At 37.0% G+C, this 57,671-nt stretch carries 60 protein-coding genes and 1 tRNA gene (2 of these 61 only partly in view); 44 read left to right on the top strand and 17 right to left on the bottom strand.

The genetic code is table 11. The features are described from left to right. The 3 genes from ACG72T_RS01355 to ACG72T_RS01345 form a co-directional block, all read left to right on the top strand. Positions 1–712, top strand: partial view of a PTS sugar transporter subunit IIC gene (locus ACG72T_RS01355; protein WP_395264143.1) — the 3' portion only. Its footprint begins 605 nt before the window's first position; the window shows 712 of its 1,317 coding nt (coding positions 606–1,317); its start codon lies beyond the left edge, outside the window; its stop codon occupies positions 710–712. A gap of 14 nt (positions 713–726) precedes the next feature. Then, positions 727–2,040, top strand: a complete 1,314-nt coding sequence (locus tag ACG72T_RS01350; protein WP_395264142.1) for a Sapep family Mn(2+)-dependent dipeptidase — start codon at positions 727–729, stop codon at positions 2,038–2,040. A gap of 228 nt (positions 2,041–2,268) precedes the next feature. Next, positions 2,269–2,706 carry a hypothetical protein gene (locus ACG72T_RS01345; RefSeq protein ID WP_395264141.1) on the top strand — a complete coding sequence of 146 codons (438 nt, stop codon included), beginning with the start codon at positions 2,269–2,271 and terminating at the stop codon, positions 2,704–2,706. A gap of 56 nt (positions 2,707–2,762) precedes the next feature. Here the strand turns inward: ACG72T_RS01345 and ACG72T_RS01340 are convergent, their stop codons facing one another. Next, on the bottom strand, positions 2,763–3,518 hold the full coding sequence (locus ACG72T_RS01340) for an IclR family transcriptional regulator (protein WP_395264140.1): 756 nt from the start codon (positions 3,516–3,518) through the stop codon (positions 2,763–2,765). A gap of 161 nt (positions 3,519–3,679) precedes the next feature. On the opposite strand from ACG72T_RS01340, the gene kduD reads away from it, so the two are divergent. The 5 genes from kduD to ACG72T_RS01315 all read left to right on the top strand — a co-directional run bounded on the left by kduD (position 3,680) and on the right by ACG72T_RS01315 (position 8,628). Then, positions 3,680–4,507, top strand: a complete 828-nt coding sequence (gene kduD / locus ACG72T_RS01335) for a 2-dehydro-3-deoxy-D-gluconate 5-dehydrogenase KduD (protein WP_395264139.1) — start codon at positions 3,680–3,682, stop codon at positions 4,505–4,507. Between the two features lie 40 nt (positions 4,508–4,547). Then, entirely contained in the window at positions 4,548–5,885 is a 1,338-nt protein-coding gene (locus tag ACG72T_RS01330; protein WP_395264138.1) for a PTS galactitol transporter subunit IIC, read from the top strand. Between the two features lie 63 nt (positions 5,886–5,948). Continuing rightward, complete coding sequence (locus ACG72T_RS01325; RefSeq protein WP_395264172.1) at positions 5,949–6,905, top strand: sugar kinase; 957 nt, start codon at positions 5,949–5,951, stop codon at positions 6,903–6,905. Further along, complete coding sequence (locus ACG72T_RS01320) at positions 6,906–7,571, top strand: bifunctional 2-keto-4-hydroxyglutarate aldolase/2-keto-3-deoxy-6-phosphogluconate aldolase (RefSeq protein ID WP_395264137.1); 666 nt, start codon at positions 6,906–6,908, stop codon at positions 7,569–7,571. Between the two features lie 37 nt (positions 7,572–7,608). Next, positions 7,609–8,628 (top strand): sugar kinase, encoded by a 1,020-nt coding sequence (locus ACG72T_RS01315; protein ID WP_395264136.1) that lies wholly within the window; start codon positions 7,609–7,611, stop codon positions 8,626–8,628. A gap of 53 nt (positions 8,629–8,681) precedes the next feature. On the opposite strand, the gene ACG72T_RS01310 is transcribed toward ACG72T_RS01315, so the two are convergent. The 8 genes from ACG72T_RS01310 to ACG72T_RS01275 form a co-directional block, all read right to left on the bottom strand. Further along, a complete protein-coding gene (locus tag ACG72T_RS01310) occupies positions 8,682–9,323 on the bottom strand; it encodes an FMN-dependent NADH-azoreductase (RefSeq protein WP_395264135.1) in 642 nt (213 codons plus the stop codon). A gap of 68 nt (positions 9,324–9,391) precedes the next feature. Continuing rightward, positions 9,392–10,252 carry an NFACT RNA binding domain-containing protein gene (locus tag ACG72T_RS01305; protein ID WP_395264134.1) on the bottom strand — a complete coding sequence of 287 codons (861 nt, stop codon included), beginning with the start codon at positions 10,250–10,252 and terminating at the stop codon, positions 9,392–9,394. An 87-nt stretch (positions 10,253–10,339) separates the two neighbouring features. After that, on the bottom strand, positions 10,340–10,771 hold the full coding sequence (locus ACG72T_RS01300; protein ID WP_395264133.1) for an Asp23/Gls24 family envelope stress response protein: 432 nt from the start codon (positions 10,769–10,771) through the stop codon (positions 10,340–10,342). Positions 10,772–10,786: 15 nt separating this feature from the next. Then, complete coding sequence (locus tag ACG72T_RS01295; protein ID WP_395264132.1) at positions 10,787–11,203, bottom strand: Asp23/Gls24 family envelope stress response protein; 417 nt, start codon at positions 11,201–11,203, stop codon at positions 10,787–10,789. 3 nt (positions 11,204–11,206) lie between these two features. Continuing rightward, complete coding sequence (locus ACG72T_RS01290; protein ID WP_395264131.1) at positions 11,207–11,401, bottom strand: hypothetical protein; 195 nt, start codon at positions 11,399–11,401, stop codon at positions 11,207–11,209. 10 nt (positions 11,402–11,411) lie between these two features. Beyond that, a complete protein-coding gene (amaP, locus tag ACG72T_RS01285) occupies positions 11,412–11,963 on the bottom strand; it encodes an alkaline shock response membrane anchor protein AmaP (protein WP_395264130.1) in 552 nt (183 codons plus the stop codon). A gap of 10 nt (positions 11,964–11,973) precedes the next feature. Then, positions 11,974–12,231 (bottom strand): GlsB/YeaQ/YmgE family stress response membrane protein, encoded by a 258-nt coding sequence (locus tag ACG72T_RS01280; protein WP_395264129.1) that lies wholly within the window; start codon positions 12,229–12,231, stop codon positions 11,974–11,976. A 182-nt stretch (positions 12,232–12,413) separates the two neighbouring features. Next, entirely contained in the window at positions 12,414–13,334 is a 921-nt protein-coding gene (locus ACG72T_RS01275; protein WP_395264128.1) for an aldo/keto reductase family oxidoreductase, read from the bottom strand. 204 nt (positions 13,335–13,538) lie between these two features. Between ACG72T_RS01275 and ACG72T_RS01270 the strand changes: the two genes are divergently transcribed. From ACG72T_RS01270 to ACG72T_RS01220, 11 genes are all read left to right on the top strand, one after another. Further along, a complete protein-coding gene (locus ACG72T_RS01270; RefSeq protein WP_395264127.1) occupies positions 13,539–14,438 on the top strand; it encodes an alpha/beta hydrolase in 900 nt (299 codons plus the stop codon). Positions 14,439–14,456: 18 nt separating this feature from the next. Next, positions 14,457–15,887: a PTS transporter subunit EIIC gene (locus tag ACG72T_RS01265; protein WP_395264126.1), complete on the top strand. Its 1,431-nt coding sequence runs from the start codon at positions 14,457–14,459 to the stop codon at positions 15,885–15,887. Between the two features lie 10 nt (positions 15,888–15,897). After that, on the top strand, positions 15,898–16,959 hold the full coding sequence (locus ACG72T_RS01260) for a MupG family TIM beta-alpha barrel fold protein (protein ID WP_395264125.1): 1,062 nt from the start codon (positions 15,898–15,900) through the stop codon (positions 16,957–16,959). Positions 16,960–16,964: 5 nt separating this feature from the next. After that, on the top strand, positions 16,965–17,858 hold the full coding sequence (gene murQ / locus ACG72T_RS01255; RefSeq protein ID WP_395264124.1) for an N-acetylmuramic acid 6-phosphate etherase: 894 nt from the start codon (positions 16,965–16,967) through the stop codon (positions 17,856–17,858). Between the two features lie 148 nt (positions 17,859–18,006). After that, entirely contained in the window at positions 18,007–18,702 is a 696-nt protein-coding gene (locus ACG72T_RS01250; protein WP_395264123.1) for a GntR family transcriptional regulator, read from the top strand. 73 nt (positions 18,703–18,775) lie between these two features. Further along, entirely contained in the window at positions 18,776–20,053 is a 1,278-nt protein-coding gene (locus ACG72T_RS01245) for a PTS sugar transporter subunit IIC (protein WP_395264122.1), read from the top strand. Positions 20,054–20,333: 280 nt separating this feature from the next. Then, on the top strand, positions 20,334–21,431 hold the full coding sequence (locus tag ACG72T_RS01240) for a DUF871 domain-containing protein (protein ID WP_395264121.1): 1,098 nt from the start codon (positions 20,334–20,336) through the stop codon (positions 21,429–21,431). Continuing rightward, positions 21,428–22,540 (top strand): amidohydrolase/deacetylase family metallohydrolase, encoded by a 1,113-nt coding sequence (locus ACG72T_RS01235; RefSeq protein WP_395264120.1) that lies wholly within the window; start codon positions 21,428–21,430, stop codon positions 22,538–22,540. The genes ACG72T_RS01240 and ACG72T_RS01235 overlap by 4 nt, the downstream gene beginning before the upstream one ends. A 1-nt stretch (position 22,541) precedes the next feature. Further along, on the top strand, positions 22,542–23,645 hold the full coding sequence (locus tag ACG72T_RS01230; protein ID WP_395264119.1) for a DgaE family pyridoxal phosphate-dependent ammonia lyase: 1,104 nt from the start codon (positions 22,542–22,544) through the stop codon (positions 23,643–23,645). After that, positions 23,642–24,376, top strand: coding sequence for a KDGP aldolase family protein (locus tag ACG72T_RS01225; protein WP_395264118.1), 735 nt, complete (start codon positions 23,642–23,644; stop codon positions 24,374–24,376). Before ACG72T_RS01230 ends, ACG72T_RS01225 begins: the two co-directional genes overlap by 4 nt. A gap of 11 nt (positions 24,377–24,387) precedes the next feature. Continuing rightward, positions 24,388–25,380 (top strand): sugar kinase, encoded by a 993-nt coding sequence (locus ACG72T_RS01220; protein WP_395264117.1) that lies wholly within the window; start codon positions 24,388–24,390, stop codon positions 25,378–25,380. Positions 25,381–25,403: 23 nt separating this feature from the next. On the opposite strand, the gene ACG72T_RS01215 is transcribed toward ACG72T_RS01220, so the two are convergent. Beyond that, complete coding sequence (locus ACG72T_RS01215) at positions 25,404–27,182, bottom strand: glycerophosphoryl diester phosphodiesterase membrane domain-containing protein (RefSeq protein WP_395264116.1); 1,779 nt, start codon at positions 27,180–27,182, stop codon at positions 25,404–25,406. 180 nt (positions 27,183–27,362) lie between these two features. On the opposite strand from ACG72T_RS01215, the gene ACG72T_RS01210 reads away from it, so the two are divergent. From ACG72T_RS01210 to ACG72T_RS01200, 3 genes are read left to right on the top strand one after another with little or no spacing between them, the layout of a single operon-like run. Then, positions 27,363–28,109 (top strand): ABC transporter ATP-binding protein, encoded by a 747-nt coding sequence (locus ACG72T_RS01210; protein ID WP_395264115.1) that lies wholly within the window; start codon positions 27,363–27,365, stop codon positions 28,107–28,109. Further along, on the top strand, positions 28,084–29,193 hold the full coding sequence (locus ACG72T_RS01205; RefSeq protein WP_395264114.1) for an ABC transporter permease: 1,110 nt from the start codon (positions 28,084–28,086) through the stop codon (positions 29,191–29,193). The genes ACG72T_RS01210 and ACG72T_RS01205 overlap by 26 nt, the downstream gene beginning before the upstream one ends. 15 nt (positions 29,194–29,208) lie before the next feature. Further along, positions 29,209–29,856 carry a TetR/AcrR family transcriptional regulator gene (locus ACG72T_RS01200; protein WP_395264113.1) on the top strand — a complete coding sequence of 216 codons (648 nt, stop codon included), beginning with the start codon at positions 29,209–29,211 and terminating at the stop codon, positions 29,854–29,856. A gap of 5 nt (positions 29,857–29,861) precedes the next feature. Here the strand turns inward: ACG72T_RS01200 and ACG72T_RS01195 are convergent, their stop codons facing one another. Next, the gene (locus tag ACG72T_RS01195) at positions 29,862–31,010 is read right to left on the bottom strand and encodes an ArgE/DapE family deacylase (RefSeq protein ID WP_395264112.1); all 1,149 of its coding nucleotides are present in this window, start codon (positions 31,008–31,010) and stop codon (positions 29,862–29,864) included. Positions 31,011–31,140: 130 nt separating this feature from the next. Between ACG72T_RS01195 and ACG72T_RS01190 the strand changes: the two genes are divergently transcribed. From ACG72T_RS01190 to ACG72T_RS01180, 3 genes are all read left to right on the top strand, one after another. Continuing rightward, entirely contained in the window at positions 31,141–31,785 is a 645-nt protein-coding gene (locus ACG72T_RS01190; protein WP_395264111.1) for a pentapeptide repeat-containing protein, read from the top strand. Between the two features lie 102 nt (positions 31,786–31,887). Beyond that, positions 31,888–32,259 carry a cupredoxin domain-containing protein gene (locus ACG72T_RS01185; RefSeq protein ID WP_395264110.1) on the top strand — a complete coding sequence of 124 codons (372 nt, stop codon included), beginning with the start codon at positions 31,888–31,890 and terminating at the stop codon, positions 32,257–32,259. Positions 32,260–32,288: 29 nt separating this feature from the next. Further along, positions 32,289–34,214 carry a copper-translocating P-type ATPase gene (locus ACG72T_RS01180; protein ID WP_395264109.1) on the top strand — a complete coding sequence of 642 codons (1,926 nt, stop codon included), beginning with the start codon at positions 32,289–32,291 and terminating at the stop codon, positions 34,212–34,214. 90 nt (positions 34,215–34,304) lie between these two features. Here ACG72T_RS01180 and ACG72T_RS01175 read toward each other — a convergent pair whose 3' ends face one another. Beyond that, positions 34,305–34,811 (bottom strand): GtrA family protein, encoded by a 507-nt coding sequence (locus ACG72T_RS01175; protein WP_395264108.1) that lies wholly within the window; start codon positions 34,809–34,811, stop codon positions 34,305–34,307. Between the two features lie 275 nt (positions 34,812–35,086). Here ACG72T_RS01175 and ACG72T_RS01170 point away from each other — a divergent pair, with 275 nt between their 5' ends. From ACG72T_RS01170 to dltD, 3 genes are all read left to right on the top strand, one after another. Beyond that, positions 35,087–36,670 (top strand): cation:proton antiporter, encoded by a 1,584-nt coding sequence (locus ACG72T_RS01170; protein ID WP_395264107.1) that lies wholly within the window; start codon positions 35,087–35,089, stop codon positions 36,668–36,670. Between the two features lie 189 nt (positions 36,671–36,859). After that, on the top strand, positions 36,860–38,071 hold the full coding sequence (dltB, locus tag ACG72T_RS01165) for a D-alanyl-lipoteichoic acid biosynthesis protein DltB (protein ID WP_395264106.1): 1,212 nt from the start codon (positions 36,860–36,862) through the stop codon (positions 38,069–38,071). 9 nt (positions 38,072–38,080) lie between these two features. Continuing rightward, on the top strand, positions 38,081–39,343 hold the full coding sequence (gene dltD, locus ACG72T_RS01160) for a D-alanyl-lipoteichoic acid biosynthesis protein DltD (protein WP_395264105.1): 1,263 nt from the start codon (positions 38,081–38,083) through the stop codon (positions 39,341–39,343). A gap of 46 nt (positions 39,344–39,389) precedes the next feature. On the opposite strand, the gene ACG72T_RS01155 is transcribed toward dltD, so the two are convergent. After that, entirely contained in the window at positions 39,390–39,671 is a 282-nt protein-coding gene (locus tag ACG72T_RS01155) for a DUF1905 domain-containing protein (protein ID WP_395264104.1), read from the bottom strand. A gap of 73 nt (positions 39,672–39,744) precedes the next feature. On the opposite strand from ACG72T_RS01155, the gene ACG72T_RS01150 reads away from it, so the two are divergent. Continuing rightward, positions 39,745–40,320 (top strand): 5-formyltetrahydrofolate cyclo-ligase, encoded by a 576-nt coding sequence (locus tag ACG72T_RS01150; protein ID WP_395264103.1) that lies wholly within the window; start codon positions 39,745–39,747, stop codon positions 40,318–40,320. Between the two features lie 62 nt (positions 40,321–40,382). Continuing rightward, the gene (locus ACG72T_RS01145) at positions 40,383–40,604 is read left to right on the top strand and encodes a hypothetical protein (protein ID WP_395264102.1); all 222 of its coding nucleotides are present in this window, start codon (positions 40,383–40,385) and stop codon (positions 40,602–40,604) included. A gap of 367 nt (positions 40,605–40,971) precedes the next feature. On the opposite strand, the gene ACG72T_RS01140 is transcribed toward ACG72T_RS01145, so the two are convergent. Both ACG72T_RS01140 and ACG72T_RS01135 read right to left on the bottom strand, forming a co-directional pair. Continuing rightward, entirely contained in the window at positions 40,972–41,400 is a 429-nt protein-coding gene (locus ACG72T_RS01140) for a transposase (protein WP_395264101.1), read from the bottom strand. A 360-nt stretch (positions 41,401–41,760) separates the two neighbouring features. Beyond that, positions 41,761–41,833 (bottom strand) — tRNA-Lys (locus ACG72T_RS01135). A 178-nt stretch (positions 41,834–42,011) separates the two neighbouring features. Between ACG72T_RS01135 and yycF the strand changes: the two genes are divergently transcribed. The 8 genes from yycF (at position 42,012) to ACG72T_RS01095 (ending at position 51,421) form a co-directional block, all read left to right on the top strand. Continuing rightward, entirely contained in the window at positions 42,012–42,713 is a 702-nt protein-coding gene (gene yycF / locus ACG72T_RS01130; protein ID WP_395264100.1) for a response regulator YycF, read from the top strand. Between the two features lie 137 nt (positions 42,714–42,850). Further along, positions 42,851–44,749 (top strand): cell wall metabolism sensor histidine kinase WalK, encoded by a 1,899-nt coding sequence (walK, locus tag ACG72T_RS01125; protein ID WP_395264099.1) that lies wholly within the window; start codon positions 42,851–42,853, stop codon positions 44,747–44,749. Further along, positions 44,739–46,064 carry a YycH family regulatory protein gene (locus tag ACG72T_RS01120; RefSeq protein ID WP_395264098.1) on the top strand — a complete coding sequence of 442 codons (1,326 nt, stop codon included), beginning with the start codon at positions 44,739–44,741 and terminating at the stop codon, positions 46,062–46,064. Before walK ends, ACG72T_RS01120 begins: the two co-directional genes overlap by 11 nt. Beyond that, positions 46,065–46,877, top strand: coding sequence for a two-component system regulatory protein YycI (locus ACG72T_RS01115; RefSeq protein WP_395264097.1), 813 nt, complete (start codon positions 46,065–46,067; stop codon positions 46,875–46,877). Continuing rightward, on the top strand, positions 46,858–47,673 hold the full coding sequence (locus ACG72T_RS01110; protein ID WP_395264171.1) for an MBL fold metallo-hydrolase: 816 nt from the start codon (positions 46,858–46,860) through the stop codon (positions 47,671–47,673). Before ACG72T_RS01115 ends, ACG72T_RS01110 begins: the two co-directional genes overlap by 20 nt. Positions 47,674–47,762: 89 nt before the next feature. Next, positions 47,763–49,136: a S1C family serine protease gene (locus tag ACG72T_RS01105; protein WP_395264096.1), complete on the top strand. Its 1,374-nt coding sequence runs from the start codon at positions 47,763–47,765 to the stop codon at positions 49,134–49,136. A gap of 392 nt (positions 49,137–49,528) precedes the next feature. Continuing rightward, entirely contained in the window at positions 49,529–50,008 is a 480-nt protein-coding gene (gene rlmH, locus ACG72T_RS01100; protein ID WP_395264095.1) for a 23S rRNA (pseudouridine(1915)-N(3))-methyltransferase RlmH, read from the top strand. Positions 50,009–50,116: 108 nt separating this feature from the next. Next, the gene (locus ACG72T_RS01095; RefSeq protein WP_395264094.1) at positions 50,117–51,421 is read left to right on the top strand and encodes an SLAP domain-containing protein; all 1,305 of its coding nucleotides are present in this window, start codon (positions 50,117–50,119) and stop codon (positions 51,419–51,421) included. A 145-nt stretch (positions 51,422–51,566) separates the two neighbouring features. Here ACG72T_RS01095 and ACG72T_RS01090 read toward each other — a convergent pair whose 3' ends face one another. Together ACG72T_RS01090 and ACG72T_RS01085 are read right to left on the bottom strand one after the other, a co-directional pair. Beyond that, positions 51,567–52,505: a nucleoside hydrolase gene (locus tag ACG72T_RS01090; protein ID WP_395264093.1), complete on the bottom strand. Its 939-nt coding sequence runs from the start codon at positions 52,503–52,505 to the stop codon at positions 51,567–51,569. 12 nt (positions 52,506–52,517) lie between these two features. Continuing rightward, a complete protein-coding gene (locus ACG72T_RS01085) occupies positions 52,518–52,940 on the bottom strand; it encodes a MarR family winged helix-turn-helix transcriptional regulator (protein WP_395264092.1) in 423 nt (140 codons plus the stop codon). Between the two features lie 268 nt (positions 52,941–53,208). On the opposite strand from ACG72T_RS01085, the gene ACG72T_RS01080 reads away from it, so the two are divergent. From ACG72T_RS01080 to ACG72T_RS01055, 6 genes are all read left to right on the top strand, one after another. Continuing rightward, positions 53,209–53,853, top strand: a complete 645-nt coding sequence (locus ACG72T_RS01080) for an NAD(P)H-binding protein (protein ID WP_395264091.1) — start codon at positions 53,209–53,211, stop codon at positions 53,851–53,853. A gap of 329 nt (positions 53,854–54,182) precedes the next feature. Beyond that, on the top strand, positions 54,183–55,586 hold the full coding sequence (locus ACG72T_RS01075; RefSeq protein WP_395264090.1) for a PTS sugar transporter subunit IIC: 1,404 nt from the start codon (positions 54,183–54,185) through the stop codon (positions 55,584–55,586). Positions 55,587–55,613: 27 nt separating this feature from the next. Then, complete coding sequence (locus ACG72T_RS01070) at positions 55,614–56,543, top strand: haloacid dehalogenase-like hydrolase (protein ID WP_395264089.1); 930 nt, start codon at positions 55,614–55,616, stop codon at positions 56,541–56,543. Between the two features lie 180 nt (positions 56,544–56,723). Then, positions 56,724–57,179 carry a PTS sugar transporter subunit IIA gene (locus ACG72T_RS01065; protein WP_395264088.1) on the top strand — a complete coding sequence of 152 codons (456 nt, stop codon included), beginning with the start codon at positions 56,724–56,726 and terminating at the stop codon, positions 57,177–57,179. Continuing rightward, entirely contained in the window at positions 57,179–57,493 is a 315-nt protein-coding gene (locus ACG72T_RS01060; protein ID WP_395264170.1) for a PTS fructose transporter subunit IIB, read from the top strand. Before ACG72T_RS01065 ends, ACG72T_RS01060 begins: the two co-directional genes overlap by 1 nt. 3 nt (positions 57,494–57,496) lie before the next feature. Further along, a protein-coding gene (locus ACG72T_RS01055) for a PTS fructose transporter subunit IIC (RefSeq protein ID WP_395264087.1) crosses the window boundary here: on the top strand, positions 57,497–57,671 show its 5' end (the start). The gene runs 926 nt beyond the window's last position; the window shows 175 of its 1,101 coding nt (coding positions 1–175); it begins with the start codon at positions 57,497–57,499; the stop codon falls past the right edge of the window.

The following is a 57,671-nucleotide window of genomic DNA, read 5'->3' as shown; positions in this document are numbered from 1 at the left end:
TGGAACAGCTTATAATTTCATTTATACCATGTTACAAGCACCATTGAAGAATGTAGGTAATTCATTACCATCAGTACTTCTATATAATTTCTTGGCATCATTGTTATGGTGCTTTGGTATTAATGGGCCAACTATTACAAATAGTGTTTGGTCACCAATTTTCTTTGTCTTAACACAAGATAATTTAAAAGCCTTTCAAAGTGGTGCCAAGTTGCCTCACATTTATACACAACAATTTATTGATATTTTCACAACATATGGTGGCGGTGGTAGTACGCTTTCGCTATTGATTGTAATGTTATTCGTATGTAAGTCGAAACGGATTAAAGAATTAGGTAAATTGGCCATTGTTCCGGGAATTTTTGGAATTAATGAACCTATTATCTTTGGATTGCCAGTCGTTTTGAATCCAATTATTGCTATACCATTTATTATTGTGCCTGTTTTAAATACTCTTATTTCTGGTATTGTGTTCAGTCTTCACTGGATACCATATACAAATGGGGTCATGTTGCCATGGACAACTCCACCATTGATATCTGGATGGCTCTCGACAGGTAGTTGGCTAGCATCAGTTTTACAGTTATTTGAGTTAGTTCTAGGCGTTATAATTTACTATCCATTTGTAAGGATGCTAGATAAACAATATCTGGATGAAGAAGCTGCAGCTGAAGAAATGAATGATGTCGATATTGATTTTAGCAATATTTAGAAGGGATGAGAGGATTGAAAAAAATAAGGCCTGATTTTCAAGAAATGTTTGATCAGTCAGAACAAGAATTTTTGGATGATTTACGTCAGTTAATAAGAATCCCCAGTGTTAATGGAGAAAAAACCTATCAAGCTCCCTTTGGAATTGGACCTAAACGAGCTTTAGAATATCTTTTGGAACTGTCAGAAAAATTAGGATTTCGAACAGGGCAGGTAGCCGACTGTGTTGGATGGGCTGAATACGGGCCTGAAGCGACTGTCGCAAATGATTATTTTGGAGTTTTAGGACATGCTGATGTTGTCGATGTAGTTGATGACTGGAATTATCCGCCATTTGATTTATCCATTAAAGATGGTTATATGTATGGGCGTGGCGTTTTAGATAATAAAGGTCCATTAATGGCTGCTTTGTTAGCTTTATATTTAATCAAAAAGCAAAATATACCTTTGAAAAAAAGAGTTCGTATCATGTTTGGAACGGATGAGGAAATGGGTAGTCGCGATATTTCTAAATTCTTGAAAGTTGAGAAACCTCCTTATGGTGGATTCACACCAGACTGTAAATTTCCTATCGTTTATGGTGAACGTGGAATTTTAGATTTAACGATCAGTCAAAGTATTAAAGATGGTTCGCTAAAACAAATTGATGACCTAAGTGGTGTATTTGATCGAAGCTTTTTGCCCGACTATGCTAGTGTCACAATTTTAGGAAATAAATTAGAATTCCACGGTAAAAAGGCACCAAGCAATGCGCCTGATTTGGCAGATAATGTCTTACCTAAATTAGTTGAAAGCTGCACTAGTTTAGACGGACAAATTGGACAAGTGTTTGATTGGATCAATCAAAGTTTCGGTCACCAAACAAATGGTCAGGGGTTAGGAATAGACTATCATGATGACGATTCGGGTGATTTACAATTGTCTTTATATGAAATTAATATAGTTGATGATTCTTTAGAAATAAGTTTTTCATTGCGATATCCGGTTACTTTTACGGAAACGACAGTGTTGAATCAAATACGTAGTCGTCTAATGCCGGACATGAATTTAATGATTAATCGCAGTTTTCCATCTGTCGTTAAGGATAAGGATTTACCCTTTATGCAAAAGTTTTCAAAGATATACGAAGCAGATACTGGATTAGATGGAACTCCAGTTACAACCACGGGAGCAACATACGCTAGAAAGATGCCAAATATAGTGGCTTTTGGTCCGTCATTTCCTGGGCAGAAAGGCATAGCCCATAAAGGGGATGAATGGATGAAATATAGTGATTGGCAAATGATTATGCAAATTTATTACGATTGTTTATTGTCGGAGTTGACTTAAAAAAGTAAAGTTTACTGTATTTTGACTAGCTGATCTTAGTCCTTAAGTTTGAATTTTTAATTATGCTGCTTTTAGAACGGAAAATTCTCGGTATTTTGCCGGTGACTTTCCGTTTAGCTTTGTCTTGATAAGTTAAAAATTAATAGTTTGTTTCTGAAAATCAAATATTTGTTTTCCTGAAATTTCATAAGTATAATTATTTGTGTTTGATTCAAAGGGAGAATAAAGATGAAACTATTCAGGAAAGGCATCTTGTATGCTTTAATCTTTTTATTTGGTATTAGTTTAGCTAATGCTTTAATTTTCAGCAATAATTATGATAATGTCCAAGCGGCCACCTTGCGTAATAAGAAAAGGTTAAGTTCGAGAGATTTTTATTATCGTATTTCTAAGAATCACTTGGTGAAAGCTAGTGACGTTAAGGTAATAACAAAAATTGGTAGACCTGATTCAAATATGGTTAGTACCAATATTCCAAATGATTTTAAACTAAAAATAACTAATCCAAGAACAGTTGTATATAAGCTCAACGGGGAGAAAACGTCTAAAAGATTACCTAAGGGAAAGGTGATTGAAATTGGCAATAAATCTAAATGGTTCAATGACTCCTATTATAAAAGTTCAAAGAATAAAATGATTCATGTGACCGATAGTACATGGATTTAAATAGATCTATTAAAAAAGTGATGCTGCATATTTATAAATATGCAGCATCACTTTTTTTAGAATTGTTCAACAATTTTTTCTTTTGTATCTAAACCATATTGGATCCACTTATTTTTCTTTTCATCAGTGAGCCGGAATACCGGAGCACTAATACTAAATCCACCAAAAATCTGATTATTTTTCACTAATGGAAAACCGATGCAATAGACACCTTCCTGGTTTTCAATATCATCAATGGCGTAACCGTTAGTTTTTGCCTGGGCAATATTATCTAACAAGCCCTGACGAGTGACGATAGTATTATCTGTTTTCTTTACCAGAGCAGTTTTATCCAAATATTCTTCAATTTTTTTATCAGAATAATAAGGCAAAACGGCCTTACCCATAGCAGATGAATACATATCCATTGCTCCCCCAAGCTCTAAATCAAAATGGATACTGTTAGTACTTTTGGCTCTATCTAACAAAACGATTTTATCGTTTTCAATTATTCCTAGATTGACTGCCTCAGTAGTTTGGTCTCGTAGCTTATTAAGAAACGGCATTGCTATTTTATCCAAATCGAAACTCTGTGAAGCTTGATCGCCATATTTAAGAAATACAGTTCCTAAATAATATTGTTTTGTAGCACCATAGGATTTTACAAATCCGCAATATTCCAGTGTTTGTAGGATTTTAAGGACAGTTGATTTAGAAGTATCAATATGGGCACTTATTTCTTTTAAACCTGGGGCTGCTTTAGAGTCTGAAATAAAATCTAATATTTCCTTAGCCTTCAGTAAAACGGCGCCGTATAAATGTTGATCAGACATTGGAACACCTCTTTTTCTTTTAATTATACCCGTAATTCAAGCATATAGGAATTATATATTTTTGTGAAAGGGCTTGCAAAAAATAAAAACAAGGTATAAACTCTTCTTGTAAATAAGAAATGTCATTTCCTAATAGGAAATATAAACAGGAGGGTTTTTCAATGTCAGAAATTCATGAAAGTGCAGAAGAAATTCGTCAACATGAGGAAGAATTAAAAAACAACTTTGGGATGGATAAGTTTAGTCTTAAAGGCAAAGTTGCTATTATCACCGGTGGTAATACTGGTTTAGGACAAGGTTATGCGATTGCCATGGCTCGTGCTGGTGCGGATATTTTTATTCCAACTTTCGGCAAGAAGGAATGGGACAATACTAGAGAATTGATCGAAAGTATGGGTCAAAAAGTTGAATTTATGGATTTGGATCTAACAGCTCCCGGTGCTGCCAAGAAAGTCATTGAGACTGCAATTGATAAGTTTGGACACATTGATATCTTGGTAAATAATGCCGGAATGATTAAACGTAATCCAATCCTAGAATCTAAAGATGAAGACTGGGATCGTGTAATTAATATTAATTTGAATGCTGTTTATTACTTATCATTAGAAGTTTCTAAAGTATATGCAGAACAAAAATCCGGAAGAATTATTAATATTGGTTCAATGCTCTCATTCCAAGGCGGTAAATTCATTCCTTCATACACAGCTTCAAAACACGGTGTTGCTGGATTAACTAAAGCCTTTGCTTCAGAAATGGGTGCTTATAATGTGACAGTTAATGCTATTGCTCCCGGATATATTAAGACTGAGAACACTGCACCAATTCGTGCTGATAAGTCACGTAATGATGAAATCCTTGGCAGAATTCCTGCAGGTCACTGGGCAGAACCTTATGAATTGATGGGACCAGCCGTATTCTTAGCAAGTGACGCTGCTTCATATATCAATGGAGCTATTGTTCCTGTTGATGGTGGATATTTAGTTCGTTAATTTTGGTATTTAAACAAAAATAATCTCTGGGGGGTTACTCATGGCTGTCATAAATTACATTATGTCGTTGGGTGCTAGTGTAATGATGCCTATCATATTCCTGATTCTTGGTTTACTTATCGGAATGGGCTGGGGTAAATCATTAGTATCTGGACTTAAAGTTGGTGTTGGTTTCGTCGGACTGAGCGTTGTTACTCAGTTGTTGTCAGATAATATCGGTCCCGCTGTTAATGCCATGGTCAAAACTTATCATTTACATTTATATACACTTGATATTGGTTGGCCAGCCGCTTCACAAGTAGCATTTGGTACGTCAGTTGGTGCGATTATTATTCCATTGGGACTATTAGTTAATGTTTTAATGTTAGTCATTGGAACGACTAAAACATTAAATATTGACCTTTGGAATTACTGGCATTTTGCCTTTATTGGTTCAATTGTTTACTTTGCTACAAAGAACTTTTGGTGGGGACTATTCGCAGCAATCATTACCATTATCATCACATTGATTGGTGCGGACAGATCTCAAAAGAAAGTCGAGAGTTTTTATGGTAAGGATCTAACCGGGATCTCAATTCCACAAGCATTCTGTGTAGGTTTTATTCCTTTCGCAATAGTAACAAATTGGATTGTTGATCGTATTCCTGGCCTCAACAAGGTTGATATCGATGCCGATAAAATGAAAGAAAAGTTCGGTGTTTTAGGTGATCCAATTGTCTTGGGTGTAATCATTGGTATGTTGATTGGTGCACTTGCTCATTATCCAGTTGCTAAGATTCTTCAATTAGGTGTTATTCTTGCCGCTGTCATGGTTTTGATTCCCAGAATTACAGGATTATTTATTGAAGGACTTTCACCAATTTCCAAACGTACACAAGAAATCATTAAAAATAAATTTAAAGGTAGAGAGTTCAATATTGGTATGACTCCTGCTCTAGTAATTGGTCATCCTGTTACTTTGGTAGCAAGTCTACTATTGATTCCAATTATTTTATTCTTGTCAGTTGTTATTCCTGGAAATGAATTCTTACCATTAGCTAGTTTGTCTGGTTTGATTTATATATTCCCATTAGTACTTCCATATACTAAAGGAAATGTTCTTAAGACATTATTAACAGGTATTTTTAGTTTGATCTTTGGTGTTCTTTCAGCAACAGCGATTGCAAAAATCTTCACTTTCGCTGTAAAAGCAGTTCAACCAAGTTTGATTCCTGCAGGTACTTCATCAGTTGCAAGTATTGACTTTGCAGCCAGTCCATTAGCCTGGATTGTATATGAAGCCACTGCAAATCTACCTATTATTGGTGCCATTGTACTAGCAGTTATCGTTGCTGGTTTAATGTTCTGGAACAGAAAAGAAATCAAAAAAGGTATGTAATTAATGGAGTCTCCTTGGGGTCAAAATCTTCAGGGAGATTTTTCATTTGGAAGAGGTGATATGATGAGTGAACTACTTACCATTGGTGAACCTCTAGTGGTTCTGTGTTCAACTGATCCTGACAGTACAATTCAAGATTCGGTGAACTTTAATAAGGTTATCGGTGGAGCAGAGTTGAATGTAGCTGTGGGCACTCGTCGCCTAAACCATTCAGTTGATTATATTGGTCAAGTTGGTGATGATCCCCAGGGAGACTTTATCAGAAATGAATTGAATAAACGTAAAATTAATACTGACTACTTGATGACTAGCAAGGAATTCTATACAGGTTATCAAATGAAACAATTAGTAAGTCAGGGCGATCCATTTGTCTTTAATTTTAGAAAAGGATCGGCAGCTTCACATATTGATCAAAATATTATTGAAAAAATTGACTATAGCGATACTAAAATAATTCATTTGACCGGCATCTTTCCCGCTAGTTCTTCTGATGCTTTAGGTACAAGCATTTTACTAGCACAAAAGGCCAATAAAAGTAATATTACCTTAACTTTTGATCCTAATTTACGTCCAGCCTTGTGGACTGATAAGGAAACGATGGTAAAAACGATCAATAAAATAGCTAGTTACGCTGATATCGTACTTCCGGGTCAAAATGAGGGAAAGATTTTAACCGGATACGATGATCCAGAAAAGATTGCTGACTTTTATTTACAAGGTCGAGCTAAGGCAGTTTTCGTAAAAACAGGTGCAAAAGGATCTTATGTTAAGACCAAAGATGGACATAGCGCAATGATATCAGGATTTAAGGTTAAAGAGGTTGTTGACACTGTCGGTGCTGGTGATGGTTATGCACTCGGCGTTATAACGGCTTTACTTGAGAATAAATCCTATGATCAGGCGGCTAAGCGAGGCAATGCAATTGGTTCGTTACAAGTCAGGACGCATGGAGATAACGATGGCTATCCTATGCGAAATGAATTAGACAATTATTACTTAGAAAATGGGGTTGAGGAATAAATGACATTATTAAAATTCGATTCATTGAAAAAAATTCAAGAAAATGGGGTCGTTGCTGTAGTTAGAGGTTACAACGAAGAAAACTCATATAAAATTTCAAAAGCCTGCATAGATGGTGGAGTTACAGCAATTGAATTGGCCTTTACTTCTCCAAATGCAGACGTAACTATTAAACGTTTGAGTGATGAATATATTGCTAATGAAGCCGTGGTCGTTGGTGCAGGAACCGTTTTAGATGCGCCAACTGCAAGAATTGCAATTATTGCAGGGGCAAGGTTCATCGTCAGTCCTTCATTTAATGCTGAAACTGCCAAAGTATGTAATTTATATAATGTTCCTTATGTACCTGGGTGCTTTACACCGACTGAGATTCAACAAGCATTAACTTATGGGGCAGATTTGATCAAAGTATTTCCAGGTTCAATTGCCGGAAAAGGAATTATCAAAGAAGTACAAGGACCATTCCCTAATATCAATATCATGCCTAGTGGTGGGGTTTCATTAGACAACATGAAGGAATGGTTTGCTAGTGGATCATTTGTAGTTGGCGTTGGTGGTAGCCTTGTTGGACCAGGAAAAGACGACAATTACGAACAAGTTAAAAATAATGCAGAGGCATTCCACAATGAATTTGAAAAAATAAATGATAAGGAACTTTTAGTCTAAAAGCAGACTTGATCGTTATTGTGGATTGGAGAATATTATGGAAAAGGTTTTAACTTTCGGAGAAATGATGCTTCGTTTGAAACCAGCTGGGTGCAAACGAATCGTTCAGTCCGATGAATTCGAAGCTGCTTATGGTGGTTCAGAAGCTAATGTCGCTGTATCATTGCTTTTACAAGGTGACCAAGCCAGTTATGTGACTAAACTTCCTCAAAATTTACTAGGTACTTCAGCGGTCGATACCCTGAATAAGTATGGAGTGAACACGAGCAAGATTTTATATGGAGGTAATCGTTTAGGAATTTATTTCTTTGAAAAAGGCGCTAGTGTAAGAAGTACTAATGTTGTTTATGACCGAAAAGCGAGTTCGTTTGCTGATTCCAAAGCTGATGAATATGATTGGGATAGTCTTTTATCCGGAATGAGCTACTTTTACTTTTCTGGCATTACAGCTGCCATTTCTGATCAAATGAGAGAAACGTTACTTATTGCATGTCAATATTGTCATCAAAATGGAATTAAGGTTATTTTTGATACTAATTATCGAGGTAAAATGTGGAGCTCTGGTGAAGCACAACAATTTTCTAGTCAAATAATGCCATATGTTGATGTATGTTTAGCCAACGATGAAGATTTTGAAAATAGCTTGGGTATCAAGGCTTTTGATGGTGATATGGAACATGGTATCGATCAGAGCAATAGTTTTAAAGATGGTATGCAAGAAGTTGTTAGAAAGTATCCCAATTGTAGTATCGTAGCCAGTATTTTGAGAAATATTAATTCAGTTGAAGATAGTAAGTGGACAGCATTGTTATTGAAAGATGGTCAAATGTACGAAAGTCCAATCTATAATATGCACGTGTATGAAGGAGTTGCCAGTGGCGATGCATTTGGAGCAGGTCTAGTACATGGTCTAATTCATGAATTCGATAACCAAAAATTGATCGATTATGCTATTTCAGCTAGCGTATTAAAACTAACGATTTCAGGCGATTTGAATCTAGTGAATGAGAGAGAAATCTTGAATAATATGACTAAGATTTCCGCAATGAGTCGTTAATAAAAAAGTCTCTTAACTAACCCTAATTAGATTAGTTAAGAGACTTTTTTGAATTAAAACTTTTCACCAGCTAATTTAGCTTGATCAAAGGCGGCAGCAAGAATCTCATTCGCATGCATTGGATCCTTGTCCATACCCTCGGCGAAAACAGCTGAATAGTCAGTAACGCCGATCATATTTAAAATCATCTTGAGATATTTGTCAGCCAGATCGTCGATGGGACTATCTTTAGGGGTTAACTCGTTATGGTAGTTGCCACCATTAGCTTGAAGATGGATGGCTTTTTTGTTGTGCAGATCACCAGTGGTTGAACCATCAGCGTTGTAGTGGAAAGTTTGACCAGCTTGCATAATAACATCAATGTAACTCTTCATTTCAGCCGGCATAAAAAGATTGTACATTGGATTTACAAAAACATATTTATCAGCATTTATGAATTCATTGACCCATTCTTGACGAGCGTCGTTGAACTCTTTTTCATCATTGGTTAAGGCTTCTTTGGTAAAGTGCTTATTGAAGATGGAAAGAGATAGCTTATTCAAAGGAAATGGCATAAATTCAGAAACATTATGAACAATAATTTCATCTTCTGGGTTCTTGGCAGTATAGGCGGTCAGAAAATGTTGATACAATTGATAGCTTGATGATTGTTTGGCAGACTCTGGGTGTGCATAAATAACTAGTACTTTTGACATATTAAAGACCTCTTTTTTGTTTAACTACAATTATAGTCAATTATCAAAGCTTTCAAAAGATATATATATTACTTTTCAGCGAGTCTTTGTGCCATATCGCCATCTGGGTAGACAGTCAAAGTTCTGGCTTTACCAGTAAATAAAACCAGTCCTGGTTTGGCACCTTTAGGTTTATGCAATTGGCGAACTTTTAAGACGTCTACGGCGACTTGCTTCAATCCCCGGCCTTTGCTGTAGTAAGCGGCTAAACTAGCAGCTTCCAGTAAGGTTTGTTCGCTGGGATTAGTGCTGTGAATAACGACATGCGAACCAGCTAATTCAGAAACGTGCATCCAATAGTAATCTTTTTTAGCTGTCAGGGTGAGGTGGTCGTTTTGGAGACTGTTTTTGCCGACTTCAACTAAGACGTGATCACTAGTAAAAAAGTGTCTTGGGTGTGCTGGTGTTTGGGGTTTAGACGAATGAAGCACATGAGTTTTTATGGCGTCTTCGGCAATCAATTGTTGTTTGATGATAGCAGCTTGTTTTTCATCAGTAGGATCAAAATTTTTCTGTCGTTGCAGTTGTTTCTCCAGATTTGATTTTGCCTGTTGGAGGTTGCCGTAAATGGTCTCAAGCCCCCGTTTGTCACGATGATATTGATGGAAATATTCTTCGGCATTAGCCATGATCGATTTTTTAGGATCAAAATAAATTGTGACTTCTTGTCCCTCTTGGCGATAGTCTGGCAAGATGACGAACCCTTTGGTTAGGTCAATTTGTTTAGAGTAGGTTTGTAGTAAAGTTCCCTTCACTAAGAGGATTTCAGTATCACCCAAACGCTTGCTAGCTTTTTCTAGGGATGAAATTTGTTTTTGAGTATGGTCGATTTGCCATTTCATTGCTGTAATGACTTCATCGGTAACTTTTATTGCTGGTTCAGTTGACATTTTGTAGCCTCAATTCATAACGTTATAACAGTATTATAGCATCAAAAAAAGGTCTTAGTTTTTGACTAAGACCCTTGGTGTAGGTGATTATTTATCGTTGTTTTTATCTTTCTTAGACTTGTTTTGATCTTTCCATTCGCTCATTGTCATAACGTCATTAACTTCTAATGAAACCTTATCGACGTCTTTTCCAGTCATTTCCTTAACTGAATGATTGATGGTATTGACGATCCGATCAAAGATCTGAGGAGCTGACTTGCCATATTCCAAGACAGCTTTTAATTCAAAGGAAACCTTGTCATCATCGGTATCCACGTTCACACCTTTAGTTGGATTGTCGATAAATCTGTCAGTGAAGTCACTGATAGCACCACCAGATAATGATAAAACTCCGTCGATAGTTTTAGCGGTATGGTTAGCGATTTTTTCTAAAACTTTATCAGAGAAGTTTAACTCTTTTTCGATTTTGGGTTGATTATTATTTTGGTTGTTACTAGGATTATTATTTTGATTTGGCATTTTGTTAACCTCGCTTTAATTTACTCTTTCATTACTTTTATCTTGCTTATTTTGCTTTTGCCATTCTTTTTTAGTCATAACATCTTTGACATAGACATTTGTCTCAACAACTTTTAAGCCAGTCATACCTGTAACGGCTGAGTCGACGGCATTGAGAATGTTTCTAAAGACATCATGAGCATTTTTACCATATTCAAGGATTATTTCGACATTAATTGCGGCTTGTTTTTCACCGACATCGACGTTGATTCCTTTAGTAATGTCTTCTTTACTGCGAAGGCGATCGGCAATACTGTCAAAAAGATTTCCGTTAAGCGATAGGATTCCCTCAATGTCACGTATGGCCATACCAGCAATTTTTGCAATAACGTCTTCGTCAAAAGTTAACTTACTGTTTTTAACTAAATCATTGTTTAACTGTTGGTCTGTCATAATTTACTCCTTTAGCTGTAGAAATTTGATCAATTTCATTCTTAAGTCAGTTTTTTCTTCGGCTTTTCCAGTTAAAGCAGCGACTAAATATCCCACTAGACCTGCCAAAATAATCAGGATTAGGTTAAAGAAACCTAAGGTGATCCAGAGAAGAACAATTGAGCTGCCAATCAGAAAGCCGATAATTCTTCTTTTCATAAGCTGCACCTCAGACTACGCGAGGAGCGTTGCCGTCACCTTGAACGTGTGGGTCCAAATTAACAATTACTTTTTTAACGGGGATTCCCAAGTCATTGTGCAACTGATTCATTACCAGTTGTTTAATTTGAGCTCCTTGTTCAGTCAGGTTCATGCGTTGATCGCTCGTCGCTGAGATTGTAGTTTTGGCGGCACGTCTTCTGCCAAGCAATTTTACTTTTACATCGACATTATGCAAGGATAAATTTTCCTTCAGATGGTTTTTCAAAAGTTTTTCGATTGAACTGCGAGAAATATTTAATTTTCCCTTGTTAGATTGAAAACTTAAGTCACTATGTGAAGAACTAGCGAACAAACCATACACTAGAATTGCTAGGAAAGTTATTCCAGAGATAATTGCCAAGAAAAGTGCTAGGTAATGAAACGGCCAATTAAGTACTGGTAGTTGTTTAATAATTCTAGTGACTGGTGGAAGCGGGTAGGTGATGGTTATGAACCAAAGTGTTTGGATGATTCCTAATAATGCGGCGATTATTAAGAATATTCGAACAGGTTTTCTCATAGGCTACACCTTAAGAAGCACGTTTGAAGCTATTTAGAGCCCATGAAATTAGTAGAACTACGATTAGAGAGCCAACTATTGCTGGGAAAATTGCCATCCCGGCAACATCTGGTCCCCAAGTTCCTAAGAGGCTTTCACCAAGCCAAGCACCTAGTAAACCACCAATGATATTGCCTACCCACCCCATAGGCATATTACGATTGACGATCATACTTGCGACTGCGCCGATAACTCCTCCGATGATAAGTACCCATATTGCGTGTAACATAATTAACATCCCTTTCTTTAAAGATTAATTATTTTATACAATTAATCTCTTTATTTATGATTCCAATATATCTAGTTCCGAAATCTTGTGCAAGAAATAACTAATTAAGTTCATATGAAGAATGTTATGCAAAATAAAAAGAACCCAGTAACCACAAGGGGGTTGCTAGGTTCAAAATTTTTTTAAGGTAAATCATTGCCGGCAGCAAAGTAAACGTCATACCACTCTTGTTTTGTTAGCTCGATGTCGCCACCCTTGGCACTATCAGCGATATGTTCAGGATTCATTGTACCGATGATAACTTGGATGTTGGCAGGATGTCTCAAAATCCAAGCCGCTGCAATCGCATTTTTACTTGCATTATATTTATCAGCTAGTTTTTGCAGTTCCGTATTCAGTTGAGGGAACTTGTCGTTGTTGATGAAAGTACCGGCAAACATACCATATTGGAATGGAGACCAAGCTTGAATCGTAACGCCCATTCTTCTGGAGAACTCGATAATTCCACCATCATGATTAATTGAACGAGTATCTGTCATATTGGTGTGCATACCGAAATCGATCATACCTGTGTGCATGATACCAAATTGTAATTGATTAAACATCAATCTTTGATCAACTGCTTCTTGAACTAATAAGTATTGTTGAGGATTGAAGTTAGAAACACCGAAATGACGAACCTTACCAGATCTTTGCAATTCGTCAAAGGCTTCCGCGACTTCTTCGGGCTCCATCAAAGGATCAGGACGGTGGAGCAAGAATGAATCTAAGTAATCAAGTCCCATTCTCTTTAGAGAACCATCGACCGCATCAATAATGTGTTGTTTAGAAAAATCGTAACTTTTACCAGGGATAATTCCACCCTTTGATTGAATGTAAAAGTCATCACGAGTCAAACTACTCTGTTTAAGAGCCTCACCGAAGATCTTTTCAGAGTCTCCGCCACCGTAAATGTCAGCCGAATCGATATAGTTAATGCCACTGTCAGAAGCGACCTCCAAGTCTTTAGCCGCTTGTTCTGGAGTTAAGCTGTTCATGCGCATGATGCCAAGAGCAATAGCTGAAGCTTGCCAACTAGTATCACCGATATAAAGTTGTTTCATAAAAATGCCTCCAATAATTTAAATGTCAATTCAATTATTGAGTGTGAGTTGGGATAAGTCAACCGCAAAGATTACGCTTACAATCTGTATGTTCATGAAACTATATTTTGGAATTCCAATGTTTTCTTTAAAATTATTGAAATTTAATTTGAAAGGATTATCATCTAATTGTAAGCGATAACAAAAAGAGGGGAGCTAAATAGTATGAAATCTTATTTAAAGAAAGCTTTAGTAATTGTCGCTAGTTTTGTGGGGATGTTAGGGATGGCAGCTTTTTCAACCAATGACGTTCAAGCAGCAGCTGCCAAAGTTTCACCGATCAGTACAGTGACAACGACAACGCTTTATTCGAAACAAATGCATTTAGATTGGAACTATGATGTTTATTTACCAGCTGGCTATAATCCAAAGGCTAATAAGCGTTATCCAGTTCTTTACATGATGCATGGATTATACGGAAATCATCGTAATTTATTAGAGAGATTCAATTCGCAACAAATGCTAGATGGTGCTATGAAGCGTAATAACACTAAGGCAATTGTTGTTTTCGTAGATGGATTCAACAGCTTTTACGTGAATCAAAAAGGTGGCCTACCTGTTGAAAGTGCCATCATGAAAGATTTGATTCCAAAGATCAATTCAACATACAAAGTATCGAAATCGAGAAGTGAACATGCAGTTGGTGGGGTGTCTATGGGTGGATACGCAGCAGCTAGATTATCTTTGAAATATTCAAATTACTTTTCAAAAGCTATCATGGTTTCACCATCAGTCTGGTACAAACTACCTAAGAGTAATCTGATCAGACAAAATATGCATGCATTCACTGATGGAAAGACTAACTGGTCAGACAAGGTTTATAACGGACTATTTCCAACTAAATATATCAATAAGCAGACCAAACCAGTTAAATTTTATATTGAGACAACGTCAGATGACACGACTGTGCCAATTAAAGACGTTAATCATTTTGTGAAAGATGTAAAAAAAGATACGAATAAAGTCTCAATCAAGTATGTAAAAGATAGTGGCGATAACCATAACTGGAATTATTGGACTAAAGCAACTCCAAAAGCATATAACTGGCTGATGGGTGAATTTTAGACGAGGGGAGAGACAGAGATGAACAATAAAGAAATTGCCAATGAAATACTGAAAAAAGTCGGCGGGAAAGACAATGTTACGGCCAATGTTGCCTGTATGACGAGACTTAGATTAGGCATTAAGGACGAATCAAAAGTTGACCTAGAAGGTTTGAAGAGAATTGATGGTGTCCTAGCAGTTGTGAAAGCTGAAACGCTACAAGTCGTTTTAGGTCCAGGTAAAGTTAATAAAATAGCTGAACCATTTGCCGAACTAACTGGAGTTCCTCTAGGTAGTGATACCGATGATGAAACTGGTGAAGAAAACATTAAAGATATCGCTAAAGAGAATAAACAAGCGAATAAGGCTAAACATGATAAACCATTACAACGTGGCCTTCAACACATTGCTAACGTCTTTATTCCACTATTGCCTGGTATTATTGCAGCTGGGTTGATCAACGGATTAACTAACGTTATTGATTATCAAACAGGATCAGCTTTTTCAACTGATTGGTGGTACATGACTATTAAGACTTTAGGCTGGGGACTATTCACCTTCTTGCCAATCTTTGTTGGAATGAATGCTGCACGAGAATTTAAAGGTAGTGCCATTCTAGGTGGTATCGGTGGAACACTTTGTTTGGGAATTAAAATTACTGATTCACCACTGAGTTCTCAAGGTATCTCGATGCCATTCACTCATGCACCATTTACAGTTGGTGTCGGTGGTTTGATTACTGCTTTGTTGATGGGTATCTTCTTTGCCATTTTGGAAAGAAATATCAGAAAAATCATGCCTAGTGTTTTGGATACATTCTTTACGCCATTGTTGACAGTTATTATTGGCTCCTTACTGGCAGTCGTCTTTTTGCAACCAGCTGGTGCTTGGTTAACGACAGCAATTTACACTGTTATGGACTTCGTTTATACCAAATTGAGTATTTTTGGTGGATTTGTTCTATCGTCAACCTTCTTGGCCTTAGTTTCAGTCGGTTTGCATCAAGCTTTAACACCAATTCATGTTCTTTTGAATGATCCAACAGGTCCAACTCACGGTATCAACTACTTGTTGCCAATCTTAATGATGGCCGGTGGTGGCCAAGTTGGCGCTGGTTTTGCTTTATATTTCAAGTCGAAGAATAAACGTTTCAAAAAGATGGTTATGAGTTCCATTCCGGTTGCAATTCTAGGAGTTGGTGAACCTTTGATGTATGCTGTGACATTACCATTAGGTAGAGCCTTTGTGACCGCAAGTATTGGTGCTGGTTTTGGTGGAATCTTTGCTTCACTTTTCCATCTAGGTGCAGTTTCACAAGGTGTTTCCGGACTATTCGGACTATTGATCATGCAACCAGGTCAACAATTGACCTATCTCTTAGCCTTATTAATTGCCTATCTAGGCGGCTTTATCGTAACTTGGTTCTTTGGGGTTGATGAGAATAGAATCAATGAAATTTATCCAGAATAGAGGGAAGTTTATGCTAGGATTCTCAGCTTATTTACATCAAAAAATGGATCAGTCCGACTTGATAGAATTCAATAAATTTGTTCTGGCGGGATTTACTGGTGTTTTTACGTCAATTAATTTACCTGAAGATGATCCTCAAATATTGTTAGCTAATTTAAAAGATCTTGGAGAGCTATGCCAGACAAATAATCTAGAATTGACACTAGATATTTCGGCTAGTTCTTTAAAGCGACTCAATTTGAAATTGCCAGAGGATTTGAAAGTTTTCGAGCAAATGCATGTCACAATGTTACGAATTGACGATGGAATTAATAATGCCGGAGTGGCACAACTTTCTCAAAAAATAAAAATTGCTTTGAATGCTAGTACAATCAGTCAGTCGGATATTGAGCAATTGCAAGCTAATCAAGCTGATTTTACTAATTTGGAAGCTTGGCATAACTATTATCCACGTGAAAATACAGGACTTGATAGAGACTGGTTCGAGGCTAAAAATAAGTGGCTCCAGGCAAATGGCTTTTGTGTCATGTCTTTTGTGGCTGGTGATAAGAATTTAAGAGCTCCAGTTTATAAAGGGTTACCGACCTTAGAAGAACAACGTTATCAGAATCCTTTTGTATCTGCCTTGCAAATGCAAAAGTTAAGAGTCGATCGAATTTATATCGGCGATCCAGCTTTGAAAGAGACTACTTTAGAACAATTCACAAGTTATTTTAGAAAGAAAATCTTAAAGATCCACGTTGACTTATTTAAGGCACCTGATTATATTGACCATATTTTTCATCAACGAGCTGACGTAGCACGTGATGTTGTCAGATTACGAGAAGGCCGAAGCCTTAATCATCAAAGAATAGCTCCCGATAATGCCGTTATACGTAAATGTGGCGCTATAACGATTGATAATGAATTAGCTGAACGTTATCAGGGAGAATTACAGCTGATGAGAAGAGAGTTGCCAGCAGATAAGACTGTCAATGTAATCGGACAAATAGTAAAAGATGATATCAAATTAACTGAATATTGTCAGGCTAATCAGGCAATTAAATTGATAGAAACGAAAGTTAGGAAATAAATGCTATGAATATAAAAAAACTATCTACTGAGAGTCGTAATCCGCAAACGACCAATTTAGACCAAATGAGTGCCCAAGAAATAGTAGCGGTAATGAATCAAGAAGATCGAAAGGTACCACTTGCTATCGAATCAGAGATACCAAAGATCGCCGAAGCAGTTGATAAAATAGCTGCAGCGTTTAAAAAAGGTGGGCGCCTATTTTACATGGGTGCTGGTACTAGTGGTCGTCTGGGTGTATTGGATGCGGCCGAATGTGTTCCCACCTTTGGAACCGATCCTGAAATGGTTCAAGGATTGATTGCTGGCGGTGGTCAAGCAATGACTTTAGCTGTTGAAGGTGCTGAAGATAATGTTGAACTTGGGGCCAGTGATTTAAAAAAGCGACAATTAACTAAAGAAGATGTGGTAGTCGGTATTGCTGCTAGCGGTAGAACGCCTTATGTTGTCGGGGGCTTAGACTACGCACGAGAAATTGGTGCTGAAACTATAGCTTTATCCTGTAATCATGATTCAATAATTAGTCAACACGCCAAGACCAAAATTGAAGTAGTCGCTGGACCTGAAGTGTTATCTGGTTCGACGCGTTTGAAATCAGGAACCGCTCAAAAAATGGTTCTCAATATGTTATCAACTGGTGCCATGGTTCGCATTGGTAAAACCTATGGAAATTTGATGGTTGATGTTAAACCTACTAATGAAAAATTGGTTCAGCGTGCAATCAATATTGTCGTTGAGGTCACTGGAGTGGAAGAGAAAGTTGCGCAGCAGGTTTTGGAAGAAGCAGACTATTCTGTGAAGGATGCAATCGTTATGATTGCCGATCGTCTGGATAAGGCTGCAGCAGAAAAGAAATTGAATGAATCAGATGGGTTTGTTCGTAAAGCGATAGAGAAATAAATTTAATAGATAAAGGTATTATTTACTACTTAGAGTGGTGAATGATATCCTTTTTTTGTATAGTAAACACTTTCATAAAAATGTGTTTCTGCTAGAATAAGAATTACTATAAGAAATATAAATGTTTTAGATGTTGGAGAAAGATAAAATGGTTACACAAATACTCTATCAAAAAGTTGCTGATGATATTAAACGACATATTCTTTCTGGTTCATATGAAGTCGGAACGCTTATTCCTACAGAAAACGAACTTGAAAAGAAGTATCAGGTTAGCAAAATCACAGTACGTAAGGCTGTGGAACAGCTGGTTTCCGAAGGATATTTGAATAAAAAGAGTGGAATTGGAACTAGAGTCATCAGCAATAACTTGTTTAATAAACTTTCGAAGGCTAAATCCTATTCGTCAATCATTAACGAGACTGAATTGTTAACTAGAAAAATTTTGGAATTCAAAAATATTTCCATCAAGGATACTCCTATCGAAGGTAAGGACGATTCTCAAGAGGTTCTCTTCGTTAAAAAAATGTATTTGTTGAATGATGAACCTTTTATCATTGTTAAACACTATTTGCCCAACATAAAATTGTCAGATAAGGATAAACGTATTGAACAAATGTCGCTCTATACGTTTCTCAAAGACAATGGCCAAATAGTTGATAATTTTAAAGATGAATTTCAGGCAGTAAATATTAACGCAAAAGATCGTAAGTTGCTAAAAAAGGACGATTCATTGGCTTTAAAACGAATTAGACGTGGGTTTGATAATCAAGGTAAATTAATTGAGTATACTATTTCCATATACGATAGTAATAAAAAGCCATACGAAATTGAATATGAGATTTAAAAATCTTTATTTAAGCGTTTACATCATAACATTATAATGTTATGATGAACCCGAAAAAAAGGAGGGACTTCTCATGGACAATTTTATCAATTTTCTCAACATTAAAATCTTACCAATTGCCAATAAAATGGGTAATCAGCGTCATATGACTGCCATTAGAAAAGGTATCATTTCTACGTTGCCACTAACCATTGTTGGTTCGTTCTTTACACTGATCAATAATATTCCAATTGAATCAGTGGCTAATGCGCTTTTACCTTATAAAGAGATTTTGGATATTCCATTTCGATATACGGTTGGAATCTTGGCTTTATATGCGACCTTTGGAATTGCACCATCGTTAGCTGAAAGTTATGGACTAGATAAATTAACTAACGGTATTTTGGCAGTATTGGCTTTTCTAGTTTCAACTGCTACACCAATACATGTTGTCAAAAATGTTAAAGGCGTGATCGATGCGGGTAGATATATTAATATTGCCAATTTGAGCGCCTCGTCACTATTTGCTTCAATTGTTACAGGACTTTTGACTGTTGAAATATATCGGTTTTTCAAGAATCGAAACATCACTATAAAAATGCCTGACGGAGTTCCACCTGAAGTATCCAATTCATTTGTGGCCCTGATTCCAGCAGCATTTATCTTAATTGTTTTTTGGGCTATTCGTAGTGTTTTAGGTTTCAATATAGCCACTTTCTTAAGCATGATTCTAATGCCACTAAAAGGTATTTTGGTTGGAAATAGTCTAATTGGTGGATTATTGACGATTTTCTTGATTACTGGTTTTTGGACTTTAGGTATTCATGGTGCAGCAATTATGGACCCAATCATTAGACCATTCTGGGAAATGTCCATTGCTCAAAATATGAGTGAATTTGCTTCTGGAACGAGTGCTAACCATCTTTCAACTATTTTCACCGAACAATTTTTACAATGGTTTATCTGGATCGGTGGTGCTGGTGGTACTTTAGCTCTGGTGACACTATTCTTATTCTCTAAATCTGCTTACTTAAAGGATTTAGGAAAATTGGCGTTTTTACCTGGTTTATTTAATATTAACGAGCCAGTAGTTTTCGGTGCTCCAATTGTTATGAATCCAATCTTAGGTATTCCGTTCATCGTGGGTCCTTTGATTACTGGTACTCTAGCTTATGTTTTGACGATTACTGGGGTTGTACCAATGATGATGTTGAGGTTGCCTTTTACTGTACCAGGACCATTGGGTGCTTTGATGAGTACTAATTGGAGTATCCCAGCGTTTATTCTGACATGTGTTAATTTCTTAATCGACTTAGCGATATACTATCCGTTCTTCAAAGTGTTTGAAAAACAACAATTAGAAAAGGAATAACGTTTGAAGGTGATGAAATGATGATTTTTCTGGCGCTCTTAATGTTTTTTATAGTAAGTGAGATTACCGTACAAAAAGGAATGATGCCAAATATTTTGAAAAAATTATCAGCTGGAAGGTTAATAATGCTATCTCTAGCCATCATCCTGGGATTGGCTATATTTAGTTTCTTTCTTAGACAAGCAGTTGTTCTAGTACTTCTTAGTACGATCTACTTATCGATTGTAATTTCAAACTATTATATGAAAGCTTTCAGCAAGATGGAAAGAGGTAAAAAGATATGACCAAACGCAGTTTAGGGATATCTCTATATCCAGATCATAGCTCTTTGAGTCAAGACAAAGAGTATTTACAACTTGCTAGTAAGTACGGATTTACCAGAGTCTTTATGAGTATGTTAGAAGTGTCTGAAGGTAAGGAAAAAGTAGCAACTAAGTTTAAAGATTTGATTGGGTTTGCTAAAAATTTGGGCTTTTCGACTACATTAGATATTGCTCCAAATATTTTCCATCAATTGGAAATCTCTTACGATGATTTATCATTCTTTCACCAACTAGGTGCTGATTCAATCAGGTTAGATCAAGGCTTTGATGGGCAAAAAGAGGCCTTGCTATCCTATAATCCCCAAGGATTGAATATTGAATTGAATATGAGTAATGACGTTGCCTATTTAAATAATATTTTGAGTTATTCAGCTAATAAGCCCTTCATTCTTGGTTGTCATAATTTCTATCCTCAGCGAGGAACTGGTTTACCATTATCATTTTTTAATCGAGCATCACAACGATTTAAGGATAACGGTATTGATACAGCAGCATTTGTGACTTCTCAAGTCGGAAAAATTGGACCCTGGGATGTAAATGATGGATTGCCTACTTTAGAGATGCATCGAGACTTACCAGTTAAGATTCAAGCTATGCATTTGTTTGCTACAAATTTGATCGACTGTGTCATTATCGGAAATGCTTATGCTTCTGAAAGTGAATTGAAGTCATTAGGTGCTCTCAATCGATATGAGTTGGTATTTGATGTTGATCTGGTATCTGATATTAATGAAGTGGAACAAACGGTCTTATTTAAAAATCAACATTTTAGACGTGGAGACATTACTGATTTAGTTATTCGATCCACTGAAGTTCGTAAAAAATATCAAACCAAAGATAATCCGATAAGTGTGGCTTCTCATGATTTTAAACGTGGTGATATTGTAATCGGTAATGACGATTTTGGAAAATATAAAAATGAATTGCAAATTGTTTTGCAAGAGCACAGTGATATTCGCAAAAACAAAGTGGCAGAAATATCAAAGAATGAGTTGTTCTTATTAGATTACGTCGGTCCCTGGGAAAAGTTTATGTTTCAGGAGGCGATGTCATGACCAGCTTATATATAAAAAAAGGACAGTCGGTTCTCAATCAGCCTCTAGAGTTATTGATAGAAGAAGGCCACATTACCCAGATAGGTGCCAAATTGAATGTGCAAGCTGATTCGACAATTGATTTACAAGACGATTCCTATATTTCCGCTGGTTGGATCGATGATCATACTCATTGTTATGAAAAGCTTTCACTATATTACGATGATCCTGATAAAGATGGTTATACTACAGGAGTTACAACCGTAATTGATGCGGGCTCAACAGGTGCTGATAATATAAGTGATTTTTACGAAATCACTCGCAATAAAAGAACAAATGTTTATGCCATGATCAATATTTCCAGAACCGGGATTTTAGCCCAAGATGAACTAGCTGACTTGAATAAGATTCAATTTGAGCCACTGAAGCAAAAAGTTAAAGAGTATCCAGATTTTATTGTCGGCTTAAAGGCACGGATCAGTAAATCCGTTGTGGGTGAAAATGGGCTGGAACCACTGTTATTGGCAAAAAGATTTCAGAAACAGTTAGACAATAATCTACCCTTGATGGTTCATGTGGGTACAAATCCGCCAGAGTTGTCAGAAATAATGGATAAATTAGGCCGTAACGATATCATAACGCATTGCTTCAATGGTAAATCAAACGGTATTTTGGATTCAGATGGGCGTATCAAAGACTTTGTTTATCAAGGATTGGAAAAAGGAATTATTTTTGATATTGGACATGGTACTGATAGTTTTAATTTTGAGACAGCCAAAGTAGCCACTGAGCAAAATATTTTTTCCAAAAGTCTCAGTACTGATATATATCATGCCAATAGAGAACGAGGCCCCGTTTATAATATGGCTACTTGTATTGAAAAAATGCTCTTTTTAGGCTATGAATTGCGTGACGTTATTCCAATGATCACGACTGTACCGGCACGTAATTTTCATTTGAAGAACAAAGGTGATCTACGTATTGGAAAAGACGCAGATATAACGATCTTTGATATTAAAGATGGACAAAAAGAATTGATTGACTCAGATGGGAATAAACGAATTACTCATCAAATGGTGAAGCCTCGTTACAGTATTATTGGAGGTCAAGTATATTCGATTGGAGAGTAAAATGGATATCTATCAAAAATATAACCTTAAACATGTTATTAATGCAGACGGGAAAATGACCATACTCGGTGTTTCAAAAGTTTCAAATGAAGTCGTTGAAGCGACTAAGCTTGGAGCACAAAACTTTTTTGAAATGAATGAGTTACTGATTCAAACTGGAAAATACTTAGCTAATTTGGTTGGTAGTGAGGATGCTTTAATAGTTAATTCTGCTTCTGCAGGTATTGCTGAATCAATAGCAGGTCTTATTGGTCAAGGAAGTATGTACCATCTACATCATCCCTACACTAATAGAATTACTAAACGAGAAGTTATTTTACCAATGGGACACGATGTTGATTACGGTACGCCAGTCGAGGTAATGATTCAATTGGCAGGAGGAAAGATGGTCCCAGCTGGCTATGCTAATATGTGTACTCCAGAACATATTGAAATGCAGATTACAGAGCAAACAGCAGCAATTTTATACATTAAAAGTCATCATACTGTTCAAAAAAGCATGTTATCTATTTCAGAAGCAATCAGGATTGCCCACAATCATAACTTACCTTTAATTTTAGACGCGGCAGCAGAAGAGGATTTGTATAAGTACCTTAAATTAGGAGCAGATGTAGTAATTTATAGTGGTGCTAAAGCGATTGAAGGGCCTGCATCAGGCGTGATTTTTGGTAAGAAAGATTATATTAGTTGGGCTCGATTACAAGGTGCAGGTATTGGTAGAGCTATGAAGATAGGTAAGGAAAATATTATCGGTCTGACTGGTGCCATTGAAAAATACTTAAGAGATGGAACTGAGACAGGCCAACAGATGATAGACCGATTGAAGCCTTTTGTTCAAAGCTTGTCTGAATTACCAGATCTTGAAGTTAATATTATTCAAGACGCTGCTGGACGTGAAATCTATCGTGCTGAAGTTAAGCCAACTGGTAAAATATCGGCCTTAGAAATATGTGATCAACTTAGAAATGGTAAAACAGCAATTTATGCTAGGGAATATCGAGTTAATCAAGGTATTATTGAATTCGATATCCGTTCAGTTAATGCTGAAGAAATGGGTCAAATTGTTGCACGATTAAAAGAAATCATTGGAGGATCGAGAAAATGAGTTTAATACCAAACTATTTAGATAATGGAATTTGCTTAAATGTTTTGGCCAATTCAGTTCAAAATGCTAAAGACTGTTATCAAGCAGCTGAAGGTCATGTTGTTTTGGGTGTATTAACTAAGAATTATCCAGATGATGACAGTGCTATCGAGGATATGAAAAAATATCAATTGGAAATTAACAATGCTGTTTCCGTAGGTCTTGGTGCTGGAGACCCTAAACAAAGCTCCATGGTGACACGAGTAGCGAAAGTTATTCAACCTCAACATGTTAATCAAGTCTTTACCGGAGTGGGAGCTTCAAGAGAGGCGCTTGGTCAAAGTGAAACGATTGTTAATGGCTTGGTTTCGCCAACCGGTAAGGTTGGGTTAGTCAACATTGCAACTGGTCCCTTGAGCAGTCAAGCCACTACAACAGAAGTTCCTATTGAAACCGCTATTGCTTTATTAAAAGATATGGGTGGTTCCTCAATTAAATTCTTTCCAATGAAAGGATTAGCTCACAAAGAAGAATTTAAGAGTGTGGCGCAAGCATGTGCTGACAATGACTTTGACCTTGAACCCACGGGTGGAATTGATCTTGATAACTTTGAAGAAATTGTACAAATTGCAGTTGATGCTGGCGTAAAACGAATTATTCCTCATATTTATAGTTCCATTATTGATAAAGAAACTGGTGATACTAGACCTGAGGACGTTGCCAAACTTTATGAAATAATTAAAAAATTTTGAGAGGTCAAGCAATGAATATTCTGGCTTTTGGCGAGGTAATGCTCCGTTTTACGGTTGCAGATAAAATGATGCTAGAACAGACTGATAATTTGCAAATTTCGACAGTGGGGACGGGTGTAAATTTACTAAGCAGTCTGGCGCATTTAGGATACAACACCGCAATACTGACCACCTTGCCCGATAATCCTGTTGGCAAAAAAGCCGCCGCTGATATTCGGAAATTGGGCATTAATGACAAAAGAATAATTTTTAAAGGTCAAAATATGGGTAGCTTTTTCGTTGAATTAGGTGAAGGGCCTCGTCCAGAAAGAGTAACGTATCAAGATCGCCTTTCCAGTTCTTTCTGTTGTATGAACCCGTCGCAATACGATTTTGAAAAGGCACTATCAGGTATTAATATTGTGCACATTTGTGGAATCTCACTAAGCTTGTCCAAGAAAACTCGTGAGGCAGCTTTTAAATTGGCTAAAGAGGCAAAATCTTTAGATAAAATAGTTTGTTTTGATTTTAATTATCGACAGAACTTAAACGATGATAATTCCCATGAAGCCATGAAACAACGCTATCAGGCAATCCTCCCATACACTGATATTGTTTTTGGTAGTGAGCGTGATTTAACTGATTTATTGGATTATTCGCAAAAAGAGGAGCAAGAACTCTATCAAACATTTTGTTCACAGTATAAGATCAGAGTTTTTGCTGGCAGTAAACGAAGTTTTTCCGATGGTAAAAAATATTTTGAAGGATTTTTGTATCATCAAGATCATTTATACAAGTCCGAACCCAAAATATTACAAGTTTTGGATCGAATTGGCAGTGGAGATGCTTTCGCAAGTGGAATAATCACTGGTTTAATTGAGAAATGGGACTATTCGGATGTGCTAGACTTTGCCGTTGCTAACTCATTATTAGCACAAGCTTCAATGAATGATACACCAATCTTAGAAAAATCTGATGTTTTTAATTACATTGATAATCAAGGAAAAAATGATTTATTAAGATAGCAGAAATCATTTTTCACCAGCAATTACTCAAAAGGATCCTGCATCTGAGCAATATAAGCATTGATAAGCTTAGTATAACTAGCATTTTTAAAAAGACTATTTTTCTCCACTTGAAGTTCATGTAAATTATCCGTTATAACGCCGTCGGCACCCATAAATATCATTCGGTCCATTGATTCTTGATCATTTGGTGTCCAAGCAAAGAATTCTTTCTTCTGAAGATGAGCATTGTCAATGAAGGACTGATTCAAGGTAGTATATTCCATCGTAAAAGCATTGGCGTTGGTAAAAGGTATTCCAAATAAATTGAATGGCATGACATAACTGGTGCTGACTTTTGGCATCAGTTTTTTTGTGTCTTCAATATAGCTGTAGTTCAATGAATGAACCATATCTTTATTTTTAATGAGGCGTTTTTGGTATTTTTTAGCAAAGAGTTTGACGAAATCTTTTTTATTACCAGGGACGGACTTTAATTCAACTAGCAATTTTTGGTGTAGGCGTGTTGCGGTTGCTAGATAGTCGTCAAAACTAGCAATATAAGTGGTTTTGCCATTTTCGTGAATTGGGGTATGGGTCAGTTCATTCAGGGTCATTTGACTAGGACGTTTATTGATACCGGCTAAAGCTTTTAAGGTATTATCATGGAAAACGACAAATTGATGATCCGCTGTCTCTTGAATGTCCATTTCAATATAGTCGGGTTTCTCTTTGGAAGTTGCTTCTAAAGATTCAATGGTATTTTGCACGCCATTGCCATCGTCAACGCCACGATGAGAGATAGTTACGGGTGGCGTTAATAACCAATTATTGAAGTATAAAGTATCGTAGCCAACAAAAGAAAAGACAACCACAGTTCCTAAAATTCCCCAGAACCACTTGTGACTTCTTGGTTCTTGTCGCTGATAGAAGTAATTAGTTCGAGTTTGACTAAGTAAGATCAGAACGGTGATACTAGCCGCATAGATGCTGACGACATAATTTAAAAGCTGAATAATCGTCATGTTGATCACGGCCATTGGAAAGTCAGCGACGTGCAAAAAACTGACATTATCAAAAATGGCTTGGATTCCTAAGAAGAATCCGTTTGCTATTAAGACGAAAATAGTTACACCAACGAGCAAGATGGCAAAAATCCCAATATAATAAAGTGTTTTATTTTTGGTCATTTGCCAGCTGCGACTAATGGCAGCTTTGATAGTTTTATTCTCGAAGATCATGAGTGGTAAGACAAAGAGCCAACGTAAACCGATATAAAAAATTACGAAATAAATAAATACGAGCGCGATTCCCAAAGGAAGATGTTCTTGAAAGAGCCAATCGATAATGAATTGAGGGATTTTCACCTTATCTAGCAAACTGGAGGACATTCCCAAACTGCCAAATGGTGTGATGATCAAAAAGTACAGTAAAAAGAAGCCGAAAGCTTTGAAGGGTAGACCAAATAAATTCTTGCTGACGCTCTTGAGATAGTCCCACCAGCCTAAACTAGCATTAGACTTGATAGCTTGAAAACTAACCAGCATCAATGTGAATTGGGCAAAAACTAATAGCAGGATTATCAGCAAAATGATGATCAATCCCACTACTACTAATGGTTTATGTAAAATCAGATTGATCACATTACTATAGGAAACATAGTTAACATCGCCAAGATAACTAATACCGTTGGCGAGAAAGTTTAAAATTGGTACCAAAATGAAGTTGATCAATAACTGGATTAGAATAATGATCTGACTGTATTTCCAGAAATATTTCCAAAAGTTTTGATTTTGATTTCGTAGTTCGTTGAATGCTCTCATAATATCCCCCTGTGACATCTTCTTAATAATACCCAATTATTAATAGAATGGTATAAAAAGTTTGTAAATCAATTTTATGATTTATGGTTGACTCTGTTAAAAGAAGCGACTATACTTCATTTTTGAAAGGTGAGTAATCACTCACTCACTTAAATGGAACAGAAATAGAGGCGATTGGTAATGAGGAATACACCAGTTATTTCAATGAAAAATGTTGTTAAAAAATTTGATAAGCAAACGGTTTTAAACCATATTTTCTTTGATATTGATCCAGGAGTCATTGTCGGTCTGATTGGGCCATCAGGAGCTGGTAAGTCGACAATCATCAAGGTTGTTTTAGGGATGGAGAAAGTTGACCAAGGGTCTACGACTGTATTCAATCAAACGATGCCTAATCGTAAGTTATTGGGTCAAATTGGGTATATGGCACAGACGGATGCTTTGTATGACGAACTGACCGGACGCGAGAATTTACAATTTTTCGCAGACATGAAAGGAATTGGCCATCTAAAGGCTCAGGAAGAAATTGATCATGTCAGTCAAGTAGTTGATTTAACGGAAGATTTGGATAAACGGGTCAGTGGTTATTCTGGTGGTATGAAACGTCGGTTATCGCTGGCAATTGCGTTGTTAGGTGATGCAAGATTACTTATTTTAGATGAACCAACGGTCGGAATTGATCCCGCTTTGAGAAGAACAATTTGGAGCGAGTTACATCGACTAAGAGATGCGGGCAGAACGATCTTAGTTACGACCCATGTGATGGATGAGGCGGAACTGGTTGACGGAGTAGCGTTACTTTTGGGTGGTCATTTGATGGCTTATAACACACCTAAAGCATTGAAACAACAATATCAAGAAGATACGATTGAAAATGTCTTCTTAAAGGTGGAGAGTGAATATGAAGAGAACGATTGCAATCGCTAAACGAGTTACTTTACAATTATTAAGAGATAAAAGAACCTTAGCTTTAATGTTTTTAGCTCCGATTCTTATATTAACTTTGATGAAACTAGTCTTTACGGCAAACTCCACGACCAATCTCAATCTGGCAACGGTTAATGTCCAAAGCAGCTTGGTCAAACAGATCGATAAAATGGATCATATCAAAACAACTAAGTACACGACGGAAAAACGGGCTCAAAAGGGTCTCAAGGATGAAAAGGTCGATGGGATAATTCGTTATCATAATAATAACTATTACGTCACTTACGCTAATACCGATGCCAGTAAAACTGCTGCTACCAAGGCGGCTTTGAAAACTTCAATTATGGTGACAAATATGCAAGAATTGAAAGGTACTTTAACTAAAATAACAGCACAATTGCCTCAACAGATGCAAGCCACGCTTCCTCAAAAATCTTCAGCAGCGACGATTCACAATCGATATGTTTACGGCAATAGTAAGACTGATTTTTTTGATAAGATGATTCCAATTTTGATGGGCTTTTTCGTCTTCTTCTTTGTTTTCTTGATCTCAGGGATGGCTTTGTTGAGCGAAAGAACTTCCGGAACTTTAGGGCGTCTGTTAGCTACACCAGTTAAACGTTCAGAGATCGTGTTTGGATATATGTTGAGCTATGGCTTTGTGGCCATTTTTCAAACCTTATTGATTGTTTTGTTCACAGTCTATGTTTTAAATGTCGAAGTAGTCGGTAATATTTTGAACGTGTTCGTAGTTAATATTGTTTTAGCGATGGTGGCCTTGGCTTTTGGCATATTGATGTCGACTTTCGCTAAATCAGAATTTCAGATGATGCAGTTCATCCCACTGATCGTCATTCCCCAGATCTTCTTTTCTGGATTAATTCCACTTGATTCAATGGCTCATTGGGTACAAATAGTCGCTTATATCTTGCCATTGAAATATTCTGGTGAAGCTACGACAAGTATTATCATGAACGGGCGGAATCTTCTTCAGGTACTTAATCCCATTTTAGTTTTAGTTTTGTTCGTAATCGTTTTAACGGTACTGAATATTCAAGGGTTGAAACGTTATCGCAAGGTGTAAAAAGGAGTTGATATTTTGGCAGCAGAGGTAATTAAGGAAGACTTTAAAACTTGGGTCGATCAAGCAGATATGCCCAAAGGGAAAAAGCAGGTTGCTTTAGCCGCTATTAAACTGTTCTCAGAAGATGGTTTCGATGGCACTTCGACTAAAGCAATCGCTCAAGAGGCTGGTGTCAGCCAGGCAACGATTTTTAAATATTTTAAAACTAAAGATGACTTGCTCGACTGGATAATTTCACCAATTATGAAAAATATTATTCCAGTCTATGTGAGTGAATTCAAAGATCAATTGTCGAGTGAGCAGCTGGATTTGCAGGCGGTGATCCATTTTATCGTTCGTAATCGTTACCAGTTTTTAATTGATAATAAAGAAATAGCCATCATCGTAATAACTACAATGATGACTAATGAAGATGTAAAGAATCATTTCGTTGAGATGATCAAACAACAGGGCAGCCCAGTTTTTACAGCATTCAGTAAACTTCTGAGTGGGACTGGTGAGGTTAGGTCAGGAATTGATTTTTTGGCCGTGATGCGGATGATCATTTCACAAATTCTGATTTATTTTATTCAAGTTAATAAAATTCTCCCGCAAGTCGATAGCAATCAAGATAAAGACTTGTCGCAAATTGAGGAGTTCATTTACCGATCTATTAAAAAATAAGTTGGTTAATTGTTGTTCAAAAAGTCGATGAACAACTTTTGATAGACTTTGATAAAGTTGAAGTACATAGCCTTATCCAGATTTTCATTAACTTGGTGAGGAGTCATGTTACCGGGACCTGAGATGATGAAGGGGAAGTCTGCTGGTTTATCTTTAACTAAATTTGAAGCATCAGTTACGGCAGTAATTGGTGAAATATGAATCTCATCAGTGGCGTAAGGCTTCAAAAGCTTAGTCATCAATTTAACTAGCTGGTTGTCTGCTTGCATGGATACGGGAACTTCATTCATGTAAACATCCATAGAAACTTTGGCACCATTTTGGTTGAGTTTTTCGATCATAGTGTTAAGTTTGGCAATTACTTTTTGGTTACTGTATTCGGGGATGGTTCTGACATTAACCTCAGCGGTGGCAGATTCTGGAATCGAGTTAACTTGAGTACCACCAGAAATCAACGTTGTATTGAAAGTGAGGGGGCCCATAGCTTGACCTTCAATTTTGTCATCACGGAAGATTTGATTAGCTTCAAGTAGAAGTTCCATCAAAGGATCGATCGCATTGTAGCCATTTTCAGGCATAGAACTGTGACTAGCTTTACCAATCGAGGTAAATTTAATATCCATAGACCCTTTTTCAGCATGACCGATATTGTAACCAGATGGTTCGGCAATTACTAAGCCATCAACATCTTTCATATCACCGTCTTGATAGAAGTAACTAGAACCTTCTTCACCTACTTCTTCGCCCATAGTAGCCATTAAGCGAATCGTACCTTTTTTAGGAAGACCTTGATCGTGTAATTCAATCAAAGTTATCACTAATGCGGCCAAGCCAGACTTCATATCAGTAATACCGCGGCCAAAGAGGGTACCGTCCTTTTCGACCATTTCGAAAGGATCAGTTTGCCAATCGGCTAAATTACCAGGATCAACGACGTCCATATGTCCTGAAACGCCAAGGACTGGTGTTCCAGAACCGATTTCTGCGATAAGATTTGCTCGATTACCGCGAATTGTTTTGATTTCAGACTTGATACCATGTTGGTTTAATAGATCCTGTAGATAAAGTGCAACTTGTTTCTCATGATCATTAACTGATTTAATAGAAATAAGTTGTTTCAAAACCTCAAGTGCTTGTGTTTCGTTGAATACCATAAGCAAGTTCCTCCAATTTGTCTTTATTATTTATGGTAACACGTTCCTTTAAATGCTTGGTGGATAAGATATGCTAAGTATTTTACTAAAGAAGTAACTAATTTTTTTTAGAAACGAGTTGAATGTGAAAATGTCTCAGAATGACCAACCGAAAGTAGCAACAGAGTTTCTGACAACTGCCTCTTTTTTTGATATTTACGATCAAGAGGATTATTTCCTCAATAATAAGCTGCTCAAAGGTGAATTTATTGAAGGAGAAAAAATTCGCCATCCCATTTTTGAACAGGTAGTCTTTGATCATGAAACTTTTAGTAATTGTGATTTTGATAAAATTGAGTTGAGCGATGTGGTTTTCAAAAACTGTGATCTCTCAAACTGCTTATTGACTGAGGCTAGTTTGTTTCGAGTGAAGTTTCAGAATTGCAAAATGATGGGTACTAGTTTAGACCAATCTTATTTTCACAATGTGGAATTTAGTAATTGCTTGATGGATTTGGCTAACTTGAATCAGGCTAATTTCAAGTCAGTTAAGTTCGATGCAACTAGTTTAAAAGATGTCAGTTTTAACGAGAATAAATTACAACGAGTTGTTTTCAATAATTGTGATTTAAACAAAATGCTGATATTACGAACTAAATTAAACGGTATTGATTTTAATAATAGTCATTTTGAGACGATTGAAGTTGATGAAGCGGCAATTAAGGGGCTGAAAGTAAACCCTGAGCAAGCAAACTTTTTGGCCGAGTATTTTTTGGGAGTCAAGGTTAATTATTAACTTTGATTCTTTTTTTGTTTCCTTTAAGTTGACAACTGTAAACTATAAAGCTAAGATAGGCTTTGAAGTTTACAAGTGTAAACGGGAAATGAGGTAAGATTTATGACACGAATAATAGTTTTAATAATTGGTTTAGCATTAATTGGATTCATCTTCTGGTGGTTCTTCGGCAAGCATGAAGTTGCCAGTGCCACAGCTCAAGTTTCCGACAATAGTCAAATGGTCGACGTTGAAGTCAATGGAGGGTACTCTCCCGAAGTAGTGACGCTCAAGAAGGGTGTACCGGCTACACTCAATTTTACGAGAAAAGATGCTTCCAGCTGTTTAGATCGAGTAGTTTTTTCTGATTTTGGAATCAATCAAGAATTGCCACAGAATCAAGCACAAGCTGTCAAAATCGATACGACTAAGCCTGGCGAATATCAATGGGCCTGCGGAATGGATATGTTCCACGGGAAGTTGATTATCAAATAGGTACAGTTAGTTAAAAAGGAGAAGATATTATGACTATCACAAAGCGTTTTTGGATCGCCTTGATCTTTTCTATCCCCATGTTGATAGGAATGATCTTGATGCCCTTTGGGATTATGGTCCCTGGCAGCGAATGGATTCAATTTGTTTTAACGACTATCGTTATGGCAGTGGCGGCTCGCCCCTTTATTCAAAGTGCTTGGGCTTCCTTTAAAAAGCATCATTCAAATATGGATACTTTGGTAGCGATTGGAACAGCCACCGCATATATTTACAGCATTTATGCCATGTTCACTCATCAGGCGGTTTTCTTTGAAAGTGCTGCGTTCGTCATTACTTTTGTTTTGTTAGGACAAGTTTTTGAAGAAAGAATGCGTAACAATGCTTCTAATGCGATTGAGAAATTGGTCGATCTGCAGGCCAAGGACGCTGAAGTTGTTCGTAACGGTGAAATAGTCAAAGTATCCTTAGACCAGATCGTGGTTGGCGATGTGATTCGTGTTAAACCGGGTCAAAAGATTGCGGTTGATGGTGTGATCACTGAGGGTAATTCAACTATTGACGAATCTATGGTCACGGGTGAAAGTATGCCAGTAGCTAAAAAGGCCGGCGATAAGGTCATTGGTTCAACAATGAATAGTGATGGAACTTTTATGTTTAGAGCAGAAAAAGTTGGCTCTGAAACTATGTTGTCACAAATTGTTGAATTGGTTAAAAAAGCTCAAAATAGTCATGCACCAATCCAAAATTTAACTGATAAAGTATCAGAAATCTTCGTACCAGTTGTTTTAATTTTATCGATTTTAACTTTCCTAGTTTGGTATACAATTTTAGGAGTTAGTTTGGCAACCGCCTTGATCTATGCAGTTTCAGTAGTAGTAATCGCCTGTCCTTGTGCATTGGGTCTAGCAACGCCAACAGCTTTGATGGTTGGAACTGGCCGTGGAGCTAAGATGGGTATTTTGATCAAAAATGGTGAAGTCTTAGAAGAAGTTAATGACGTTAAAACAGTTGTTTTCGATAAGACAGGTACAATTACTAAAGGTAAGCCAGAAGTGACTGACATTGTTGGCGCTGAAAAACAAGTATTGGCAATTGCATCCGCCCTAGAAGAATCTTCAGAACATCCCTTGGCTAAAGCAATTCTCAATCGAGCTAAGGATCTTGATCTTTCAGCACAAACGGTCACTGACTTTAAGGCACTGGAAGGTAAAGGTGTTGCTGCCTTGGTTGACGGACAGTCTGCCTTTGTTGGTAATGAGAAATTATTAGCTTACAATCGGATCGACTCAAAGTTACAAAATGAAATGGTTCGTTTGCAAAATGAAGCCAAAACGGTAGTTTTCGTTGGTTTAAATCAAAAAGTTATCGGCTTAATCGCTATTCAAGATGCACCTAAGGAAACTTCCACAGAAGCAATTGCAATGTTAAAGGCACGTGGTTTGAGAACGGTAATGTTAACCGGGGATAATCAAAGAGTTGCTCAAGCAATCGCCCAAGAAGTTGGTATCGACGAAGTGATTGCCGATGTTTTACCTGCTGATAAGGCTGACCATGTTCAAGCATTGCAGAAAAAAGGTAAGGTAGCCTTTGTGGGCGATGGTATCAATGATGCCCCCGCATTGACTGTAGCTGATGTTGGGATTGCCATGGGTTCAGGAACCGATATTGCAATCGAATCTGGCGGAATCGTTTTGATGAGAAATGATTTGCGTGACGTATCCAGAGCCTTGGAATTGAGCCGAAAGACCTTTAATCGGATCAAGCTTAATTTATTCTGGGCTTTTATCTACAACGTGTTAGGTATTCCGGTTGCGGCAGGACTATTCTTTACTCTGGGATTAACCTTGAGCCCCGAACTGGCAGGATTAGCAATGGCCTTTAGTTCATTGTCAGTCGTAACTAGTTCAGTCTTGTTGAATAAAACTAAAATTTCTAATACCGCTCAATTAGCGTAGAAATTCATCTATCAAAGCAAAAGGACCTTGATTCAAGTAGAATCAAGGTCCTTTTACACCATCGTGATGAAAATTCAATTCAAGCGAATTTTAATTTCTGTTTTTGAAAATAAAGAATTTAGATAGGACATAATTACCAACGATAGCTAAGATTTGACCGACGATTTTTGATCCAGTACCATTGGCGCTCAATAAGGAAATACCGATCCATAAAGTAGCCGACTCGATCAAGAAAGTCAGGATTCTGGTACCATAAAAAGCAATCATTTCCATGAGGGCAGCTTTTGACTTGTGACGGAAGACAATAATCCGGTCAACCCAAAAACCAACCTGAACCCCTAAGAACCAAGCTACGACATTGGCGAATTGATAGTTAAGATGTAGTGCGTGATAAAGTAGGAAAAAAGTTCCGAAGTTGACAACAACTGAAAGCAATCCCCAAAGTAGGTAACGAACAGCCTCTTTACCAGTACTATCTTCAATTACAGGTTCTTCCTCCGAATTGAAGACCGTTCCAGCATCGTTGATACCTTCTGAAACTTCATCGATTGCTTTGTCTAACGGAGTTTCTTCATTTAATTCAGTTTTCTTATTCATAATATCTACTTCTCCCAAAATTAAAACCTATGACTAATATTAAACCTTTTTCTGCAACAGGGAACAAATCTGCTGATTATAATTTATGGAAAAATATTCACTACTACATATAGTATGAGAATTATTGCTCTAACACAATATGTTCCATGTGAAACAAATTAGGATTTTTACAGTAAGTCTATTGCCAATAATTGGAAAAAACGTTTGATAATATTAAACTTTAGTTAATATGGTATATTTAAAACGTTTATTAGAATAATAGGGGGTCAATGCTTATGGGGCTCATGTTATCAACTTTAATTCTAACGTTGGCAGCAGCACTTAGTATCTCTTTGTCACAAGTATTTCCTAAAATATCGGTCAGCTATATCAGTTTGATTATTGGGGCAGTTGTATGCTTGATTCCAGCTATTAGCAGTCATGTTGAGAACTTCAATTCGGATATTTTTATCAGCATGATCGTTGCACCGCTGCTTTTCTTTGAAGGACAATCGACCCAACTCAACTTAGTGGGGAAAGAATTTAAACACATTGTCCAAATGACAGTCTTTCAGGTTCTTCTATGTTTGATTTTTGCGGGATTTGGCATCTGGATTTTTGCGGGGATCAGTTTGCCCCTAGCATTTATTTTGGCGGCTATCAGTACCCCAACTGATGCTACGGCTTTGGAGTCAGTCACTAATGGCTTGAAGATGCCCAAGAGTGAAGGCACTTATTTAAAAATGGAATCTTTATTCAATGACGCTTCGGGTATTATTTTATTGAATATGGCGACCTTGTGGTATATCAACGGTTATATCAACTACAGCGAAACGATTCTGAATTTCTTGATTTCTGCCGGTGGAGGAGTCGTACTGGGGTTTGTCTTAGGTTGGTTGATGGTATTATTCCGTCAAACCTTGATCCGGACATCTTTTAATTCAAAAAATGCTCAAGTGATTGTCTATGTGCTTGAACCATTCATCATTTATTATTTGGCTGAGGCGGTGCAGGTTTCGGGAATCATTGCCGTTGTCTGTGCTGGCTTGATTCACAATGCTGAAACTCAACGTAGCAAGTTGACTAATGCTCCTCAAGTACATTTTGGAGTAGATATCCAAGATATGATCACAGAGGTTTTTAACAGTGTGGTCTTTATCATTCTAGGTTTCATGTTTACGAAGATCATTGTTGATGAAAAAATAACGGTTCATTCGTTATCGTGGTTATTGATTGGAACGGTATTATATCTAGTCAATGTCTTAATGAGATATTTGTATAGTCGCCTGCGCCTGCAATTTAAAAAACGGTCAGCGGGGATTTTTGCTTTAGGTGGCGTGCATGGTGCAGTTACTTTAGCCTTGGCTTATACGCTTGCCGAAGAACATGTGAAAAATTCTGATTTTAGTCTAGTTTTGATGTCGGAAAGCTTCTTGATTATTTTGAGTTTGATTGTACCAACGATTGTTTTTCAATTTGTTTTGAAAAATGATGTGCCTGATGCTGAAGTCAAAAAAGAAGTCGATCAGTTGCGAGTCAATATGGTTCGTCATGCTATCACGGCGGTCAATAAGATGTATTTACCAGACAACGTTAAGCAATCGGTAGTCTTTGACTTGATGGCTCAAAAGCAGCGAACTCGAACGAGAGATTTTGTTAAAGCTTGGTTGGATGTAGTCAAACATCCCGAATTTACTGGTGCTGAAAAAGAACTAGAAATGCGGGCTTTCATGAATGCTCTGAGTGAGGAGAGACAATATTTGGATATGGTTTCTCAAAGTGAAGTCAAATACCAAGATTATGTTTTTGATTTATATAACGAGGTTTTGATGGCTGAATCGATGGTCATTGGACCAACTGTTTCGGAAGATAATGAGTAAAAATTAAAAAAATTCGCTGATTCTAATTTAGAATTAGCGAATTTTTTTTAAGTATTTTTTTGGAAGCGTGTCAATCTTACAAAACTGTCACATGGCGCTAACGGTTTGGTAATGGTGTCGAAGATTGATTTACTTTTATTTTTGCTTCCTTAATAATGGAAATGTTAATTAATCTTAGAGGTGAAATCGATGCAAAATATTACACCGTACAATAGTCCTCATTATTTCATTTATTTACTATTGCTATTGTTACCGATCATGCTGGGCTTGTGGTTCGGCAGACGTTTTAAAATCTATGATGCGTTTGCGACTATCGTAATCCTGATCGTAACTTTTTTTGGCGGCAATATGTCACAAGGCCTTTCGCTGATAGCTTACGTGCTATTTGAAATAATATTGACGTTTAGCTACTTAGCTTATCGAAAGAAACACAATAATTTTTGGGTCTTTACGTTGAGCGTCGTACTGGCCATCGTACCATTAGTTTTCGTTAAACTGGATCCTTTGATTCAGAATAAAACCATTTCCTTATTTGCTTTTTTGGGAATCAGTTACTTAACTTTCAAGTCTGTGGAAATCATTATGGAGATTCGTGATGGTGTCATCAAAGATATTAAGCCATTTGAATTTGTCAGATTCTTGCTCTTTTTCCCCACGATTTCATCAGGACCAATCGACCGTTTTCGTCGTTTTCAAAAAGATGTTTTAAATGTCCCCAGTCGCGAAGAATATTTGAAGTTATTGCAAAGTGGAACTAATAAATTGATGCAAGGCTTGCTTTATAAATTCATTATTGGCTATTTCTTTGGCTCGTTAATGGTACCGAAATTGCAAGTATTGGTTTTGTCATATAGAGGACAAACGCCACTGGGTTTATCTTGGGCATTAGTAGCGTATATGTATGCCTGGAGTATGTATTTATTCTTTGACTTTGCTGGCTATTCACTATTTGCGGTGGCTATTAGTAACTTCATGGGTGTTAAAACGCCGATGAACTTCAAAGCTCCCTTTAAATCGAAAAATATTAAAGACTTTTGGAATCGGTGGCATATTACCTTGTCATTTTGGTTCAGAGATTATATTTATATGCGTTTGATGTTCACAGTTATCAAGCATAAGTGGATCAAGAATAAAGTTACCATCGCCAATTTAGGTTATATTACGCTATTTTTGATTATGGGATTTTGGCATGGAGAGACTTGGTATTACATTGTTTACGGTATCTTTCATGCTTGTGCAATGATCACCAATGACGCTTGGTTGCGTTTCAAAAAACATCATCGTCAAAGTATCCCCAGCAATAAATTCACCCAAGCATTTGCTATCTTTTTGACCTTCAATATCGTGTGTTTCAGTTTTCTGATTTTTTCAGGAATTTTAGATAAATTATGGTTTAGTTAGGATTAAGTTATGAAGAAGAAATTATGGATGATTTTTGGCCCCGTTATTGTGGCTCTGGTAGCCTTGATGATTTTATTGTGGGCACCGATCAAATTTAAAACTGTTACTCCTCAAAAGGTGAGACAAGCTGCGACCTCACTTGATGTTCGGGTTCTTAAAGGTGAGGATGTGAAGAATGCGGCGGTAAAAGGGCACTATATCCCAATTATGGGTTCCTCTGAATTATCACGAATGGACCCGTTTCATCCTTCGTCAATTGCTCGTAAATATCACTGGAAAAACCAGCCGTTTCTTTTAGGAGATCCTGGTACAGCCTCGTTGACACATGCATTCAGTGTGGGAGGGATGACTAGTTTGAAAGGAAATAAAGCTGTTTATGTCATTTCACCACAGTGGTTTAGCAAGTCAGGCGTTCCTGCTACTGCCTTTCAATATTTTTTGTCACCTTTACAATTGTCGGGCTTTATTTTGAAGTCTAATCATGGCGATAAAGCGATGAATAAATATATTGCGCAACGAGCGATTGATTTGGGCGTTAGTGAAGGAACGACTGAAGATGAAGCTTTGGAAAGAATTGCAGCGGGAAAAAATATTACTAGCTATCAACGGTTTTATATTAAGCATATTTCCCGAGCTAATTTACAGAGTCAAGACAACCTCTTTGGGTCGCTTTCAATGAATGACCATGAAAAGAAGATCCAAAAAGCCAACTCCAAATTGCCTGCAACTTATAATTATAAAAAATTGAATCAGTTGGCAATCAAAATGGCAAAAAAAGATTCATCTGATAACGATTATCAAATAAATAATAAATTTTATAATCACCAATTGCGCAAACAAATGATGAAATATCGAAATGCTCATGCCCACGTCACTTATACCCGTTCGCCAGAGTATAATGATTTTCAAGCACTCTTATATATGTTTGCTCAAAATAAGACCGAAGTTATGTTTGTCATTCAACCGATCAATCCTTATTGGGTCAAATATACCGGCTTACCTATGAGTTCAATTACTAACTTTGATAAGAAGATCAAGTATCAATTGCGTTCACAAGGCTTCAATCAAATCGTTGACCTTTCCAACGTGAAAAACACTAATTACATCGCTGAAGATACGATTCACATGGGCTGGCGTGGCTGGTTGATGATGGACCGTCATTTGAAAAATTATTACAAGGACAAAAAAGCTGATCCAAAACAGACCCAATATAAAATGAATAGTTATTTCCTAACTAAGCAATGGGCTAACGATAATCAATTCAGTAAGTAGTAAAATAGCGTCATCAAAAATCATTAGATTCTTGATGACGCTATTTTTACCGTTCTACAACCGTTACAGCGACCGTATCACCAACACCCTTATTCAATTGTTGACGAATGGCCTTTAAAATTCCCAAAATATAACAAATACTACCGTCTTCGTGTTTAACACCCATATTGACGATTGAGCCATCATAAGCTATTCCATCAAAAGTGGCATGAACCTTTACGCGGCCTTTGCCAAATTCCTTACGGATATCATAAGGAAATTCGACGTAAGCGCCGCCTTTACCAACTTTTGAAGCTTGGATCGTGGCCTTAAATTCGTAAGTTTTCATCTTGAGCTCCTTATTTTTGAACTAATTAGTTTTAATTATGGATAGCTTACGCTTATACTGTCTTTAGTACAATATGAATTTGGAGGAAGAGCCCATCAAAAAGAAAACTTTGCGCCAACAACAAATTAAACAATTGCAAGCTGATCAGCTGAAAACTAGAGCCGAAGGGGTGCAATTATTGCAACAACTGCAAGAGACTTCTGAATGGAAGTTGGCTCAATCAATTGCGACAACTGTTAGTGCTCCATTTGAGGTTCCCACAACGCCAATTATTAAAGCTGCTCAAGCCGAGGGTAAAAAAGTTTATTTACCAAAGACAATGCCTCACCGTCAGATGGCTTTTCTTCCTTTCACTAGTAGCGAAGATTTAGTCAGAAGTAGCTTTGGTATTTTAGAACCAGTTTATAACGAAGAATTGGTCAACCAAACACCTGATTTAGTCATTGTTCCTGGTTTAGCTTTTGCAAAAAATTCAAATTATCGAGTCGGTTTCGGTGGCGGATACTACGACCGTTTCTTAGCAGAATATACTGGCAAAACTGTTGCCTTGGTACCTTCGGCAATGAATTTTGAGGCAGCGGACTGGGAGATTCAAGACTACGATATTAAGATACAACGATTGATCGTCATTGATGATAATGAGGGTTAAATAGGTGAGAAAACTACTGGAATATCCTTAGATAGCTCGTTTATTTAAATCCTGTAATTGATGTGGATACTGGTAAGCAGTTCTATTATTATGAGAATGTCATTAGATTGCGTAGCAATGATGAAATTGATGCCTCTAATATAAAATCTATTAGGATTGATAAAGGGGATGCTATCGTTGAGATGTATGATAAACAAAAGGCGCTGGCAACACTATTAAAGTATTCAAATATGTATAGTGATACAGAGCAAGAAAGTATTAACGTTGTTATAATTGAGCTATAGCTCAAAGGTATATCATTTTGGTATGGTTTTAGGCAAACAAAAAAGAGGGATGCTCGAACATCCCTTAGATAGCCCGTTTAAGACGGTGGCTACTTAAGTTTTAATAATAGTTCAAATAACCGTTAACTCAGCCAAAAGTTAGGACGGTTATTTTCTACCATTAGTCAAGAGGGAACCTGATATTATTGGGTTCTCTTTTTGAATATTCTGATTATAGGCAAGAGTCAGAGGATCCTAGTCAATGAATTTTCAAAATTAAAGTAAGCTAAATACCACCTCATACATCATATTTTTTTATGAGGTGGTAAAATCATAAATGAGAGATGATTAATGTTCGGCGAGGAACATTTTTGTATCATACATCTCATTATTTAACACTAGATGATACATCGTCCGTATAAGGTGATGCATAGCTGAAATGGCAATCTTCTTGGTTCCTTTGGAACCGGAAGATTGTTTTTTCGTTATAGGACAAACTAATGTTAGTGGGAGTGTGTGTTGAGGCGGAGATTATATTCAATACAGCTTTATAAAGTATCTTTCGTGCATAAGAATTACCGCGCTTTCGGATATGGTCTCCAGCAGTATAATTACCTGATTCACAATAGATCAAATCAATGCCAACATAAGCGTTGATTGCATTAGAACTATAGAATCTTCTGATGTCTCTCCATTCAGCAGTCAGACAGACCGCTGTCTTAAGGCCAATACCTGGAATGCTTGTGAGTACTTCTATTTCAGGCAGATTTTTGGAAAGTTCTGCCATTTCATCGATCAATTGTATTTTTTCTGTCAAAAGTGACAGAATTATCCCTACAAGTGGGTGCAGTCTAAAGCACCAAAATTGGCGCTTGTTGTCTCAAAAAAATTTGGCATCCAAACAGAAAGAATTGTTCAATCAGATACGCTTTAATTCAAAATACTGTAACAAGTGATCTAATGATGTTAGTATAATCACTTACAAAAAAAGAAAAAAGCCACCACAATAAATGTAGTAGCTTACTCGCCTGCCAGTAATATTCATTTTTAAATTGACTACAAAATTGACTACCAAAACGATAATTTAATCTGGTACTTAAAATTAATTAAAAGTAATAAAAAACCAGTTACATCAATGCTTTTAAGCATTAAACATAACTGGTTAAGTGTTGTAAAATGGGTGGTCGGGGGATCGAACCCCGGACCCACGGATTAAGAGTCCGTTGCTCTGCCAGCTGAGCTAACCACCCATGTGTCTTGCGTTGATTGCGTATCTCTCTCAACCAACGAGATATATCATACCATAAGCTCCAAATTTGTGACAAGTCTTTTTTTTAAAAAATTTCAAAAAAATTAAGGTGCTTTTATGGTCTTTTTGTTTTAATAACTAATAACTTGTATAATATTCACGTCAAGGAGATAAATTATATGGCTAAAAAAATTCTAGTAGTAGATGATGAAAAACCGATTTCCGACATTGTTAAATATAACTTGGAAAATGAAGGCTACGAAGTCATAACTGCTTTTGATGGACAAGAAGCTTTAGATAAGGTAGAAGAAGATGATCCTGATCTAATTCTACTTGATTTAATGCTTCCAGTTATTGACGGTCTTGAAGTGGCTCGAACTATCAGAAAAACTAAAGATACCCCAATTATTATGTTGACAGCTAAAGATACTGAAATTGATAAAGTAATTGGCTTGGAACTTGGAGCAGATGACTATGTAACCAAACCATTCTCCAATCGAGAACTGGTTGCTCGTGTGAAAGCACGTTTGAGAACACAAACCCATGCTCACAGCGAAGAGGCCAAGAGTAGTGAAATTAAGATTGGTGATTTAACCATTCTCCCAGATGCTTATACTGTCACTAAAAATGGTAAGGAAATTGAATTAACTCATCGTGAGTTTGAACTATTGCATTATTTGGCTCAACATATTGGGCAAGTAATGAAGCGGGAACATTTGTTACAAACTGTTTGGGGATACGATTATTTTGGAGACGTTAGAACTGTCGATGTGACGGTCAGACGTTTGCGTGAAAAAATCGAAAATAATCCTAGTCAACCAGAATGGTTAATGACACGGCGTGGCGTTGGCTATTATTTGCGTGACCCTGATGGCGAGTAATTTTTGAATGTTTGAGCTGAAAAACAAAATATGAAATCTCAAAAAACTGACCTTAGAATTGAAAAGAAGTCAGTTTTTTTGTTATCTTCATAGCTGTATAATGTAACTAAGTCTGTACTATATTAGGTGGAAATATTTTGAAAAATAGATTTGTCTTTATACATTCGATCAATTTCAAAATCGGTTTGTCGTTTATTTTGATCTTGATCGTTACTATTGAAATCATTGGTGCCTATTTTGTTCGTCAATTGGAAGACCAAAATGTTGCCAATTTTGAAAATTCAGTTGTCGTACCTTCGTATACGCTGAATCAGATTTCTGAAAATTTAACTGATAATGATCAGCACACTAGGGAAAATATCAGCAATGCGATTCAAGATTATTCACGAGTCAGCACCGACATTACCGATGTCCAAGTCGTTGACCGCAGTGGCATCATTGTTGGAGCCAAAGATTCTGAGGGGAACAATATTGTAGGTACGCAGACTCTGAAGGATAATATCAAGCAAAGTATCCGTAATGATAAGAAGATCACTCAGATCTATTATGAAAAAAATAGTGGTAGTTCTTACGAATCGATCGTACCGGTTACTTCGCCTGATAACAGTACGGTTGTTGGGGTTATATATGTTCGGGCAAGTATGGAATCAGTTTATACCGGGATCAATAATATTATTTTGATCTTTTTGACGGCTTCCTTAGTTGCTGGACTCTTGGGAGCAATCATTGCGATTTTCATTTCTAGAGCGATCACCCGACCAATCGATGAAATGAAACAGCAGGCGGTTCGAATGGCTGAAGGTGACTATTCCGGACAAGTTAGGGTTTATTCACCGGATGAATTAGGACAGCTAGCTATGGCGGTCAATGACCTGTCAGTCAAAGTTGAAGAGGCGACGGAAAATTCCGAATCTGAGCGGCGAAGACTAGATAGCGTTTTGACACAAATGTCTGATGGTGTTATTGCGACGAACCGTTTGGGCAATATTACCGTTATCAATGAAATGGCTCAAGAATTCTTGGAAAAGGATGAAGATGAAGCAATTGGGCAACCGTTAGTGGACGTTTTAGGAATCGCTGATCGAATCAGCTTTGATGATTTATTGGAAAGTCCTGATCCAATGGTAATTGAAACCAATGATGATACCGCTGAGGACTATGATGAAACTTCTGATAACTCGTTGATTTTAAACGCTGATTTCTCGCTGATTCAAAGAAACAGTGGCTTTATCAGTGGTATGGTTTGTGTTCTGCACGATGTGACTGAACAGCAAAAGATTGATAGCGAACGTCGTCAATTCGTTTCCAATGTTTCGCATGAATTGAGAACACCGTTGACCAGTATCAGTAGCTATATCGATGCATTGAATAACGGTGCTTGGAAAGATCAAAAGTTAGCGCCACAATTTTTAGGCGTTACAGCGGAAGAAACGGATCGGATGATTCGAATGATTCAAGACCTTTTGAGCTTATCTCGAATGGATCAAGGCCGTTCAAAGTTAGATAAAGAATTAGTTAATTTCAATGAGTTCTTCTCTTATATTTTGGATCGTTTTGATATGATGCTTAAAAAGGAAAAAGCTGATGCTAAAGAAGATGATACGAAAGTGGTTAAAAACTATCGTATCAAGCGGATTTTCACCAGCAAGGACCTTTGGGTCGAAATTGATACTGATAAAATGACCCAAGTGATCGATAATATTATGAACAATGCGATCAAGTATTCTCCCGATGGTGGGGTGATTACTTGTCGTCTTTTGGAAACTAATAAACATATCATTATTAGTATTTCTGATGAAGGTTTAGGTATTCCTCGTAAAGATATCAAGAAAGTCTTTGACCGTTTCTATCGAGTTGATAAAGCTCGTTCCAGAAAACAAGGTGGTACCGGTTTAGGACTATCTATTTCTAAGGAAATCGTGGAACAGCACAAAGGTAGAATTTGGGTCAATAGTGCCGAAGGTAAGGGATCAACATTCTACATTTCCTTGCCATTCGATCCTAACGAAACAGGAGGAGAATGGGATGAAGATTAATCGTCTGATTGTCGAATTATTATTAGTTATCGCAGTAATAACGAGTATTGTCTTATCCTTCTTTATTTGGACTAATACAGCCCGTTATCAAAGAGGACGAAACATTGATGTGACCACTGCAGAATCAAGTAAAAATGAAATTCCTATGAATCAAGTTATCAGTCCCACTTCTGTAATTTGGCATGATGAAACTGATCAAAACTTGATATACAACAGTAACGAAAATATTTCCTTAAGTATTCAAAAAATCATGGGTGACTGGAAGATCGGCACCCCCAAGCTAGTTTCTAAAAAAGATGGGGCATACTACCAAAAGATTATTCAAGGCAAGAACATGTTGCAGCTAGCTTATCCAACGTCCATTACAGTCAATAGCTTTGGTTACTTGTTGAATAATAATAGTTTGAAAGATAGTAAAACTAATTATCTCAATCACAATTTCAATCGCATCTTGTTTAACTTAAAAGATAAAAAAGATACCAATATTTATTTAGCTAATGATAGTAACTATGCGGTTTACAAAGCTAAAGTAAGAAATGCCTCGGCAATTCCAATCGCTAATTTGGTCAAAAAAGCGAATATTCATTTGAAAATCAAACTAGACATCATGAAACATGGAGTTTTTGTCTCGTACGTCGATCCAATCAAATTGAAGTCTTATTCTTATGTCATCAGTGGTAAAGAAGATGGTGAATATACGACTACTTTATTTGACTCCAACACCAATGGTTTAGTAACATCTGAAAATAATGGAGTTTATACTTATAACTATGGTGAATCCAAACGTTTAGTATCGGATCATAATACTGATGAATTGATATTTGATGATTACACTGATACAGCAGTTCCCAAGACTCAATTAGGCTTTTTACAACGGGGTTATCAAAAGGTTGTTAATCTTCAAAATTCAATTTCTAATTTACGTCTCTATGACGCTAATTGGGACGATAAGAGCTTAGTTTTCAGAGAGTATGTCGAAGGGTTCCCAATCTTTAAAAAGAGTCAGTTTGGCTCCATACAGGTTAAATTCAGTCGAAAAGGCAGTACGGAACATTTCTTGAATAAAGTCTTAGAAGTTCCAGTACCTTCAAATCAAGCTGCCACGAAATTGAAGTCAACTAATTCAATTTTTAAAGGTTTACAACGGGCTGGTTATTCACCAAATGATGTCCAAGATATCGAAGTAGGTTATGAATGGGAGTCGGAGACAGACAATGAAAAAGTTGTTGATCTCAAACCTACTTATTACATTAAGATCGGTGGTCACTGGAAGTCATATAACGAGTGGACAAATGAAAGTGCGGAGGAAGATTAGATGGATTTTAGAAGAATCGAAGTAATTTTTTTAATAGTATTTTTCTCGCTCGATATCTTTTTATTCTTGTCATTTCTCACCAGTCAGCAATTAGTCAACAGTTCCAGTACTAATACCTCGACCGTCACCGAAATGCGTAAGCGTAATATCAGTTTTAGCAATCTGGATACCAAGCATGGTTATGCTTATTATTTAGGTTCCCAGCCGGATGAATCTTTGGCAGAAAATGTTCAGAAATTACGTAATCAAAAAGTCGAATATTCGGATGTCAATCATGAAATTTCAAGTAGTTTAAATGAGCCTTTTACAGTTACAAAAAATAATCGTAAGAAAATTTTGGATAAGTTTATAAAAAAAGAGAGCAATGTTTTGTTTGGCAAAGAGTATAAATATTCGCCGCAACTCTCAACGTCCTCTTCAATAATCTATGTAGGAACTGGATCATTGGGGGATGTCTATGACAAAACAGACCAGCTTATTTTTAACGTTTCAGGTGGAGAAGTGGTAGGTTATAGTCAGACGTATGTTAAGTCAATGATCATTCTTCACGAAAGACAGACGATCAAGAGTGAAAAGGATGTCGTGACGAATCTTTATGCTAATTCCGAGATACCTAATAATTCGAAGATTGCATATGCAAACTTAGCCTATACGAAGTTGCTTGAAGCTAAAGATAGTACGATCTATATTCCAGTTTGGTTCGTTACGATCAGGAATAGAGATAGCAAGGTTTCTACAACTAAGAAAGTTAATGCCTTTACCGGCAATATTATAAAGAGTTCAACAAACGGAGATAATTATAGTGCCCAATGATGATAGTTTAAAAATTAGTGTTTTAGCCAGCAGCAGTTCTGGCAATGCGACTTACATTGAAACCCCTAAGCATCGTGTATTAGTAGATGCAGGCCTTTCAGGGATCAAGATCAAACGGGCGATGGAGAGTATCGGTAAAGATATTACGACCGTTGATTCATTATTTGTTACCCATGAACATACTGATCATATTAAAGGTGTCGGGGTATTGGCACGGCGTTATGGCCTCAGTATTTATGCTAATCAAAAGACTTGGGAAGCGATGCTGCCTAAGATTGGTAAAATCTCAGAGGACCAGATAAATGTCTTTAACCACAATAAAGTTATGTCGTTGGATGATTTAGATGTAGAGAGTTTTGCGGTCTCACACGATGCTGTTGATCCACAGTTTTATAAGTTTTATCATAATGGCAAAGAATTCGTGATTTTGACTGATACAGGCTATGTTTCTGAGCGGGTCCAAAAGACGATTGAGAATGCTGATGGTTATTTGATGGAATGCAATCATGATGTCGAGATGTTGCGGGAAGGCTTTTATCCTTGGCCTTTGAAACAGCGTATTCTCAGTGAAAAAGGCCACCTATCTAATGAAGACGGTGCCCATACGCTGATGGATGTGATTGGCAATCATACTAAACAGATCTTTTTAGGTCATCTGAGTCAGGAAAATAATACCAAGGCTGCAGCACGTGACGAGGTTACTCAGGTTTTAGAGGATCATGATTTTGGCGTCGGCCAAGACTTTAAAGTCCACGATACAGATCCAGCTGTGGCAGACCCTCTGATTGCGTTATAAAAGAAACAATTTAATCATAAGTCGTTCATAATTTTTTCATAAATCAACTGTATTATTATAATTAGTAAAATGTGGGGAAGTGAAAATGTATGAATAATGATAATAACGACAAAAACGAGTCAAGAGTTGAAGAAAAGAAACGTGGTTCGAATAGAAATTCGGGTAATAATTCTTTGCTTAAGACTGGTATCGTAGCCTTTATTTCCGCCGCTTTAGGTGTGGTAATCGCTTTTGTTGGTTTTACATATTTCGGCAATAATGCTTCTGATACAGCTAGTGTGGGCAATACTGCAGGTAGTGCTCAAGTTAGCAACACGAAGGTAAATACCACTAGTACAATGTCAGGAGCCTACAAGAAGGTTAATGGAGCTGTTGTTTCGGTAATTAATTTACAAAAACAAAAGGAACAGAGTTCTAGTGACGAAAGTCTCTCATCGATCTTTGGTGATTTGTTTGGTGACAGTGGTTCATCAAGCGATTCCGGTTCAGAAACTCAAGGACAAGCTGATGAAAATGGAGATAGCAGCAGTTCTTCTAATTCCAACTCCAGTTCTTCTAACAGCAATTTGCAAGAGTACAGTGAAGGGTCTGGAGTGATTTATGCCAAACAAAATGGTAAAGGTTATATCGTAACTAATAATCACGTGGTTGCGGGCTCTGATTCACTTGAAATCATCTTGGAAGATGGTACGAAAGTTTCGGCAAAATTAATCGGAACTGATTCAACCACTGACTTGGCTGTGCTTGAAATTCCTGGCAGCAAAGTACCAGCCACAGCCTCATTTGGTAACTCAGACAACGTTTCACCTGGTGACCCTGTAATTGCTATCGGTTCGCCTCTAGGTAGCGAATACGCTACGACAGTTACCCAAGGTATTATCTCTGCTACGAATAGAACCGTAACTACCCAAGACCAGACAACAGGGCAAGCTACTGGTGAAGCAACAGTTCTGCAAACTGATGCGGCAATTAATCCTGGTAACTCTGGTGGACCTTTAGTTAATGCTGCTGGTCAAATCGTAGGTATTAATTCAATGAAATTAGCTTCAAGCACTGACGGTTCATCTGTTGAAGGCATGGGCTTTGCTATTCCAAGTAACGAAGTAGTCAAGATCATCAATCAACTAGTTGCCAATGGTAAAGTTGAGCGTCCATCGCTTGGTATTAAAGTCTTAGACCTTGATCAAATTACTGATGATTCTCAATCGAGCTTGAAACTACCAAGTAGTGTTACTAAGGGTGTAGTAGTTTACAGCACAACTTCAGGATCAGTTGCTAAGGCAGCCGGAATGAAGAAGTACGATGTAATCGTTAAGTTAGGAAACAAGACGGTAACTTCAGTTGCAGACTTACACACAGCCTTGTACTCACATTCAGTTGGTGATACTGTTTCGATCGAGTATTACAGAAACGGCAAGCTAAAGACTGCGAAAGTACACTTAACTAAGAAAACAACCGATTAAGTAAATAATTAGCGTGAAACCAATAAATCTTGGTTTCACGCTTTTTTTTGAACATTTTTCTTATATTGGAATATTTATTTCGACTTTTCAGAAAACTAATCAACAGGAGTTATCCACAATTGTTAATAACTTGTGCATAAGTAGCAAAAATCAGGAAAAACTCTTGTAGAAAAGTTATCCACAGTTTTACCCACAGCTGTGGATAGAAAATTATCGTCATACGGGCACTGCTATAAAATGTAGTTATACCAAGGATAATTGATGTTTCACAAAAACGGACAAACTTTTATTTTATTGTGTAAAAAGCATTTGTCATGATAATTCGGTTTTAAATTAAATTTGGCATTCTTAAAAGACTTTCGTATGATATAAATCGAGGAGAATTTTAGATTATGAATATTAAAGTTGTTACTGTAGGTAAATTGAAAGAAAAATATTTTAAGGCGGGGATTGCCGAATATGCCAAGCGGTTAGGCGCTTTTTGCAAGTTTCAAATCGTCGAGTGTCCCGACGAAAAGGCACCGGAGAGCTTAAGTGAAGCTCAAGACCAAAGGGTGAAACAAATTGAAGGGGAACGAATATTAAGTAAAATCAAGGATAAGGAATATGTGATTTTACTAGATTTACGTGGAAAAGAACTTACATCAGAAGAATTAGCCAAAAAAATTGACGACTTATCCACATATGGCACTTCCGATATCACTTTTGTCATCGGAGGGTCACTGGGAGTCAGCCCGGAAGTTACCAAACGAGCTGATTATAGTATTTGTTTCGGTAAGTTTACGTTGCCACATCAATTGATGCGCTTAGTTCTAACTGAACAAATTTATCGCTCTTTCATGATTATCAATCATCGCACGTATCACAAATGAAATGTAAAACTTTGATAAATTTTTGACCGTTAGCTATTATTTGAATTCCATATCAATTAAACTGAGTATGTTAATTAGTGTGATCAAATTTATGTGGAGATGTAAATAATGACTAAAAAAAATAATATTCTTGTTGCCTCAGCTGTTGCCATCATGTTGGCACCAGCCGCTTTAAGTGCTCTACCTAGTCAAACGGTTAGTGCAAGTGCTGTCGGAACGGTAACTAATGCTACACCTGTCTATAATGCCAATGGGAAAGTTACTGGCGTTACCTTACCAAGTGGAAGTAAATGGCAATTAGGCCAACAAATCACTTTAAATGGAGTAGCCCACTATCAAATTGGTGGAAATGAATATATTCCTGCTTCATCAGTAAGTAATGTTATCGGGTCAGCTAATCCCGAAGATACTACTCACACAAATGATCACTACGTGACTGACAATTCTGATGCCGGAAAAACTGTTACAGCTAAGCAAACTTTGGATATTGTTGATGCTTATGGCAATACCACAGGTAGAACATTACCTGCTGGCAGTCGTTGGGTAATAGGAAATGTTTTGCACGCCAACAAACAGGTCTACTATCAAGTTGGGACAAACGAATATATCAGTACGCTTGACGTCACCCTAGATGGTGAGAATACTACTGATACAAGTACTTCAGTATCAACTGATAGTAACTCCGGTAAAATTGCTACGATCAATCAAACTGCCAATGTTTATAACGATAATGGTGCTGCTACAGGCTATGTTCTTCGTCAAGGTAGCCAATGGAAAATCGGCCAAGTAATGAAAAAGAACGGTTTAACGTTATATCAAGTTGGTAATAACGAATGGATCTCTCTAAACGATATTACTATTACTGCTACGACTGATGTTTCCGGTAATGGCAGTTACATTACGACTGGCTCAACTGTTGCTGGAAAAGTTGGTACGATGAATACAGCCGCAAATATTGTTAATGGTCACGGCGATCAGATTGGTACACAATTGCCAGCTGGCAGCAAATGGACACTTGGTACTGAAGAATTACATTATGATAAACAAGTTTTCTATCAAGTTGCCACAGATGAATTCGTCTCAGACGCTTATATAACAGTTGATGACACTGCAAGTAATAATACTAATACCAACACTAATAGTGGCATTCCACTTCCTGGTAATGGATTAATTGGAACTACTACCGTTGCTCAAAAAACTTACAATACTGAAACCAACGCTTATGATTTATCATTACCAGCTAATTCAGCATGGAAGATCGATAAACTAGTTGTTAATAAATATGGTTCATATTGGGGCGAGATTGGAACCAACCAATGGGTCTGGATCTCAAGTGTCAGATTGAATAGTGGTTTGAATTTGAAAAACAATTCCTATTACGAACCTGACTTTGCAACCAACATTAATAAATAAATCCAATAAAAAATACTTCATAATTGTTAAGTTTCTCGCCTAACAATTATGAAGTATTTTATTTTGTCTTAGATCTAAAAATAATAAAAGGTGTGTCTAAGTCGTCAGAAATTTTGACTGACAATTAGAACACACCTTTTTAAATTTATTTGTCGAAACTTTGAATCGAATCGAAGATGAATTTTACAAAGGCTTCACGGTTAACATCTTCAAGAACTTTGATGTTGTTCTTTTGTGGAGCATCTGTTCGACGATCTGGGTAAGTCATACCACGGTATTGGTCGTTAGTGAGACAAACGTCCATTGAGTAGTTAGTGCTCTTTGTGAATAGTTCAGGAGCAATCAAACTAATTACCGCACAGGCATCGTGAACAGGGATCTTTGTCATACCTTTTGCCACTTCAGCAGAAGCATAGAAATCTAGAATTGAGCTGGCCATAACGCCAACACGTCCAAGATCCTTGATTTTACTAATTTCATCCATTGTTAGGTAAGCTTTATTTTCAGTTAGGTTTAAACCGGATAAAGTAATTGGCAATCCGGAGTTAAAGACGATATCCATAGCTTCAGGATCAACGTAAGCGTTGAATTCAGAAGCTAGAGTGATGTTACCTTGAAGGGTTGAACCACCCATAATATAGATGTGTTCGATCTTTTCCTTAATATCAGGGAAAGTCTTCAATAGAAGTGCAACATTAGTAATTGGAGCTGTTGCTACGATATTAACTTTTTCGTCACTCTTAGAAATACGGTCGTACATGAATGTAACGGCGTTATGACTTGCCAATGGGTAGTCAAGACTGTTCTCAGGGAAGTCATAACCGTCCATACCGGTTTTACCGTGAATTTCGCCAGCAGTTTCAATTTCTTTTACTAGTGGGGATGCTTGACCAGATGCTAGTTCAGCATTTGAACCGAGAAATGTTAATAGCTTTTGAGCATTTTTAGTAACATATTCAAGTTGGACATTACCACCAACAGTAGTAACACCAAGTAAATCAGCCTTTTCGGGATGTGCAAGTAAAACTGTTAAAGCAATTGCGTCATCGATACCAGGATCGCAATCCATTATTACTTTAGTCATTAAATCCTTACCTCACTTTTTCAATTTTTGGGGGATCTTACTTAATGCCCGCACAAAACTGTGTCGTTCTAAAGCTCCTAAAGTAGAAAGAATCTTTTGATTATTTTCGTTCATAAATTGATCGATCGGCGTCACCAATTCTTTAGCTTTAGAAGATAAAACGATTCGTTTCAAACGGGAATCAGCCTTGGCATGGTAGCGGTTGATCAAATCGGCCTTTTCCATTGTCTGCAAAATTTTAGTTGCAGTTGGACGTCGGATATTAAATTCTTGTTCAATATCTTTTTGATAAATATTTTCGACAGGAGACTGAGATAAGTAATGAATGATCTGCAGTTGGGTTCCAGTCAGGCCATATTTAGCAGCGAAAGTATTGATTTGACGAGAAATTTCGTTCGACGCAACTTTGATTAAATGAGCCACATCGCGTGCCATAGATGTCCCCCTTAGTACATTGTATTACTCAATAATTATACCATCTTGGCTTTGTTCTAGCTGTGTTCGATTGTAATAATATTCACAATTTTGGACATTCTGTCAGTTGACATCTTAAATTTTATTTTTTATCAAAAATCATAACATTTATAATAATTGGTTGTTTGTTAATTTTTGGCTGTCATGAGATTAGCGAGAAACATTCTTTGTAAAAAATCAAAAACTCACTTATATTTGACGTAGAAACTTAATGCAGGGGGAAAAATAAATGACTAAAGTTTTAGTTTTAGGAGCTAACGGGAAAATTGCTCGTCTAGCTGAACATATTTTTGTAGATACGACTGATACACAATTACGTTTATATCTTCGTAATGCTGGCCGTTTGAAGGATTTTGCAGATTCTCATACCTTGGTTGAAGCGGTTGAAGGGGATGCGACTGATACTGATACCTTGATTGAAGCAATGAAAGATGTCGATTTGGTCTATGCTAACCTTGCTGGTGGCAATATTGAGGATGAAGCTAAGGCCGTGGTAGAAGCCATGCATGCCGAAAAGAAGACTCGCTTGGTCTGGATCTCAACATTGGGTATTTATGACGAAGTTCCTGGTAAATTTGGCGAATGGAATAATAAGACTCTTGGCAGCTATATTACTAATTACGCAGCAGCGGCAAAGGTTATTGAAGATTCTGACCTTGATTATACAATTATCCGTCCTGCTTGGTTAACTGATAAGCCAGAGGTCGATTACGAGGTCACTCAAAAGGGTGAAGACTTCAAGGGAACTGAAGTTTCAAGAAGATCGATTGCTCAAATCGTAGTTGATATTTCACAAGATCCTGACAAGTTCAAACGTGAATCAATCGGTGTCAACAAACCTAATACCGATGGTGATAAACCTGCTTGGTATTAAAACAGCGTGATTAAAGGACCCTTGAGGGTCTTTTTTTGTAAAAACAGTCTTCGTGTTTTTTTTATTACGTCTGTTACAGGCGTTATGACAAAAAGTGTTAAATAGAGTACGGAATGTAGTTACAAAGGCTTTTTATCGTTATAAAGGCTTTTTTTAATGATTCTATTTTATCAATAAATTGAAATTTTTAATGGATAAATTGAATATAAAAAACAATGGGAAAATAATATATTTTTTTCTAAAAAAACAGGATTCTCTTGAATGGACTATACCAACATGATACTTTTTAACTTGTAACCGGTTACAATAAACTGAGGGAGTTAAGTATTATGGATGATAAAAAGAGTGGAGGATTCACAGCCTCCGTCGAAAAACACTTAATGCCGATTGCAGTTAAGATGGGACAAATGAAACCATTGATTGCAATTCGTGATGGTATTGCGATTGCTATGCCATTGATCATTATTGGTTCGTTTTTTATGATTGCCAATAGTTTTCCAATTCCAGCTTGGACAAGTTGGTTAGCAGCAACTTCTATTAAGGGAGTTACTATTTCACAAGTATTCGTTAAAATCGTTAATGGTTCATTTGGTTTAATTGGTCTGGTCAGTGCATTTGGTATTGCAGCTAGTTATGCAGAACAATATAAAACTGATGGTAAATCGGCCGGAATCATTGCCGTTGCTTCATTCTTTGTCGTTACACCAAGTATCATGAGTGGAGACAAGGTTCCATTAGAGGGAATGCCATACGGTTTCTTAGGTAGTCAAGGTCTATTCGTTGCTATTTTGTTAGGACTATTGACGGGTTATATTTTCCAATGGTTCATTAACCATGATATTCAAATTAAATTACCTGATACAGTTCCACCTGCAGTGTCGAAAAGTTTCAGCGCTTTAATTCCTGGAGCTTTGATCATTACTATCTTTGGTGCAATTTATGCCTTTTTAACATGGACTGGATTAGGAAATATTCATGAAATTCTTTTACATATCCTTTCGAAGCCACTAGGATTATTAGGTGATACATTAGGTGGTACTTTAGTTGCCATCATGTTAAACAGTTTATTCTGGTTCGTAGGTATTCACGGTGGAAATGTTATTAATCCGATTATTTCACCTATTTGGTTGATGAATACTGATGCCAACCGTGTATTATCTCAAGCAGGTCATCTGGATCTTGCTCACCATGGTCATATCATTGCTCAACCATTTATCGATAACTTTGTTTATATGGGTGGTGGTGGTGCCACTATTGGTTTAGTATTCAGTATTGGTATTTTGATCATGTTGCATAAAGCCAGCAAGCAATCTGAAATTATGGGACCATTGACAATTACTCCTGGTATTTTTAATATTAATGAACCAACAATGTTTGGTTTGCCAGTTGTTTTGAATACAACGTTGATTATTCCATTTATTATTGCCCCAATGGTCAATGCCATAACGACTTATTTTGCTATGGCAATAGGTTTTGTTCCGTTATGTAACGGTGCGGTTGTACCTTGGACCATGCCACCAATTATCTCTGGTTTTCTAGCTACAAATAGTTGGACTGGCTCTTTGATTCAAGCAATTAATATCGTACTTGACGTGTTGATTTACTTACCATTTATGATTACCTTGAATAAGCAACAACGAATTGAAGAAGATGCCGATGATGCTTTGAAAGAAAAGATTGATACAGATTCTAAAGCAGATAAAGGTGAAAGTTTGTCAGACGCTACAGTATAAATTTTTAGAAAAGAGGATGATTTCAAGATGGTCAAACGATTAATTAGTGCAGATTCTAGCGATATGTTAGCAATGAATGGTGCGGAATTGAAGCAAAGCATTAAAGCTAGTGAAGGACGAGTAGTTTTGAGCGAAAATGTCGTCATGGAAGAACCCAGCGACGGGATAACTACTTCAGAAGTAGCAGCTGCTTTTGGTGCCGACATGATTTTGTTAAACGGGCTCGATGTGCTTAATCCAATTATTTTAGGACTCTATCCTGGCGAAGAAACTAGTCGAACTGCTAAACCTCATCATGATGGCCAAAGTATCCATCGTCTACAAAAATTAGTCGGCAGACCTATTGGAGTTAACCTTGAGCCAGTTGATCCTGATGCCAAGATGGCAGAAGATCGACTAGTTATTCCAGAAGGACGGATGGCTAGTGAAAAGACTTTAAAAGAAGCTGAAAGATTAGGATTCAACTTTGTAGTATTGACTGGAAATCCCGGAACTGGCGTAACTAATGCCCAAATCGCTAAAAATATTCAAGTAGCGAAAGATAATTTCTCTGGCTTAGTAATAGCCGGTAAAATGCATGGTGCTGGAGTTGATGAACCAGTTGTCAGTGAAAGTTCCGTGACCGCCTTTTTGGAAGCTGGAGCTGACGTGATCTTGGTACCAGCAGTGGGGACAGTGCCAGGATTCGATGATGATGAGTTAAAAGCTGTAGTTAAATTGGCTCATAGTAAGGGCGCCCTTGTTATGAGTACAATTGGAACTAGCCAAGAAGGTTCAGGACACAGTTTTATTGAAAGTATTGCAGTCAGAAATAAAATCGATGGAGTAGATATTCAACATGTCGGTGATGCAGCTTGGCGGATTCAATCACCATTTGAAAATATCTATGCCTTGAGTAAAGCTATTCGTGGGGAACGTCACGCTATTACTCGGATGGCTCGATCGATTAATCGTTAGAATAGAATAAGTTTAATAATTTTAAAGAATACATACCTTTTTGTTGAAGGAATGTATTCTTTTTTTATTTTATCAGTAGCAATTTCCAAAAGACTTGGAAATTACTTAGGGTTACAAAAATAGTAAAGTATCTAAAATAGTAAATGTAAGGGGTTACAAAAAAAGAAAGGAGGTATAGCAATGGATATACCAAAACAAAATATTTTGTTAGATGTGGACATTCCCGACAAAGATTCAGCTTTGAATTATATTTCCAAAAAAGCTTGTGATTTAGGCTATACAGATTCATCAGATGGTTTGTATAAGGCTTTTCTAGATCGGGAAGCAGACTATTCAACCGGATTACAAGAAGGATTTGCAATTCCACATGCTAAAACAAATTTTGTTAAGTCACCCGGAATTATTTATGTAAGAACCAGAAATGCTATTGAATGGAAAACTTATGATGATAGACCTGTGACTGATATTTTTGCACTTATTGTACCCGAGAGTGGAGCTGGTACTACACATTTAAAAATGTTGTCCAACTTAGCTACGGCACTCTTGGAAGATGATTTTAAAAAGGAAATCCGAGATCTCGAAGATCCACAAAAGATTTCAGAATATATAACTACTAAGATTGGGGTAAATGTATGATGAATATTGTTGGAATTTCAGCTTGTCCAGCAGGTTTGGCACATACGCCAATGGCTGCAAAAGCTTTAGAAAAAGCAGGAAAAGAATTAGGATATAACGTTAAGATGGAGCAACAAGGTTCTATGGGCCCAGTTAATGCAATTACACAGCAAGAAGCAGATGATGCCGATTTTGTTTTAATTGCGTCTGATCAAAAGATTACTGGTATGGATCGCTTCAAAGGTAAAAAGGTATTAAGAGTTGACATTAATGTTTGTATCCGTGCACCTAAGGCAGTTTTGAAAAAATGTGTTTCTACAGTACAGGAGGCATAGATCATGAAAAAACTATTAGCCGATTGGAAAGGTTACTTGATGAGTGGTATCTCATACATGATTCCTACAGTAATTGGTGGTGCCATGATTGTTGGTATTCCCCAATTAATCGGAATGATGTTTGGTGTCAATGATCTTTCTAAATATAAAAATGCTACAAATTTCTTCCATATGCTTT

Source organism: Companilactobacillus sp. FL22-1, from assembly GCF_043951805.1.
Lineage (GTDB): Bacteria > Bacillota > Bacilli > Lactobacillales > Lactobacillaceae > Companilactobacillus.
This window is presented reverse-complemented; position numbering and strand designations above follow the sequence as displayed.

Bases quoted from the DNA above. Each gene is read 5' to 3' on its own strand.
- ACG72T_RS01240 (WP_395264121.1), top strand. From the start codon at position 20,334: ATGACCAAACGCAGTTTAGGGATATCTCTATATCCAGATCATAGCTCT.
- ACG72T_RS01230 (WP_395264119.1), top strand. From the start codon at position 22,542: ATGGATATCTATCAAAAATATAACCTTAAACATGTTATTAATGCAGAC.
- ACG72T_RS01315 (WP_395264136.1), top strand. From the start codon at position 7,609: ATGGAAAAGGTTTTAACTTTCGGAGAAATGATGCTTCGTTTGAAACCA.
- ACG72T_RS01340 (WP_395264140.1), bottom strand. From the start codon at position 3,518: ATGTCTGATCAACATTTATACGGCGCCGTTTTACTGAAGGCTAAGGAA.
- ACG72T_RS01105 (WP_395264096.1), top strand. From the start codon at position 47,763: ATGAATAATGATAATAACGACAAAAACGAGTCAAGAGTTGAAGAAAAG.
- ACG72T_RS01095 (WP_395264094.1), top strand. From the start codon at position 50,117: ATGACTAAAAAAAATAATATTCTTGTTGCCTCAGCTGTTGCCATCATG.
- ACG72T_RS01175 (WP_395264108.1), bottom strand. From the start codon at position 34,811: ATGAATAAGAAAACTGAATTAAATGAAGAAACTCCGTTAGACAAAGCA.
- murQ (WP_395264124.1), top strand. From the start codon at position 16,965: ATGAATATAAAAAAACTATCTACTGAGAGTCGTAATCCGCAAACGACC.
- ACG72T_RS01070 (WP_395264089.1), top strand. From the start codon at position 55,614: ATGGTCAAACGATTAATTAGTGCAGATTCTAGCGATATGTTAGCAATG.
- ACG72T_RS01320 (WP_395264137.1), top strand. From the start codon at position 6,906: ATGACATTATTAAAATTCGATTCATTGAAAAAAATTCAAGAAAATGGG.
- ACG72T_RS01210 (WP_395264115.1), top strand. From the start codon at position 27,363: ATGAGGAATACACCAGTTATTTCAATGAAAAATGTTGTTAAAAAATTT.
- amaP (WP_395264130.1), bottom strand. From the start codon at position 11,963: ATGAGAAAACCTGTTCGAATATTCTTAATAATCGCCGCATTATTAGGA.
- rlmH (WP_395264095.1), top strand. From the start codon at position 49,529: ATGAATATTAAAGTTGTTACTGTAGGTAAATTGAAAGAAAAATATTTT.
- ACG72T_RS01305 (WP_395264134.1), bottom strand. From the start codon at position 10,252: ATGTCAACTGAACCAGCAATAAAAGTTACCGATGAAGTCATTACAGCA.
- ACG72T_RS01270 (WP_395264127.1), top strand. From the start codon at position 13,539: ATGAAATCTTATTTAAAGAAAGCTTTAGTAATTGTCGCTAGTTTTGTG.
- ACG72T_RS01060 (WP_395264170.1), top strand. From the start codon at position 57,179: ATGAATATTGTTGGAATTTCAGCTTGTCCAGCAGGTTTGGCACATACG.
- ACG72T_RS01170 (WP_395264107.1), top strand. From the start codon at position 35,087: ATGGGGCTCATGTTATCAACTTTAATTCTAACGTTGGCAGCAGCACTT.
- ACG72T_RS01260 (WP_395264125.1), top strand. From the start codon at position 15,898: ATGCTAGGATTCTCAGCTTATTTACATCAAAAAATGGATCAGTCCGAC.
- ACG72T_RS01345 (WP_395264141.1), top strand. From the start codon at position 2,269: ATGAAACTATTCAGGAAAGGCATCTTGTATGCTTTAATCTTTTTATTT.
- ACG72T_RS01120 (WP_395264098.1), top strand. From the start codon at position 44,739: ATGAAGATTAATCGTCTGATTGTCGAATTATTATTAGTTATCGCAGTA.
- ACG72T_RS01290 (WP_395264131.1), bottom strand. From the start codon at position 11,401: ATGAAAAGAAGAATTATCGGCTTTCTGATTGGCAGCTCAATTGTTCTT.
- ACG72T_RS01235 (WP_395264120.1), top strand. From the start codon at position 21,428: ATGACCAGCTTATATATAAAAAAAGGACAGTCGGTTCTCAATCAGCCT.
- ACG72T_RS01150 (WP_395264103.1), top strand. From the start codon at position 39,745: ATGAATTTGGAGGAAGAGCCCATCAAAAAGAAAACTTTGCGCCAACAA.
- ACG72T_RS01080 (WP_395264091.1), top strand. From the start codon at position 53,209: ATGACTAAAGTTTTAGTTTTAGGAGCTAACGGGAAAATTGCTCGTCTA.
- ACG72T_RS01185 (WP_395264110.1), top strand. From the start codon at position 31,888: ATGACACGAATAATAGTTTTAATAATTGGTTTAGCATTAATTGGATTC.
- ACG72T_RS01295 (WP_395264132.1), bottom strand. From the start codon at position 11,203: ATGACAGACCAACAGTTAAACAATGATTTAGTTAAAAACAGTAAGTTA.
- ACG72T_RS01215 (WP_395264116.1), bottom strand. From the start codon at position 27,182: ATGAGAGCATTCAACGAACTACGAAATCAAAATCAAAACTTTTGGAAA.
- ACG72T_RS01325 (WP_395264172.1), top strand. From the start codon at position 5,949: ATGAGTGAACTACTTACCATTGGTGAACCTCTAGTGGTTCTGTGTTCA.
- ACG72T_RS01155 (WP_395264104.1), bottom strand. From the start codon at position 39,671: ATGAAAACTTACGAATTTAAGGCCACGATCCAAGCTTCAAAAGTTGGT.
- ACG72T_RS01205 (WP_395264114.1), top strand. From the start codon at position 28,084: ATGAAGAGAACGATTGCAATCGCTAAACGAGTTACTTTACAATTATTA.
- ACG72T_RS01085 (WP_395264092.1), bottom strand. From the start codon at position 52,940: ATGGCACGCGATGTGGCTCATTTAATCAAAGTTGCGTCGAACGAAATT.
- ACG72T_RS01265 (WP_395264126.1), top strand. From the start codon at position 14,457: ATGAACAATAAAGAAATTGCCAATGAAATACTGAAAAAAGTCGGCGGG.
- ACG72T_RS01115 (WP_395264097.1), top strand. From the start codon at position 46,065: ATGGATTTTAGAAGAATCGAAGTAATTTTTTTAATAGTATTTTTCTCG.
- ACG72T_RS01310 (WP_395264135.1), bottom strand. From the start codon at position 9,323: ATGTCAAAAGTACTAGTTATTTATGCACACCCAGAGTCTGCCAAACAA.
- ACG72T_RS01225 (WP_395264118.1), top strand. From the start codon at position 23,642: ATGAGTTTAATACCAAACTATTTAGATAATGGAATTTGCTTAAATGTT.
- ACG72T_RS01190 (WP_395264111.1), top strand. From the start codon at position 31,141: ATGTCTCAGAATGACCAACCGAAAGTAGCAACAGAGTTTCTGACAACT.
- ACG72T_RS01065 (WP_395264088.1), top strand. From the start codon at position 56,724: ATGGATATACCAAAACAAAATATTTTGTTAGATGTGGACATTCCCGAC.
- yycF (WP_395264100.1), top strand. From the start codon at position 42,012: ATGGCTAAAAAAATTCTAGTAGTAGATGATGAAAAACCGATTTCCGAC.
- ACG72T_RS01180 (WP_395264109.1), top strand. From the start codon at position 32,289: ATGACTATCACAAAGCGTTTTTGGATCGCCTTGATCTTTTCTATCCCC.
- ACG72T_RS01330 (WP_395264138.1), top strand. From the start codon at position 4,548: ATGGCTGTCATAAATTACATTATGTCGTTGGGTGCTAGTGTAATGATG.
- ACG72T_RS01220 (WP_395264117.1), top strand. From the start codon at position 24,388: ATGAATATTCTGGCTTTTGGCGAGGTAATGCTCCGTTTTACGGTTGCA.
- ACG72T_RS01075 (WP_395264090.1), top strand. From the start codon at position 54,183: ATGGATGATAAAAAGAGTGGAGGATTCACAGCCTCCGTCGAAAAACAC.
- ACG72T_RS01275 (WP_395264128.1), bottom strand. From the start codon at position 13,334: ATGAAACAACTTTATATCGGTGATACTAGTTGGCAAGCTTCAGCTATT.
- ACG72T_RS01245 (WP_395264122.1), top strand. From the start codon at position 18,776: ATGGACAATTTTATCAATTTTCTCAACATTAAAATCTTACCAATTGCC.
- ACG72T_RS01195 (WP_395264112.1), bottom strand. From the start codon at position 31,010: ATGGTATTCAACGAAACACAAGCACTTGAGGTTTTGAAACAACTTATT.
- ACG72T_RS01250 (WP_395264123.1), top strand. From the start codon at position 18,007: ATGGTTACACAAATACTCTATCAAAAAGTTGCTGATGATATTAAACGA.
- dltD (WP_395264105.1), top strand. From the start codon at position 38,081: ATGAAGAAGAAATTATGGATGATTTTTGGCCCCGTTATTGTGGCTCTG.
- kduD (WP_395264139.1), top strand. From the start codon at position 3,680: ATGTCAGAAATTCATGAAAGTGCAGAAGAAATTCGTCAACATGAGGAA.
- dltB (WP_395264106.1), top strand. From the start codon at position 36,860: ATGCAAAATATTACACCGTACAATAGTCCTCATTATTTCATTTATTTA.
- ACG72T_RS01300 (WP_395264133.1), bottom strand. From the start codon at position 10,771: ATGCCAAATCAAAATAATAATCCTAGTAACAACCAAAATAATAATCAA.
- ACG72T_RS01280 (WP_395264129.1), bottom strand. From the start codon at position 12,231: ATGTTACACGCAATATGGGTACTTATCATCGGAGGAGTTATCGGCGCA.
- ACG72T_RS01090 (WP_395264093.1), bottom strand. From the start codon at position 52,505: ATGACTAAAGTAATAATGGATTGCGATCCTGGTATCGATGACGCAATT.